The sequence below is a fragment of the Clostridium collagenovorans DSM 3089 genome, from assembly GCF_900130005.1.
Lineage (GTDB): Bacteria > Bacillota > Clostridia > Clostridiales > Clostridiaceae > Clostridium_D > Clostridium_D collagenovorans.
In genome coordinates this window covers 1-57,671 of the sequence record NZ_FQXP01000014.1, presented here as the reverse complement: position 1 = coordinate 57,671, position 57,671 = coordinate 1, and the positions used below count along the sequence as shown (strand labels likewise).

The 57,671-nt window shown below is 28.4% G+C and carries 55 protein-coding genes and 4 tRNA genes; 44 read left to right on the top strand and 15 right to left on the bottom strand.

Annotated features, from left to right (window positions below):
• Positions 1–132: 132 nt before the first annotated feature.
• The 8 genes from mnmE (at position 133) to BUA48_RS14235 (ending at position 8,556) form a co-directional block, all read left to right on the top strand.
• Positions 133–1,509 carry a tRNA uridine-5-carboxymethylaminomethyl(34) synthesis GTPase MnmE gene (gene mnmE, locus BUA48_RS14270; protein WP_072832737.1) on the top strand — a complete coding sequence of 459 codons (1,377 nt, stop codon included), beginning with the start codon at positions 133–135 and terminating at the stop codon, positions 1,507–1,509.
• A gap of 10 nt (positions 1,510–1,519) precedes the next feature.
• Positions 1,520–3,391: a tRNA uridine-5-carboxymethylaminomethyl(34) synthesis enzyme MnmG gene (mnmG, locus tag BUA48_RS14265; protein ID WP_072832736.1), complete on the top strand. Its 1,872-nt coding sequence runs from the start codon at positions 1,520–1,522 to the stop codon at positions 3,389–3,391.
• A gap of 315 nt (positions 3,392–3,706) precedes the next feature.
• A complete protein-coding gene (gene rsmG, locus BUA48_RS14260) occupies positions 3,707–4,426 on the top strand; it encodes a 16S rRNA (guanine(527)-N(7))-methyltransferase RsmG (RefSeq protein WP_072832735.1) in 720 nt (239 codons plus the stop codon).
• Positions 4,427–4,651: 225 nt separating this feature from the next.
• A complete protein-coding gene (noc, locus tag BUA48_RS14255) occupies positions 4,652–5,431 on the top strand; it encodes a nucleoid occlusion protein (RefSeq protein ID WP_072832734.1) in 780 nt (259 codons plus the stop codon).
• Between the two features lie 400 nt (positions 5,432–5,831).
• Positions 5,832–6,599 (top strand): ParA family protein, encoded by a 768-nt coding sequence (locus BUA48_RS14250; protein ID WP_072832733.1) that lies wholly within the window; start codon positions 5,832–5,834, stop codon positions 6,597–6,599.
• 6 nt (positions 6,600–6,605) lie between these two features.
• On the top strand, positions 6,606–7,514 hold the full coding sequence (locus BUA48_RS14245) for a ParB/RepB/Spo0J family partition protein (protein ID WP_072832732.1): 909 nt from the start codon (positions 6,606–6,608) through the stop codon (positions 7,512–7,514).
• Positions 7,515–7,548: 34 nt separating this feature from the next.
• Positions 7,549–8,070, top strand: coding sequence for a DUF4446 family protein (locus BUA48_RS14240; RefSeq protein WP_072832731.1), 522 nt, complete (start codon positions 7,549–7,551; stop codon positions 8,068–8,070).
• A gap of 237 nt (positions 8,071–8,307) precedes the next feature.
• Entirely contained in the window at positions 8,308–8,556 is a 249-nt protein-coding gene (locus tag BUA48_RS14235) for a YkuS family protein (RefSeq protein ID WP_072832730.1), read from the top strand.
• 84 nt (positions 8,557–8,640) lie between these two features.
• Here BUA48_RS14235 and yyaC read toward each other — a convergent pair whose 3' ends face one another.
• Both yyaC and BUA48_RS14225 read right to left on the bottom strand, forming a co-directional pair.
• Positions 8,641–9,225, bottom strand: coding sequence for a spore protease YyaC (gene yyaC, locus BUA48_RS14230; protein WP_072832729.1), 585 nt, complete (start codon positions 9,223–9,225; stop codon positions 8,641–8,643).
• 233 nt (positions 9,226–9,458) lie between these two features.
• Positions 9,459–10,616 (bottom strand): aminotransferase class V-fold PLP-dependent enzyme, encoded by a 1,158-nt coding sequence (locus tag BUA48_RS14225; RefSeq protein WP_072832728.1) that lies wholly within the window; start codon positions 10,614–10,616, stop codon positions 9,459–9,461.
• Between the two features lie 448 nt (positions 10,617–11,064).
• Between BUA48_RS14225 and yedF the strand changes: the two genes are divergently transcribed.
• The 12 genes from yedF (at position 11,065) to BUA48_RS14165 (ending at position 20,773) form a co-directional block, all read left to right on the top strand.
• Complete coding sequence (gene yedF / locus BUA48_RS14220; protein WP_072832727.1) at positions 11,065–11,655, top strand: sulfurtransferase-like selenium metabolism protein YedF; 591 nt, start codon at positions 11,065–11,067, stop codon at positions 11,653–11,655.
• A 35-nt stretch (positions 11,656–11,690) separates the two neighbouring features.
• Positions 11,691–11,939: a putative Se/S carrier protein gene (locus tag BUA48_RS14215; RefSeq protein WP_072832726.1), complete on the top strand. Its 249-nt coding sequence runs from the start codon at positions 11,691–11,693 to the stop codon at positions 11,937–11,939.
• Between the two features lie 208 nt (positions 11,940–12,147).
• Positions 12,148–12,336, top strand: a complete 189-nt coding sequence (locus tag BUA48_RS14210; protein ID WP_072832725.1) for a DUF951 domain-containing protein — start codon at positions 12,148–12,150, stop codon at positions 12,334–12,336.
• Positions 12,337–12,450: 114 nt separating this feature from the next.
• Complete coding sequence (rpsF, locus tag BUA48_RS14205; RefSeq protein WP_072832724.1) at positions 12,451–12,738, top strand: 30S ribosomal protein S6; 288 nt, start codon at positions 12,451–12,453, stop codon at positions 12,736–12,738.
• Positions 12,739–12,761: 23 nt separating this feature from the next.
• Positions 12,762–13,220, top strand: coding sequence for a single-stranded DNA-binding protein (locus BUA48_RS14200; protein WP_072832723.1), 459 nt, complete (start codon positions 12,762–12,764; stop codon positions 13,218–13,220).
• Positions 13,221–13,251: 31 nt separating this feature from the next.
• Positions 13,252–13,497, top strand: a complete 246-nt coding sequence (gene rpsR, locus BUA48_RS14195) for a 30S ribosomal protein S18 (protein ID WP_072832722.1) — start codon at positions 13,252–13,254, stop codon at positions 13,495–13,497.
• Between the two features lie 147 nt (positions 13,498–13,644).
• Positions 13,645–13,983: a MazG-like family protein gene (locus BUA48_RS14190; protein WP_072832721.1), complete on the top strand. Its 339-nt coding sequence runs from the start codon at positions 13,645–13,647 to the stop codon at positions 13,981–13,983.
• A complete protein-coding gene (locus BUA48_RS14185; RefSeq protein WP_072832720.1) occupies positions 13,973–14,968 on the top strand; it encodes a DUF2232 domain-containing protein in 996 nt (331 codons plus the stop codon). Before BUA48_RS14190 ends, BUA48_RS14185 begins: the two co-directional genes overlap by 11 nt.
• Position 14,969: 1 nt before the next feature.
• Positions 14,970–16,961, top strand: a complete 1,992-nt coding sequence (locus tag BUA48_RS14180; protein ID WP_072832719.1) for a DHH family phosphoesterase — start codon at positions 14,970–14,972, stop codon at positions 16,959–16,961.
• On the top strand, positions 16,961–17,404 hold the full coding sequence (rplI, locus tag BUA48_RS14175; protein ID WP_072832718.1) for a 50S ribosomal protein L9: 444 nt from the start codon (positions 16,961–16,963) through the stop codon (positions 17,402–17,404). The genes BUA48_RS14180 and rplI overlap by 1 nt, the downstream gene beginning before the upstream one ends.
• 152 nt (positions 17,405–17,556) lie before the next feature.
• The gene (lonC, locus tag BUA48_RS14170) at positions 17,557–19,419 is read left to right on the top strand and encodes a Lon family ATP-dependent protease (RefSeq protein ID WP_072832752.1); all 1,863 of its coding nucleotides are present in this window, start codon (positions 17,557–17,559) and stop codon (positions 19,417–19,419) included.
• A 13-nt stretch (positions 19,420–19,432) separates the two neighbouring features.
• A complete protein-coding gene (locus tag BUA48_RS14165; RefSeq protein ID WP_072832717.1) occupies positions 19,433–20,773 on the top strand; it encodes a replicative DNA helicase in 1,341 nt (446 codons plus the stop codon).
• Between the two features lie 195 nt (positions 20,774–20,968).
• On the opposite strand, the gene BUA48_RS14160 is transcribed toward BUA48_RS14165, so the two are convergent.
• From BUA48_RS14160 to BUA48_RS14145, 4 genes are all read right to left on the bottom strand, one after another.
• Positions 20,969–22,174, bottom strand: a complete 1,206-nt coding sequence (locus BUA48_RS14160; protein ID WP_072832716.1) for an ABC transporter permease subunit — start codon at positions 22,172–22,174, stop codon at positions 20,969–20,971.
• A 140-nt stretch (positions 22,175–22,314) separates the two neighbouring features.
• Complete coding sequence (locus BUA48_RS14155; protein WP_072832715.1) at positions 22,315–23,535, bottom strand: ABC transporter permease subunit; 1,221 nt, start codon at positions 23,533–23,535, stop codon at positions 22,315–22,317.
• Between the two features lie 16 nt (positions 23,536–23,551).
• Positions 23,552–24,439, bottom strand: coding sequence for an ABC transporter ATP-binding protein (locus BUA48_RS14150; protein WP_072832714.1), 888 nt, complete (start codon positions 24,437–24,439; stop codon positions 23,552–23,554).
• Positions 24,440–24,600: 161 nt separating this feature from the next.
• Positions 24,601–25,824: an ABC transporter permease subunit gene (locus BUA48_RS14145; protein WP_072832713.1), complete on the bottom strand. Its 1,224-nt coding sequence runs from the start codon at positions 25,822–25,824 to the stop codon at positions 24,601–24,603.
• 505 nt (positions 25,825–26,329) lie between these two features.
• Here BUA48_RS14145 and BUA48_RS14140 point away from each other — a divergent pair.
• Entirely contained in the window at positions 26,330–26,671 is a 342-nt protein-coding gene (locus BUA48_RS14140) for a hypothetical protein (protein ID WP_072832712.1), read from the top strand.
• Between the two features lie 402 nt (positions 26,672–27,073).
• Here the strand turns inward: BUA48_RS14140 and BUA48_RS14135 are convergent, their stop codons facing one another.
• The gene (locus tag BUA48_RS14135; RefSeq protein WP_072832711.1) at positions 27,074–28,291 is read right to left on the bottom strand and encodes an ABC transporter permease subunit; all 1,218 of its coding nucleotides are present in this window, start codon (positions 28,289–28,291) and stop codon (positions 27,074–27,076) included.
• A 464-nt stretch (positions 28,292–28,755) separates the two neighbouring features.
• Here BUA48_RS14135 and BUA48_RS14130 point away from each other — a divergent pair, with 464 nt between their 5' ends.
• A complete protein-coding gene (locus BUA48_RS14130) occupies positions 28,756–29,571 on the top strand; it encodes a transporter substrate-binding domain-containing protein (protein WP_072832710.1) in 816 nt (271 codons plus the stop codon).
• A gap of 106 nt (positions 29,572–29,677) precedes the next feature.
• Here BUA48_RS14130 and BUA48_RS14125 read toward each other — a convergent pair whose 3' ends face one another.
• Positions 29,678–30,409, bottom strand: coding sequence for a hypothetical protein (locus BUA48_RS14125; RefSeq protein ID WP_072832709.1), 732 nt, complete (start codon positions 30,407–30,409; stop codon positions 29,678–29,680).
• 158 nt (positions 30,410–30,567) lie between these two features.
• Positions 30,568–31,152 carry a class D sortase gene (locus BUA48_RS14120; RefSeq protein WP_072832708.1) on the bottom strand — a complete coding sequence of 195 codons (585 nt, stop codon included), beginning with the start codon at positions 31,150–31,152 and terminating at the stop codon, positions 30,568–30,570.
• 195 nt (positions 31,153–31,347) lie between these two features.
• Between BUA48_RS14120 and BUA48_RS14115 the strand changes: the two genes are divergently transcribed.
• The gene (locus BUA48_RS14115) at positions 31,348–32,022 is read left to right on the top strand and encodes a Crp/Fnr family transcriptional regulator (protein WP_072832707.1); all 675 of its coding nucleotides are present in this window, start codon (positions 31,348–31,350) and stop codon (positions 32,020–32,022) included.
• Between the two features lie 103 nt (positions 32,023–32,125).
• Here the strand turns inward: BUA48_RS14115 and hcp are convergent, their stop codons facing one another.
• The 3 genes from hcp to BUA48_RS14105 all read right to left on the bottom strand — a co-directional run bounded on the left by hcp (position 32,126) and on the right by BUA48_RS14105 (position 35,439).
• Positions 32,126–33,775, bottom strand: a complete 1,650-nt coding sequence (gene hcp / locus BUA48_RS14110) for a hydroxylamine reductase (protein ID WP_084666368.1) — start codon at positions 33,773–33,775, stop codon at positions 32,126–32,128.
• A 134-nt stretch (positions 33,776–33,909) separates the two neighbouring features.
• Complete coding sequence (locus tag BUA48_RS15670) at positions 33,910–34,047, bottom strand: hypothetical protein (RefSeq protein ID WP_178138994.1); 138 nt, start codon at positions 34,045–34,047, stop codon at positions 33,910–33,912.
• A gap of 111 nt (positions 34,048–34,158) precedes the next feature.
• A complete protein-coding gene (locus BUA48_RS14105; RefSeq protein ID WP_072832706.1) occupies positions 34,159–35,439 on the bottom strand; it encodes a DEAD/DEAH box helicase in 1,281 nt (426 codons plus the stop codon).
• A 598-nt stretch (positions 35,440–36,037) separates the two neighbouring features.
• On the opposite strand from BUA48_RS14105, the gene BUA48_RS14100 reads away from it, so the two are divergent.
• The 10 genes from BUA48_RS14100 to BUA48_RS14055 all read left to right on the top strand — a co-directional run bounded on the left by BUA48_RS14100 (position 36,038) and on the right by BUA48_RS14055 (position 46,767).
• The gene (locus tag BUA48_RS14100) at positions 36,038–37,000 is read left to right on the top strand and encodes a 3'-5' exoribonuclease YhaM family protein (protein WP_072832705.1); all 963 of its coding nucleotides are present in this window, start codon (positions 36,038–36,040) and stop codon (positions 36,998–37,000) included.
• Positions 37,001–37,175: 175 nt separating this feature from the next.
• Positions 37,176–37,682 (top strand): GNAT family N-acetyltransferase, encoded by a 507-nt coding sequence (locus tag BUA48_RS14095; RefSeq protein WP_072832704.1) that lies wholly within the window; start codon positions 37,176–37,178, stop codon positions 37,680–37,682.
• Between the two features lie 465 nt (positions 37,683–38,147).
• Positions 38,148–38,573: a flavodoxin gene (locus BUA48_RS14090; protein ID WP_072832703.1), complete on the top strand. Its 426-nt coding sequence runs from the start codon at positions 38,148–38,150 to the stop codon at positions 38,571–38,573.
• 14 nt (positions 38,574–38,587) lie between these two features.
• Positions 38,588–39,238 (top strand): DUF3793 family protein, encoded by a 651-nt coding sequence (locus tag BUA48_RS14085; protein WP_072832702.1) that lies wholly within the window; start codon positions 38,588–38,590, stop codon positions 39,236–39,238.
• 253 nt (positions 39,239–39,491) lie between these two features.
• On the top strand, positions 39,492–41,093 hold the full coding sequence (locus tag BUA48_RS14080) for a Na/Pi cotransporter family protein (RefSeq protein ID WP_072832701.1): 1,602 nt from the start codon (positions 39,492–39,494) through the stop codon (positions 41,091–41,093).
• 150 nt (positions 41,094–41,243) lie between these two features.
• Entirely contained in the window at positions 41,244–41,834 is a 591-nt protein-coding gene (locus BUA48_RS14075) for an HD domain-containing protein (RefSeq protein WP_072832700.1), read from the top strand.
• A gap of 41 nt (positions 41,835–41,875) precedes the next feature.
• Positions 41,876–43,249: an MATE family efflux transporter gene (locus tag BUA48_RS14070; RefSeq protein WP_072832699.1), complete on the top strand. Its 1,374-nt coding sequence runs from the start codon at positions 41,876–41,878 to the stop codon at positions 43,247–43,249.
• Between the two features lie 703 nt (positions 43,250–43,952).
• Entirely contained in the window at positions 43,953–45,098 is a 1,146-nt protein-coding gene (locus tag BUA48_RS14065) for an ABC transporter substrate-binding protein (RefSeq protein ID WP_072832698.1), read from the top strand.
• A gap of 70 nt (positions 45,099–45,168) precedes the next feature.
• A complete protein-coding gene (locus BUA48_RS14060; RefSeq protein ID WP_072832697.1) occupies positions 45,169–46,005 on the top strand; it encodes an ABC transporter permease in 837 nt (278 codons plus the stop codon).
• A 12-nt stretch (positions 46,006–46,017) separates the two neighbouring features.
• The gene (locus BUA48_RS14055) at positions 46,018–46,767 is read left to right on the top strand and encodes an ABC transporter ATP-binding protein (RefSeq protein WP_072832696.1); all 750 of its coding nucleotides are present in this window, start codon (positions 46,018–46,020) and stop codon (positions 46,765–46,767) included.
• Between the two features lie 82 nt (positions 46,768–46,849).
• Here BUA48_RS14055 and pgsA read toward each other — a convergent pair whose 3' ends face one another.
• Positions 46,850–47,374, bottom strand: coding sequence for a CDP-diacylglycerol--glycerol-3-phosphate 3-phosphatidyltransferase (gene pgsA / locus BUA48_RS14050; protein ID WP_072832695.1), 525 nt, complete (start codon positions 47,372–47,374; stop codon positions 46,850–46,852).
• Positions 47,375–47,835: 461 nt separating this feature from the next.
• Here pgsA and BUA48_RS14045 point away from each other — a divergent pair, with 461 nt between their 5' ends.
• The 7 genes from BUA48_RS14045 to BUA48_RS14015 all read left to right on the top strand — a co-directional run bounded on the left by BUA48_RS14045 (position 47,836) and on the right by BUA48_RS14015 (position 54,504).
• The gene (locus BUA48_RS14045; RefSeq protein ID WP_072832750.1) at positions 47,836–49,122 is read left to right on the top strand and encodes an adenylosuccinate synthase; all 1,287 of its coding nucleotides are present in this window, start codon (positions 47,836–47,838) and stop codon (positions 49,120–49,122) included.
• A 95-nt stretch (positions 49,123–49,217) separates the two neighbouring features.
• The gene (locus BUA48_RS14040; RefSeq protein ID WP_072832694.1) at positions 49,218–49,409 is read left to right on the top strand and encodes a DUF1858 domain-containing protein; all 192 of its coding nucleotides are present in this window, start codon (positions 49,218–49,220) and stop codon (positions 49,407–49,409) included.
• A gap of 215 nt (positions 49,410–49,624) precedes the next feature.
• On the top strand, positions 49,625–50,188 hold the full coding sequence (locus BUA48_RS14035) for a CD3072 family TudS-related putative desulfidase (RefSeq protein WP_072832693.1): 564 nt from the start codon (positions 49,625–49,627) through the stop codon (positions 50,186–50,188).
• Positions 50,189–50,284: 96 nt separating this feature from the next.
• Entirely contained in the window at positions 50,285–51,370 is a 1,086-nt protein-coding gene (locus BUA48_RS14030) for an ABC transporter ATP-binding protein (RefSeq protein ID WP_072832692.1), read from the top strand.
• Positions 51,366–52,259: an ABC transporter permease subunit gene (locus BUA48_RS14025; protein ID WP_072832749.1), complete on the top strand. Its 894-nt coding sequence runs from the start codon at positions 51,366–51,368 to the stop codon at positions 52,257–52,259. The genes BUA48_RS14030 and BUA48_RS14025 overlap by 5 nt, the downstream gene beginning before the upstream one ends.
• Before the next feature lie 20 nt (positions 52,260–52,279).
• Complete coding sequence (locus tag BUA48_RS14020; protein ID WP_072832691.1) at positions 52,280–53,104, top strand: carbohydrate ABC transporter permease; 825 nt, start codon at positions 52,280–52,282, stop codon at positions 53,102–53,104.
• 32 nt (positions 53,105–53,136) lie between these two features.
• On the top strand, positions 53,137–54,504 hold the full coding sequence (locus BUA48_RS14015; protein ID WP_072832690.1) for an ABC transporter substrate-binding protein: 1,368 nt from the start codon (positions 53,137–53,139) through the stop codon (positions 54,502–54,504).
• A gap of 108 nt (positions 54,505–54,612) precedes the next feature.
• Here BUA48_RS14015 and BUA48_RS14010 read toward each other — a convergent pair whose 3' ends face one another.
• Positions 54,613–55,119: a GNAT family N-acetyltransferase gene (locus BUA48_RS14010; protein ID WP_072832689.1), complete on the bottom strand. Its 507-nt coding sequence runs from the start codon at positions 55,117–55,119 to the stop codon at positions 54,613–54,615.
• A 63-nt stretch (positions 55,120–55,182) separates the two neighbouring features.
• Complete coding sequence (locus tag BUA48_RS14005; RefSeq protein WP_072832688.1) at positions 55,183–56,415, bottom strand: BaiN/RdsA family NAD(P)/FAD-dependent oxidoreductase; 1,233 nt, start codon at positions 56,413–56,415, stop codon at positions 55,183–55,185.
• A gap of 927 nt (positions 56,416–57,342) precedes the next feature.
• Here BUA48_RS14005 and BUA48_RS14000 point away from each other — a divergent pair.
• From BUA48_RS14000 to BUA48_RS13985, 4 genes are all read left to right on the top strand, one after another.
• Positions 57,343–57,417 (top strand) — tRNA-Glu (locus BUA48_RS14000).
• 4 nt (positions 57,418–57,421) lie between these two features.
• A tRNA-Val gene (locus BUA48_RS13995) sits at positions 57,422–57,497 on the top strand.
• Positions 57,498–57,503: 6 nt separating this feature from the next.
• Positions 57,504–57,580 (top strand) — tRNA-Asp (locus BUA48_RS13990).
• 13 nt (positions 57,581–57,593) lie between these two features.
• Positions 57,594–57,669, top strand: a tRNA-Thr gene (locus BUA48_RS13985).
• The last annotated feature ends 2 nt before the right edge of the window (positions 57,670–57,671 follow it).

Genomic DNA, 57,671 nt, shown 5'->3' with positions numbered 1-57,671 from the left:
AGATATAATTAATGGATGAAAAATAAAAGACGAATTAAGTTATTTAAGAATAATAAACTTATATTACATAATATCTAAGTGTAATACATAAAAGTTAGTTAATATAAAATATTTGATATGGAAGGTAAATATATGAAAGAATTTGATACTATTGCAGCAGTTGCTACAAGTATTGGGGAAGCTGGAGTTTCTATAATAAGAGTTTCTGGAGATAAAGCAAGAGAAATAGTTGATAAAATATTTGTAGCTAAGAATGGTAAGTCACTTATGGATATGAAGACTTACACTATGAGATATGGTCATATAATTGATGAAAATAAAAATTTAATAGATGAAGTTATAGTTTCTTTTATGAAAGGACCTAGAAGCTTTACTGCTGAGGACACTGTAGAAATTAACTGTCACGGTGGTCTTGTTGTAACTAATAGCGTTTTAAAGTCTGTTTTTAAGGCTGGAGCTAGATTAGCAGAGCCAGGTGAGTTTACTAAAAGAGCATTTTTAAATGGAAGAATAGATTTAAGTCAAGCTGAAGCAGTAATAGATATTATAAATGCTAAGACAGAGCTTAGTGCAAAGTCAGCATTAATGCAATCAAAGGGTAAAATATCTATAGAAATCAATGAGTTAAGAGGTAAACTTTTAGGTGTTATAGCTCACATAGAAGCAACCGTTGATTATCCAGAGGATGATTTAGAGGAAGTTACAGCAGAGAATGGAGTAATAGAGCTAAAAGCAGTACTTAATGAAGTGAATAGATTATTAGAAAGTGCTGAAGAAGGTAAAATAATAAGAGAAGGATTAAAAACAGTAATTGTTGGTAAGCCTAACGTTGGAAAATCATCCTTATTAAATGCCTTATTAATGGAAACAAGAGCTATAGTAACTGATGTACCTGGTACTACTAGAGATGTTATTGAAGAGTATATAAATATAGATGGTATACCGATTCAAATAGTAGACACAGCGGGTATAAGAGAAACTGAGGATATTGTCGAAAAAATAGGTGTCGAAAAGTCGAAAGAAAAAATTGAAGAAGCAGATTTAGTAATACTAATGTTAGACAGAAGTAGACAATTAGATGATGAGGATAAAGAGATAATAGAATATATAAAAGATAAGAAATATGTAGTATTATTAAATAAATGTGACTTAGAAGGAAGTATGAATGAAGCTGAATTAAAAAATCTTAAGCCTGAAAGCATAATAAGAACTTCAGCTAAAAACAGTGATGGACTAAAAGAGCTTAAAAACCTAATTAAAGACATGTTCTTTAAAGGAGAAGTAAGTGCAGAAGATGTATATGTAACAAACAATAGACATAAGGAAGCTCTGTATAATGCTAAATCTAATATTGAGAGCGCTATAGATACCTTAAATATGACTTTTGCTATTGATTTAGCATCTATAGATTTAAGAAGTGCTTGGACTAATTTAGGTCAAATAACAGGTGAGTCACTACAAGAGGATATTATAGATAAAATATTTGCAGAGTTTTGTTTAGGAAAGTAAGGTGGAGTTTATGAAATATCTAGGCGGAGAATATGATGTAATAGTTATTGGTGCTGGTCATGCAGGATGTGAGGCAGCATTAGCATCAGCTAGAATGGGATGTAAGACATTAGTATGTGCTATAAATATAGATAGTATTGCACTTATGTCATGTAATCCTAATATAGGTGGAACAGCTAAGGGACACTTAGTTAAGGAAATTGATGCTCTTGGTGGAGAGATGGGTATAAATGCAGATCATACCTATATACAATCAAGAATGCTTAATACTTCTAAGGGACCTGCAGTTCACTCTTTAAGAGTTCAAGCTGATAAAAAGAGATATTCTGAAAGAATGAAGTGGGTTCTTGAAAAAGAGGAAAATTTATATTTAAAACAACTTGAAGTAACAGAGATTTTAACAGAGAACGGAAAAGTAACAGGGGTTATGACTAAAAATGGAGCTTATTTTACGGCTAAAGCAGTTGTTATAACATCAGGTACATATTTAAAATCTAAAATTATAATAGGTGAAGTTAACTTTAATGAGGGACCAAGTGGATTATATCCAGCTAATGAGTTATCAAAGTGTTTAAGCGATTTTGGATTAAATTTAAGAAGATTCAAAACAGGTACGCCTGCTAGGGTTAATAAGAGATCCGTTGACTTTTCTAAAATGACAATACAACCAGGTGATGATAAGGTTGTGCCATTTTCATTTATGAGTAAAAATATTGAAAGGGAACAGTTACCTTGTTATTTAACTTATACAAATGAGGAAACTCATAATGTAATAAGAAGAAATATTGAGAGATCACCACTTTATAATGGATCTATAAAAAGTACTGGACCAAGATATTGTCCTTCTATTGAAGATAAGGTTATGAGATTTCCTGATAAGTTACAACATCAAATATTCATAGAACCAGAGGGTGAGTATACAGAGGAAATGTATGTTCAAGGTATGTCAAGCTCTCTTCCAGAAGAAGTTCAAATGGAGATGTTAAAAACTATACCAGGACTTGAAAATGTTGAGGTTATGAGAATAGGATATGCAATAGAATATGATTGTATTGATCCAACACAATTAAAACTTTCTTTAGAAACTAAAAATGTTGAGGGATTGTTTTCAGGTGGGCAAATAAATGGAAGTTCAGGATATGAGGAAGCAGCATCACAAGGTTTAGTAGCTGGTATAAATGCTGCTAGAAAAGTTAAAAACTTAGAACCTCTTATCTTAGGAAGATCGGATGCATATATAGGTGTTCTTATTGATGACTTAGTAACTAAAGGTACAGAAGAACCTTATAGAATGATGACTTCACGTTCAGAATATAGATTGTTATTAAGACAAGATAATGCTGATTTGAGATTAACTGAGATAGGGCATGAGATAGGTCTTGTAACAGAAGAAAGATATAATAGGTATTTGGATAAGAAAAAATCCATAGAAGAGGAAATAGAGAGAATAAAGGCACTACAAATAACTAATAAGAGAGAAGTTAATGAGTTTTTAGAATCTAAAAATTCAGCACCATTAAAGAAACCTGTTAACTTCTATGAGCTAATTAAAAGACCAGAATTAGATTATTTTATATTAGCTGACTTAGATACAGAAAGACCTGAACTTGAAGATGCTGTAATGGAACAAGTTAATATAGTATCTAAGTATGAAGGGTACATAGAAAAACAATTAGATCAAGTTAAACAGTTTAAGAAGTTTGAATCAAAGCAACTTCCAAATGAGTTAGACTACAGCAATGTTAAGGGTTTAAGAATAGAAGCAATTCAGAAATTAAACAAGATAAGACCTGTAAATATAGGTCAGGCATCAAGAATATCAGGTGTATCTCCAGCAGATATATCCGTGCTTATGATATATTTAGAGCAATATTATAGATAATAACTTAAGGGGGATTCCCCTTAAGTATATCTTTCTTTTAGTATATTTAACTTGAGTTTTTGGAAAGTTAAGTTATTATATAATATAAGAAAAACTTTAATAGTTATGAAATAATATGTATTTATTTTAAAAATATTAAATAAGCATAAAATATAATTCTTAAAAATAATTAATTAAATTTAAAAAATAACAAAAATTAAAAGTGTAATAAGTACATACATAATAAAAAATTAATTAATAAAAAAATAATCAAAAGATTTTATTTTGTTTTTTGTAAAATTTAATTATAAAAAAACAAAAATATGGAGGGCGAAGATGCAATATTATAATCTTTTAAAATTGGCTTTTGAAGATGCGGGATTAGAATTCAATGATGAAAAGTATAGCCAATTCATGAAGTACAAAGATATGATACAAGAGTGGAATCAAAAAATAAACTTAACTGCTATAACTGAAGATGAAGAAATAATAAAAAAGCATTTCATAGATTCTATCAAAGTATTTAAGTATGATAATTTTTCAAAGGGAAAGATGATATTAGATGTAGGTACAGGTGGTGGGTTCCCAGGTATACCTATAAAAATAGCAAATCCAGATTGTGAGATTGTTTTATTAGACTCATTAAATAAAAGAATAATATTTTTAAATGAGGTAATAAAAGAATTAGGGTTAAAAAATATTAAAGCTATTCATGGAAGAGCAGAAGAATATGCTGTTAATCCAGATTATAGAGAGCAATTTGATATAGTTGTTTCTAGAGCTGTTGCGAATATGTGTGTATTAAGTGAATTCTGTATACCATATGTTAAACCAAATGGTCATTTTATCGCTTTAAAAGGTCCTGCAGTAGAGGAAGAATTAAACGATGCAAGAAATGCTATAGGAATGTTAGGTGGAAAAGTAGAAAATGTTCAGAATGTGGATATAGAAGGTAGTGAACTTAATCATAATTTGGTAATTGTTAGAAAATCAAAGAATACACCTAATCAATATCCTAGAAAAGCTGGAATAATTACTAAAAAACCGTTAAAATAACAAATAGTTATTGCTAAAAATTAACATTATATGATAAAATAATAATATGAGTCATGGAATAAATTTGAATAAATTCTGATAAAAATTAATTTATTTCATTAAAGATAGATAAGTTATATGTATAATCAATATTTTACACCTATAAAAGATAGTAATATGTATAAAAACATAAAAAATTGTTTTGTAATTAGTAAGACTAATAATATTTGTAATTGAGGGATGAATATGGATAAGAGCATTAATTTAATTTCGGTTGATCTTATAGTACCTAACACATATCAACCAAGGCAATACTTTGATGAAGAAGCCATAGATGAATTAGCACAATCTATAGCTTCTTATGGTATAATTCAACCTTTAACAGTTAGAAAAATTGCCGATGATAAATATGAATTAGTTGCTGGTGAAAGAAGATTTAGGGCAGCGAAGAAATTAGGTTTATCAGAAGTACCTACAGTGTTAGTAGATATTAGTGATGGGGACTCTGCTGTTATAGCTCTACTAGAAAATTTACAAAGAGAAGATTTAAACTTTCTAGAAGAGGCTGAAGCATATCAAAATTTAATTAAAGAACATAACTATACACAAGAGCAATTGGCTAAGATAATTGGTAAGAAACAATCAACCATTGCTAATAAGTTAAGAGTATTAAAATTGGATAAATCCATAAGGAATATGCTAATAGAGAGTAATTTAACAGAGAGACATGGAAGAGCTTTATTGAAGTTACCATCTTTAGAGTTACAACTTACAGTACTACAGAAGGTAATAAAACGAGGACTAAATGTAAAGAAGACTGAGGAATTAGTAGAGTTAGAATTAGAAGCTCTTAAAGATATAGCTTATGATGGTAAGAAAAGAATAAAGGGCATATTTAATGCTAAGATATATATGAATACTATAAAACAGGTATTTGATAAGTATGGTATAAATGCAAATTATAAATCTAAAGAATTAGATGATTGTGTACAAGTTACTGTTACCATACCAAAGAATGAATTATAAATTTAAAATGTTTAGAGCTTAGATAAATAATTAATAAATATATTTTATATATTTATGGTTATTTACCTAGGCCTTTTTATTTTACTATGAATTTTAAAATTAAATTTCCTATATTTCCATTAAAATGTTTCACGTGAAACATTTTAATAATAAAAATTTGTTAATAAGGTAACAAAATACTTTAATTGTAGTCAGTATAAATATATAATTATATTATAGGAACTCAAAAGCAAAAAAATAAGAGATGTACAAGAATAGGAAAATATTTAAAGGAAATACATAGAAATTTGTTGTAATAATTTAATTATAATTTCTAATAAATGTACATTGATATTTGAGATTACAAAGTTAAAATATAAGGGTTTACTCAAAGGAGTACTTTGGAGAGTTGGAGGGGAATATGAAAAAGGTTTGTATATTTAATCAAAAAGGTGGAGTTGGAAAGACAACTTCTAATATAAATATATGTGCTTACTTAGCCCTAGAGGGATATAAGGTTTTAGCAATAGATATTGACCCACAAGGAAATACTACAAGTGGTTTAGGATTTGATAAGAAAACTTTAGACAAGTCAATTTACGATGTGTTAACAACAGATATGCCTTTAGAAGATGTAATTGTAGAAAGTCAACTTATAAATAACTTTTTCTTAGCTCCATCAACTATAGAATTAGCTGGAGCAGAAGTAGAGCTGGCACAAATAGAAAATAGGGAAAGTATATTAAAAGAAAAGTTAGCATCTGTACAGGATGATTATGACTTCGTATTTATTGATTGTCCACCATCTTTAGGTTTTTTAACTATAAACGCTTTAACAGCTGTAGATAGTGTATTAATACCTATACAATGTGAATTTTACGCATTAGAAGGCGTTGGTCAACTTGTTAATACAATAGAGCTTATTAAACAATCTCTCAATAAGGATCTTTATATTGAAGGGGTTATTATGAGTATGTATGACAGCAGAACTAGATTATGTAATGAGGTAGTAGCTGAAGTTAAGGCTTATTTTGGAGATAGAATTTATGAGAATACTATTCCAAGGAATATAAGACTAGCAGAGTCTCCTAGTTATGGATTACCAATTGTGTTATATGATAAATCTTGCAGAGGTGCTTTAGCATATGAAGCTGTAACTAAGGAATTTTTAAGTAGACAGGAGGCATAGCGAAATATGAATAAGAAGCATGGATTAGGGAGAGGATTAGGTGCTTTAATACCAGATAATAAGGTTGTAGAGACTCCTAACAATAGTCTTATAAAGGAAGTAAGAGAAATCAATAAAAATGAAAAAGAGAATTCTTTATTAATGTCTATTAATAAAATAAAAGCAAATTCTAAGCAGCCTAGAAAAAACTTTGATAATGATAAAATTGATACTTTAGCTAGCTCCATAAAACAACATGGAATTATACAGCCATTACTTGTAAGAAGAGATAGAAGTGAGTATATTGTAATAGCTGGTGAAAGAAGATGGAGAGCTGCTAAAAAGATTGGACTTAAGGAAGTACCTGTTATAGTAGTTGAAGATATAGATGATAAAAAGGTTTTAGAATTATCTTTAATTGAGAACATTCAAAGGGAAGATTTAAATCCTATTGAAGAGGCATTAGCTTATGAAGAATTGAAAAGTAAGTTTAACTTAACACAAGAACAACTAAGTGAAAGAATAGGTAAATCTAGAACGGCTATTACTAACTGTCTTAGACTTCTTAACTTAGATGTAAGAGTTCAAGAGTACATTATTGATGGAATAATAAGTGAAGGTCATGGAAGAACTATCTTAGCTATGGATGATAAAGAAATACAATACAAAATAGCTCAGAAAATAATAGATGAAGATTTAAGTGTAAGAGAAACTGAAAGGCTAATAAAAGTATTAAAGGAAGGTAAGAAGGAAAGCCAACCTAAAGAAAAAGAATTTAGTCCATATTTTAAAGACATAGAAAATAGATTGCAGGACCATTTTGGAACTAAGGTTAGTTTATCATGCAATAACAAACAAAAGGGAAAAATACAAATAGAGTATTATTCTCAAGATGAGTTACAGAGAATATTAGAAATCTTAAAAATAGCAGATTAATGTTTCACGTGAAACATTTTGGAGGACATATTAAATGAAAGAGGAAATTTTTAGACTTATAAGTGAGCATATAGAGTTATTAAGTTTAGCATTAGTTGGAGCGGTAATATTACTTTTATTATTAAATCTAATTTTAATAATAAAAACTAGTAAATTAAAAAAGCAATATAAAGCTATGGTTAAAGGAAATAGTAAAAAAAGTATAGAAAGTTCTATAACTCAGTATTATGAAAAAATAGATAACTTTGAAGAAAAGTTTGAGGGATTTTACAATGATTTTAATCAGCTAAATAGTAGAATTGAAAAGAGCATTCAAAAGGTTGCAGTTACTAGATTTAAAGCTTTTGAAGATATTGGATCAGATTTAAGTTATTCTATTGCACTATTAGATAGTAATGATGATGGAGTAATATTAACAGGTATATTTGGAAGAAATGAAAGTACAACATATGCTAAACCAATAGATAAAGGTATTTCAAGATATGAATTATCTCAAGAAGAAAAACAAGTTTTAGAACAAGCTAGAAATTCAAGTAAAATTACTCTTTCAAGATAAGATTAAATATTATGGGTTGCATTAAATTAAAATAAAGCAGTTATAACTTAAACATAATTATAATGAGAAAAGTAGTTTTAATATAATAGGGCTATTGCAGTTTTGCAATGGCTCTTTATTTTTATACTCATGTATTAAAGTGCACATAAATGGAAATACTATCTAAAGAGGTATTAATATAAAACTTAAGTTCAAACTTATATTTAAGATAAAATAGAATACTATCAGGAGAGTATTATGAAAATTTATGTTCAAGAAGATAAGAATAAGTTAAAAGAAAATTTATCACAAAGAGGTTATACTTTAGTAAATAATGAAAATGAACCTTGTGATGCAATAATATGTGATTTAAAAAGAAAAGGTTTAGGTCATATAGTTAAAAATATTCCAGGTAGTAATACTGGTACATTAATAATAGACAGTGGAAGTAAATCAGTAGATGACATTGAAAATATATTGAATAATAAAATATATAGTGACTTATAAAAAATAAAATCTCCAATTTGGAGATTTTATTTTTAGGGGTTTGGGGGAGTAATTATATAAATAAATGTTTCACGTGAAACATTATTAACAAACTTCATCTTCTAAAGCCTCAGAGTGTTTTTTGCCACCCATAGATTTTAGTATTGCATGATATAATGAGGTTGATATTGCTTCAGCTAACATCATAACTGTGTACAAGCGTGTGTTTTGTAGCACAGAGAAATCAGATGGGCCTGTTATATTAACAATACCAATTATACTTAGATCTCCAACTGAAGGAAGATTTTTATTTAATGCAGCTCCAGGATTTATAGGAGTTGTATCTAAAACTATATATCCAACATTATGAAGTGAGCCTAAACAGGCATCAATTGCTATTATATATGGATCATTAAATGTTGATTTTATAGTAGTTATTACATTTTCTATATTTTGAGCATGAATAGGATTCTCTAAATTACCGAATATATGAATCCTCTTACGACTAAGAAATTTTAATTTTTCTCCAACTAGTGGACCTAAACAATCGCCAGTTGCTCTGTCTGTGCCTATACACAAAATAACAATATCACGTTTAGACTTAATAGCAGGACATAAATGTTCACATATGCTATCCCTTAGCTTCTTTATATTTTTACTATCTATAGAATCAAAAATTAACTTCTTCATTAAATTCACCTCCTATTTTAATAGTTACCAAAATATAGTAAAAGTATTCAGCGAGAATAAAAATATAATAAAAGAAGTTTTTATCAAAAAATAACCACTTAAAATAATGGATATTTTAAGTGGTTATTTTAAAAAGTTAAATCTATTAATTTACTACTAGCTTATTTAAAGAATATCAGTATTAATTTAATTTATAATTCAAATTAAGTAAATTTAATATTCTTAAATAGTAATTAAGTATATTGTTTTAAAACTTTATTTATTGAATCTACAGCATAATGGATATCTCTTAGCTCATTGAAAGCACCAAAACTAAATCTAATAGTACCCTTTGGATAAGTTCCTATAGTCTTATGAGCTAAAGGTGCACAATGTAATCCTGTTCTTGTAGTTATTCCAAATTCATTATCTAAATAGAAACCAAGTTCTGAGTTATCCATTTTACTAGAGTTTAAAGAAACAACAGCAGTTCTATTAGAGACATCCTTAAAACCATATAGTTCTATAGAATCTATATTCATAACTTCATCAATAAACTTCTGACAAAGCTCATCTTCATGTTCTCTGATTACATCTATACCGGTAGAATTTATGTAATTTATACCAGCAAGTAAACCAGCTATACCTGGAGTGTTTAAGGTACCACATTCAAATTTATCAGGTAAGAATTCAGGTTGAATAACATCAGAAGATACACTTCCAGTTCCACCTTCAATAATAGTATTAACAGATGAATTAAGTTTGTCATCAATCAAAAATCCACCGATACCTTGAGGACCTAATAAACTTTTATGTCCAGTAAAAGTTAATGCATTACATCCTAAAGCATTAAAATCTAAATTTAAAACACCAGCTGTTTGAGCTGCGTCTATTATAAAGAATATGTCCTTTTCTTTACAAATTTGACCAACTAATTCTAAAGGTTGAATACTTCCAACTAAATTTGAAGCATGAGATAAAACTATAAGCTTTGTATTAGATTTAATTTTACTTTTTAAATCCTCAATATCTAGTACCCCCATAGGAGAACACTTAACTATATCAAGTTCAATTATTCCTGCTTCTTTTAACGTATGTAGTGGTCTTAAGGTTGCATTATGATCCATAGCTGAAGTTATAACGTGCCAACCCTTTTGTACAACACCTTTAATTAATATATTTAAAGATGAAGTTATGTTCGAAGTGAAAATTACATTTTCTGTTTTATCAAATTTAAATAAGTCACAAAGTGCCTCTCTGCATTGAAAAACAACTCTATTACCTTGGAATGAACTTTGAGAAGCTCCTCTTCCAGGATTTGAACCAACATTAGTCATATAATTCATAACAGCTTGAGGTACTTCCACAGGTTTTGGAAAAGTAGTAGCTGCGTTATCTAAATAAATTTTCATAAGAGTTCCCCCTATAATTTAATGATAATAGTCACATATTAATTATAAAATAATTATAACATAAAAGATAATATAAAAAGGTTATATTTCATATAGACATATTATATTAAAAATATTTATAGATAATCGATTAACTATTACTATATTTAATAGGAAATAAAAGCCTTAATTATTAGTGTAAAATTATAAAATTTGTTATAATAAAATCATGGATAAAGAATAAGTTTTGGATTTTAAAATGTTACTTTTATCTATGCGTTTAACTTTCAAAAAGAATATATAAGTTTTAATAGAGTTTTAGTAAGGATATTATTATAGGTCTAAATAGGCCTAAATATAACTAAGAATTTTAATTGATATATATTAATGAAAGCGTATAAAAAAATTTCTAATAAGAATTTATAAATTAAATAAAAATACGGTAAATAAAAATGGGAGGGAATCATTTATGAAACAATTAATCGATTGCAGAGGCTTGAACTGTCCGATGCCTGTTATAAACACTAAAAAATATTTTGATACAATAGAATTAGGGGTAGCAGAAGTTATTGTAGATAATGAAATAGCTAAAAATAATATTGTTAAATTTGCTAATACTAATGCTTTAGAAGTATCTTTTATAGAAGAGGACGGAAACTTTAAATTAACTTTAATAAAAGGTGAAGCAGCTTTAACACTTGAAGAGAATACTACTGATAAAAATGGGAAATTTACAGTTGTTATAGGTCAAGATAAACTTGGAAATGGTGACGATGCATTAGGAGAAATTTTAATAAAAGGATACATATTTGCATTATCAGAAGCTGATGTAATACCAACAGATATATTATTCTTTAACAGTGGAGTAAAATTAGCAGTTGAGGGGTCAGTTGTTTTAGATAGCTTAAAAGCTCTTGAAGAAAAGAATGTAAGAATACAAGTATGTGGAACTTGCTTAGATTTTTATAACTTAAAAGATAAGTTAGCTATTGGTGAAATAAGCAATATGTATTCAATAGTTGAAACTATGAATTCTTCAGATAAGGTTGTAAATATTTAACAAAACGAAAGATGAAAAAGGAATAGGTGATAAGTGTGCAATACTATATAGTTACTTTTATTAATACTCATGAGGCTATAAAAGCTGAATCAGAAGCTAAAAAGGTTGATATGAAATTCAATGTAATACCAACACCAACTCAAATAAGTAAAAGTTGTGGCATAAGTCTTAAGGTGGATGAAGAAAATATGCCTAAGATATATGAACTTATAGAAGCTGATAAAATTGTATATAAAAATATTTATTATAAAAATGAAAATAATGAAATAGAAGTTATAAAATAAATTTAATATGTAAGTTGAATAATAAAAAGAAGGGATGGCTATAATTTAAATGGTCATTCCTTTAATTTCCTGTACCGAAGGCCAAATAATCACTTTTAGTTGAGTTTATATAAGAAGATTTAGTATAATAGTAGAATATAGATTATTATAATAAATTTGTAATAGATTTCATCACATAAAAAAACTTAAATTGGGGTGATTATATTTTATGAAGGACATAAATGTAGGTGACATAGTAGAGATGAAGAAGACACACCCATGTGGAAGTAGCAACTGGGAAATTATCAGAGTGGGTGCAGACATAAAGATAAAATGTCTAGGATGCAAAAGAATAGTAATGATGACAAGATCAGAATTCGAGAAAAGAATGAAGAAACTAGTAGAAATTGGTCAATAAAATAAAAAAATATTTATTGATTTATTATCTATAAGATGATAGAATTAATAGGTGAATTCCCTGCTATATTCTTTAGTAATATAGCCGTGAGTCCAAAGGGAGGAGGTGAAACTAATGAGATCATATGAAGCAATGTTCATTTTAAGACCATCATTAGACGAAGAGGCTGTTAAAGCTAACGTTGAAAAGTTCAAAGGTATAATCGAGAACAATGGTGGAGAAATTGAAAATGTTGATTTATGGGGTAAAAGAAGATTAGCTTACCCAATAAGCAAAGTTAACGAAGGTTACTATGTGTTAGTCAACTTCAAAGGAAACTCTGAATTACCAAAGGAGTTAACTAGAAATTTCAAAATATCTGATGACGTAATCAGAGACATGGTTGTTAAAATCGAAAACTAATTATAATAGGTGGTGTAATAAAGGTGAATAAAGTAGTTTTAATTGGTAGACTTACAAAAGATCCTGAATTAAAATTCACGCCAGGTACAGGAACGGCAGTGGCCACCTTTACAATTGCTGTAGACCGTAAGTTTAAACGAGAAGGTCAACAGGAAGCAGATTTTATTCCAATAGTTGTTTGGGGCAAAGCCGCAGAGAACACTGCAAATTACATGAGTAAGGGCAGACTTATTGGAATAGCTGGAAGAATCGAAACAAGAAGCTATGAGGGCAAGGATGGTATCAGAAGATACGTTACTGAAGTTGTAGCTGATGAGGTTCAGTTTTTAGATAAGGGTAGTAAACAACCAGATACAAATAATGGTTACGGATTCCAAGATTCAGGCTTTGGTGGAAACCAAAGTACTCAAGGATTTACTCCAGCTGAATCAAATTTTGGAAGTGAAGTTACCCCAATGGATGATGATGACATACCATTTTAATATGGTAAATTGGTAATAGGAGGTAAGATTGATGGTTGGTCAAGGTCAAAAGAAGCAAAACGTTAGAAGAAAGAAGAAAAAAGTATGTTCTTTCTGTATGGATAAAGCTCAACATATAGACTACAAAGATATTAATGTTCTTAAAAAGTACATAACTGAAAGAGGTAAAATTCTTCCAAGAAGAATCTCTGGAAACTGTGCTAAACACCAAAGAATGTTAACTCTAGCTATAAAAAAATCAAGAAACGTTGCTTTATTACCATTCACAATGGAATAAAGAGCATATATATAAACAGTACCCCGTTGGTGCTGTTTTATTTTTTACCTTATAATGTAAAATTACTGTAATAAAGTTAAACTTTAGTTGCACAAATATTCAAAAATAAATAAAATAGATATATAGGTAGTAAAGGGGATGATTGCTTTGAGAAAAGAAGACTTTAATATTATGGCAAATATAACAGCCATAGAAAAATTAAAGGCCGAATTGATATGTATAATCGGTGATTTGTTTAAAGTTTTATGTAAGGGAAGTAACATAGCTCAAGATGCCATATTAAATTGTATATCTGGGGCAATAATATTATTATACTTATTAGCTAATAGATTAGGATACTCTCACATTGCGGTAGATGAGTGTATGAAAAGAAAATTAAAAGAGGGTATTATAGAAGAGGATCCTTTGGAGAAAGATAATAAGGATCTAACTAAGTTATATTCTCACTTAAAGGACAGAGATTTTGGAGGAAAAAATGAATATTAAGGAAGAAAATAAATTTGCTCCTTTACAGATAATTTTATTTAGCATATTGGCATTTTTAATAGTTCCCATATGTGCTGTAAGGGGAAGTGTAAATTTATTTGCAACTACTTTAGTACCTATTATAATTGCTATGGTATATTTGAGATTTAATTTTATAAAGACAGCCTTTATAATGATTATATCTACTATTGTATCTGCAATTTATATTAATCCTATATTATCAGTTCAAGCATTAATCTTATATGGTAGCATAGGTTTAGTACTAGGATACTGCTTTAAGAAAGTTAATAACCCATATAAATCTTTTGTTATTCTAGTGGCTACTACCATAGTAGCTATTTTACTAATAGCATTACTATATGCAGTTGTAAACAAAACATCCTTTGTAGGAATAGCTCAGCTATACGTAGATTCTGTTATGAATAAGGTTGAGTATCTAAAAGAATTATATATTAGTGTTGGTATGTCTGAGGTACAGTTAGAATCTTTAGATATTATAAAACAAATAATAACTACAAAAAATGTTTTGATTTCATCACCAGGTATGCTTATGGCACTTGCTATAATATCTAGTGTCATCAATTATATTATAGGAAAAAAGGTTTCAAATAAATTAGGATATAATATTAAACAATTAAAATTTAGTGAGATATATGTTACTAATTTATTAGGTGCATTATTTATTGGATTATTTGCTATGGGTATAATTGTAAGCTTTAAATTTGTAAATATTGGAGAGTTCTTAAAGTATGGAAGTTTAGGCGTTTTAAGAATGATGCTTATTTTAAATGGATTAGCAGCTATATCATATTTATTTACTAAAAAATTAAATAAGAGCACAAAGAAAACATTTTGGTTACTAGCTATAACTGTAATACTTGGAGCTAATCAAGTTTATGCTTTAATTGGATTTATAGAAATGATGTTTGATTTTAGAAAACTAGATCCTTTCAGCTTAACTAAAAATAGAAAAAGTGTGAGGTAATATGAATAATAAATATAAAAACTTAGTACCTGATAATAAAGTCTATTTGATACTAATAACCTTATTGATAATTGCATTATTCTATTATGAGCATTTTGGATTAGCTGCAATATTCATAAGCATCTTTTTAGTATCTATATTGTTAAATGTAAAGGCTTATATAGATAAGAAGTCTAAGTTTCAGAAGTTTATAGAGAATCTTTCTAGTGATATGAATATAGCGACAAGTAACCATATAATAAATTCTCCTTTTTCTTTAATCTTGATGGGTGGTAGAGGAGAAGTACTATGGTATAACCAAAAGGCTAGCTCACTTTTACATGAAAGACAGTTGTTAGGGAAAAGTATAAAAGATATTAGTAAGGAACTTAATATAAAACAAATACATGAAGGTAAAAAGCAAGTATTCAAATATGTTGAAATAGAAAATAGGTATTATGATGTATTTGTTACAGCAATAGATAAATCACAAAAACCAATTATAGAAGATAGTGTTGCATTACTAACCTTTTGTGATGTCACAGATAAGTTTAATTTAGAAGAAAACATAAAAAATGATAAATACACAATTATGCTTATAGAAGTTGATAATTTAAATGATGTTTTAAAGACAACCTCTGAAAATGAAGGTCCATTATTATCAGCAGCAATAGAGAGAACACTTAATAATTATGCTCAAGGTTTACAGGGCATGATAAAAAAATATGCCAGTAATAAATATATTGTTGTGGCTCAAAATAAATTTATAAAAAAAGAAGTTGAAAATAAATTTGAGATTTTAGATCAAATAAGAGATTTATATTTTGGCAATAAATTAGCTGTTACTTTAAGTATAGGTATAGGAGTAGGTGGAGTAACTGCAAATGAAAATTATGGATATTCCGAATCTGCAAAGGAGTTAGCTTTAGGCAGAGGGGGAGACCAAGTTGTATTAAAAAATAGAGATAAGTTATCCTTCTTTGGTGGTAAAACTAAGGAAGTGGAAAAGAGAACTAAAGTAAAGGCTAGAGTAATAGCACATGCGTTAGTAGATCTTGTTAATGAAAGTGATAGAGTATTTATAATGGGACATAAGAATGCAGACATAGATTGTATAGGTGCTGCAATAGGTCTTGGAAGTGTAATTAGGAACCTTGGAAAGAGATATAATATTATCTTAGAGGAAATTGGTGAGGGTACTAAGAAAGTAATTGAAGAAGTAAAAAAAGAATATGATAATGAGAAGATTTTTATTAGTTCAGATCAGTGCTTTACTGAAATAACAGATAATAGTTTACTTATTATAGTAGACGTTCATAATAAAAATCATGTTGAAAGCATGGAGATTGTTAATAAGTCAAATAGAGTGGTTATTATAGATCATCATAGAAAATCACCTGACTTCATAAGCAATAATATATTAAGTTACATTGAAACTTATGCATCTTCTACAGCAGAGCTTGTAACGGAGATGATTCCTTATATGGTGGATAAACCTAATGTTAAGGTAATAGAGGCTATTGCGTTATTATCTGGTATATGTGTTGACACAAAGAATTTTACTTTTAAAACAGGTGTGAGAACCTTTGAAGCAGCTGCATTTTTAAGAAGGCTTGGAGCCGATACTGTAGCAGTAAAAAAAATGTTTTCACAAAATTTGGATGTATATATTAAAAAAGCTGATATAATAAAAAATGTACAGGTAATTAATGATATAGCTATTGCTATATGTCCACAAAATATTGATAATAATATTATAGCAGCACAAGTAGCAGATGAACTTATCACTATATCACCTATAAAAGCCTCCTTTGCTTTAGTAAATATAAAAGATAATATATTTATAAGTGGAAGGTCGTTAGATGATATAAATGTTCAAGTTATATTAGAGGGTCTAAATGGTGGAGGTCATATGAATATGGCTGGAGCTAAGCTTGTAAATACAAGTATGGACGAAGCTGTAGAACTATTAAAAGACTCAATAAGCAAGTATTTAAGGGAGGGTGAAAAATAATGAAAGTTATTTTATTGAAAGATGTTAAAGGAAAGGGTAAAAAAGGTCAGGTTGTTAATGTATCTGATGGATACGCTACTAACTTCTTATTCCCAAGAGGATTAGCTGAAGAAGCTAATAATAACAATATGAACATTTTGAATAGAAAAAATGAAATAGAAAGAAAGAAGAAGCTAGAAGAAATTGAAGAAGCTCAAAAACTAGCTGAAGATTTAAAGGATAAAGAAATAAAAATAATTGCTAAGGCTGGGGAAAATGGAAAGTTATTTGGCGCGATAACTAACAAAGATATAGCTTTAGAAATTAAGAAGAAATTTAATTTAGATATAGATAAGAAAAAAGTTGTTATGGATACAATTAAATTAGCAGGAGCTTATGATGCTGAACTTAAGCTTTATGCAGAGATATCAACAAGAATAAGAATTGTAGTTGTAGCACAATAATAACTAAATAAATTAATATAGAATGAGGCTTCGGTCTCATTTTATTATTAATATAAGAAGTCTTGTGGTTGAAAGGAGGAAACACTTATCGTCTACTAGAGATAGGTGTACTTAGTTTGGATAAAAATTTACTAGAAGATATAGCTAAGAGCATGAATGCAAATGATCTTCCCTTTGAAAGTGAAGTTGACATCTTAAATGAACTTATAAAAAAGATAATTTCAGAAGGAGTACTTGAAGCTAGACTTATTAAATATAGCTTAAGGAAGTATTATAATAGTCAAAATTCATATGAAAGATTATATGCCTTAAATAAGATAGTTAGTGAAGGAAAGGGTATAGAAACTGTTCCTAATGAATCTAATGGAGAAGAAGTTCTTAAAAGTACTAAGAACACTTTAGTTAATGAGGTAGCTAAAAGGTTAATGCAAACCCAAATTGAAGGCGAAGTAGAAAAAATACTTTTAGAAAGACAAGAAAGTATTATGAATGAAATGAAATTGGGTATAATTAATAAAAAGCAGGGACCTGAGAATAGTAAAACTAAGAAAAAATTAGAGGATATACAAAAGCTTGATGCTAAATCAACAATTAATAATATACAGGCACAATTAAGACCAAACAATTTTAAGGAAATAGTTGGGCAGGAAAGAGCTATAAAGGCTATTTTATCAAAGATAGCATCTCCATATCCTCAACACGTAATTTTATATGGTCCTCCAGGAGTAGGTAAAACTACAGCAGCAAGAGTGGCTTTAGAAGAAGCTAAAAAATTAAATCATACACCATATGATGAGGATTCTAAGTTTGTTGAAGTAGATGGAACCACATTAAGATGGGATCATAGAGAAATAACAAATCCATTATTAGGATCAGTACATGATCCAATATATCAAGGAAGTAAAAAGGATTTAGCAGAGGGTGGAATACCTGAACCAAAACTAGGACTTGTAACAGAAGCACATGGAGGAGTATTATTTATAGACGAAATAGGAGAGCTAGATACAATACTTCAAAACAAGCTTTTAAAAGTTTTAGAAGATAAGAGAGTTGAGTTTTCTTCAGCTTACTATGATCCAGATGATGAATCAACACCTGAATATATAAAGTATATATTTGATAAGGGTGCACCAGCTGATTTCGTTTTAATAGGAGCAACTACAAGAGAGCCTCATGAAATAAATCCAGCATTACGTTCAAGATGTGCAGAGGTTTATTTTGAACCTTTAAGTAATAAGGATATAGAGTCAATTGTAGAGAATGCTGCAACTAAAATAAATGTACAGCTAGAGGATGGAGTAGCAGAAGAAATAAGTAAATACACTATTGAAGGAAGAAAAGCAATAAACATATTATCAGATGTATATGGATATGTTTTATGCAATAAATCTCCAGATTTAAGTGAGAAAGTAGATATAACTAAGGAAGATCTAAAGGAAATAATAGCTATAAGTAGATTAGTTCCAATAGAAAAGTTGAAGAATATAGATAAAAAAGAAGTTGGGCATATTTATGGTCTAGGAGTAGCAGGTTACATAGGTTCTACTTTAGAAATAGAAGCAACTGTATTCCCAGCTAAGAAAAAGGGTACTGGTAAGGTTAGATTTAATGAAACTGCAGGAAGTATGGCAAAGGATTCAGTATTTAATGCAGCTACAGTTATAAGAAACCTTACAAATAAAGATATAAGTGACTATGATATACATGTAAACGTTGTAGGTGGAGGAAAAATAGATGGACCTTCAGCAGGTACAGCAATAACATCATGTATTATAAGCTCACTTCAGGATAAACCTATAAGACAAGATGTAGCAGTTACAGGTGAGATATCAATAACTGGTAAAGTTAAGCCAGTAGGTGGAGTATTAGAAAAAATATATGGTGCTAAGAGAAGTGGGATAAAACTTGTTATAATTCCAAAGGACAATGAAAAGGAAGTTCCTAAAGACATTGAAGGAATAGAAATTAGAGCCATAGAAACTATAGATGAAGCAATCGAGTTATTACTAGAGTAGGAGATATTAAAATATGAATATGCCTTTAAAAAGTTTACCCTATAATATTGAAGCTGAACAATCAGTAATAGGCTCTATGTTAAAGGAAAGAACTGCAATTGCAGAGGCAGCGGAAGTATTAAAAGCAGATGATTTTTATAAAGAATCGCATAAAGTTATATTTAGCACTATAATGGATTTATATCAAAGAGATGTACCAGTAGATATGATTACCTTATTAGAGGAGCTAAGATCAACTGAAAAGCTAGAGTCAGTTGGTGGTATAACTTACATTACAGAAGTAAATGGTTCCGTACTTTCTACTGCTAACGTGGTTTCTTATATAAAAATTGTAGAAGATAAAGCTATTCTTAGAAGGCTTATAAGATCTTCAAATGAAATAATAGAATTAAGTTATAATAACCAAAATAACGTTGAGTCTGTTTTAGATACTGCAGAGCAAAGAATATTTAATATAGCAGAAAAAAGAAACACTAGTGATTTTGAAGCTATGAATACAGTTTTAGAAAGAGGCTTTTTAGAAATAGAAAGACTCTTCAACAATAAAGGAAGTATAAATGGAGTTCCATCAGGATTTCCAGACTTAGATGCTAAGACATCAGGATTTCAAAAGGGAGATATGATACTTATAGCGGCAAGACCATCTATGGGTAAAACTACCTTTGCACTTAATATAGCTGAATATGCAGCTTTAAGAGCTAATAAAAGCGTTGCTGTATTTTCACTTGAGATGTCTAAGGAACAACTAGCATATAAGTTATTATGTTCAGAAGCAAATGTAGATATGTTAAAGCTAAGAACAGGTAACTTAGAGGATAAAGACTGGGAGAACATTGCAAAGGCTTCAGGACCATTAGCATCAGCTAAAATATATATAGATGATACAGCTGGTGTAAATGTAATGGAAATGAGATCTAAATGTAGAAAGCTTAAAATAGAACATGGAATAGATTTGATAGTTATAGACTATCTACAACTTATGTCAGGTAGTAGTGGAACTGAAAGTAGGCAACAAGAGGTTTCAGAAATATCAAGATCCATTAAGGCTATTGCTAAGGAAATGGAATGTCCTGTGATAGCTTTATCACAGCTATCACGTGCACCTGAGCAAAGAGCAGACCATAGACCTATGTTATCGGACTTAAGAGAATCAGGGTCAATAGAGCAGGATGCTGACTTGGTAATGTTTCTTTATAGAGATGAATACTACGATAAAGAAACAGAGGATAAAAACATGGCAGAATGTATTATAGCTAAACAAAGAAACGGCCCAGTTGGAACAGTTAAACTAGCTTGGTTAGGTCAATTCAGTAAATTTGGTTCCTTGGATGTTATACATCAAGAAAATCAATAATATAAAAAAGAAACTGAACTTTAATGAAGTTCAGTTTCTTTTTTTATAAACAAAGTTCATTTGATTATAAACTATAGTTATATATAAGTTCTAAGTAATATTAGACAGCTTTAATAGCTGTTGTATTTATTCTAAAATGAATGTTACCTATAAACACAATGAAGATTCTTTATTAGACTATATATTTAATAAAAATTAGTCTAAGGTAAGTTTTTTACACTTAAGTATACTAAATATAGTAGATAATAGAGCTATAGATATCATTATAATTATTCCTAAAGAAATACTAACAGTAGGATGAGTAAGAGTGTAGGTTCCTGTAATTACATTATAAGTATTTATATAAGTTACTGGATTAAACTCTCTACCTAAGGGTAGATTATTTGAAAATAAATATAAAATAATTGTACCAATAAGTAAAATAGTATTTGAAGAAATTTTATTTTTACATACAGATGATACAAATACAGATAAAAGCGTGATAAACGGAATTATCAATGATAGATAGCCTATTATTTGTAATAAAACCCTTCCAAGGTTAGATATTGATGCAAAATTTATAGCTTGATATTTATCTACAGCAGCCATTGAGGTATTATTAAAAATAGCAACTGGATAATTAACATCTCCAAACTCTGTTAAGATTGTTCCTATAATTAATGAAGAAATAAGCACAACTAAAAGGAAAATAAAACCAAGTGATAAGGAAACTAACATTTTGGAAAGTAAAATCTTAAACTTACTTATAGGTTGAGTAAATAAAAGTTTAAAGGTATTATTATCAAGCTCACCACATATTGCAGAGGCACTTAGGAATATTATAATAATAGGTAATAGGAGTACATATACGTTTTTAAGTAGAAATAATGTAAGATTTAATCCAGAGGGATAATACTCAGCCCTAAAAGGAAGTTTAATATTATTTTCATACATATATCTATATAAAAAAGTATTCAATTGTAGCTTTTCAACATCAACCTTTTCTTTTTGTACTATTGATTCATAGGAGCTGTCACCCATATGGTCAAAAAAATCTTTAAGTACAAAGTCACCATAGTTTAATTCATTTTCTAAAAGAGCTGCATTATCTTTTTTCAAGATACAATATATAGCTTTACTATGATATTCAGATAAAAAGTTTGCCTTAGTATAGGTTAACTGATCAATATCTGAAAGTTCAACATTATTATTAATCTCATCTTTAAAATCCTCTACTATAGGACTATACTCTTCTAAAAAGTCAGAATGTATTTTTGTTTCATCATAGAAGTCATTATTAACAGAATAGGATTTCATTGCTATACCTGAACCTAAATTTATCAGTACCATAGATATAAGCAATAACATAATAAATTTATTTTTAAAGAATCTTTTAAATTCATGTTTAATTAATACCCACATGATATCCCCCTTGTATGATATAGCTAAGATTTAAAATTAACTTATATGATTAATTAAAATTTAGATTTAATAGAGCTATTTTGCTAAGATATATATTAAATCAATTTTAGATTTCAGATGAAGTTATTATTTAAAAGGGTTTATGGATGTAATTTTTTTACATTTAAAGCACTTAAAACAGTGAATATAACCAACAAACTAGAAAGAAGTATAATTCCTAAGGTAAGTTGTACTTTAGGTTCAGTTAGAGAGCTAATTCCTGTTACAATCTCATAGGAGCTTAAATAAGTCATTGGATTAAAGGCTTTTATGCCAGTAATAATTGGTGCTGTAAAATAAGTTCCAACGAATATAATTATAGATGAAATAATTGAAGTCAATTTACTCTTAAATAAAGATGAAATTAATATAGCCATTGAATTTATAAACAATGCTACAAGTAAAAAATAAGATATCAATTTCATTAATACAATCTTAGTTGGTTCTATATGAGTATATTCAAGTATGCTATAAGGTTCAATTGCTTTACCACTAAAATTCTCAAACATAAGCACTGGATAGTTAAGTTCACCAAAACTATTAAGTATAGTGCCTATAATAATAGTTGAAATACTTACTAATAAAATAAAAAATAAGGAAATAATAAAAGAACTTATTATTTTAGAAGTTATTATTTTATGTTTTTTTATAGGTTGAGAAAATAGTAGTTTACAAGTATTATTACTAATCTCTCCAGATATTGAAGTAGAAGCAAATATTAAAAATAAAATCGGTAAAATAAGAATGTAATAATTCTTAAGTAAGTTCATTAATAAATCTAATGAACTATAGTTGTTTTTAATATCAACTTGTGGCATTAAGTTATTATCATATACATATTGCTTCATGATAAGATTAAGAAAACTTAAAGCTAGATCCTTAGGTTCAGTACTATTAGTATGATTTTTAATACGTTCTAAATCTTTTTTATAAGTATTTAAAGAAGAAGCTAAGTCTAATTCTAAGTATTTTCTTTTATCGGTATCCTTTAAAGCGGTAACTAATTGATCTTGAGTTAATAGGCTATTTTTAGCATTTTCAATATGAGATAAAGTTGCTTTTTTTTCTGCAACAATATCATCAGTAATATCAGTAGAAGAATTCAAGGTGTTTAAATAATCTAGTTTTTCTTGTAGTGACTTTTTAGAAGTTTCAAGTGATTCTACAGCATAGTTGGTATAAACCTCCCATGTTGCAGCTTTATGCTCATTTTTATAATTTACTCCTAAAAATATATTAAGAACAAGAATTAAAACAATGGAGATAAGTGAAATCTTACTTTTAAAGAATCTTTTTAGTTCATGTTTAATTAATACCCACATGATATCCCCCTAATAACTAACGTTTAGTTTCATATAATTCAAAGTATTTGTCTTTTAGAGAATTGGATTGAGGTACTATAGAGTTTACCGAGATGTCTTCTTCTTTTAAGATATTAAAGATTAGTGTTAAATGTCCTTTTTCCACAACTACCTCTAGAGTATCATTTTCAATATAGACTTCTTTAATTGCGTCAACTTTTTTGAAGGCTTCATAAGCTTTTTTATTATCCTCAGAGTCTATTAGGTATATTTCTCTTTCAAAGTCAGATTTTATATTAGAGTCTATTAATTTGCCTTTATCTATAAATAAAAATCTATGGCATATATCTTCTAGGTCTGAAAGTGTATGAGAAGATATAAGCACCCACATGCCACCTTCAACACATTTAGCCAAGAGCTTTTTTAATTTAATTATGCTTTCTTGATCTAATCCATTAGTAGGCTCATCTAAAATTAATCCCTTTTTAGCAGACAAGATAGCTATGCCTATACCTAAACGTTGCTTCATACCTAAGGAATATACCTTTGTAGATTTCTTTAGCTTAGGACCTATGTCTATAAAATCTATTATGCTATCTAGATTAGTCATAGGTATTTTTCTTAAATCAGCAATAAATTTTAAATGATCATAACCTGTAAGTTCAGGATAAAAACCTGGGTTTTCAATTAAACAAGATATCTTATCAAGAGAACTTTCACGTTTAACTTTAATTGACTCAGAATCAACTAGTATATCACCATCATCAAAAGGAACTAAAGACATAATGGATTTCATTAAAGTGGACTTACCAGCACCATTAGCACCTACAAGTCCAAGGATTTCACCTGACTGTATTTCAAAAGATATATCTTGTAATACAGGTTCCGAAGAATATTTTTTTACTAAATTTTTAACCTCTAACAAATAGATCATCCCCTTTTAGTAATCATTAATTATTATGATAATTTTAACAGTTAATATATAATGTGTAAATAAATATGATTAACAATAAAACAGACCAACATAAGAACATTCAACTTCAGAAGGCATTGAAATTTCAACTGAAGTTGAAAAATGAATAAAGTTTATAGGTGTAGTTTTTTTACTTTTAGAGTACTTAATATAGTAAATATAATCAATAAACTAGAAAGAAGTATAATTCCTAATGTCAATTGTATTTTAGGTTCAGTTAGGGAACTGATACCTGTTACAATCTCATAGACATTTAAATAAGTCATTGGATTAAAGGCTTTTATACCAGTAATAATTGGCGATGTAAAATAAGTTCCAACGAATATAATTATAGCTGTAACGATTGAAGTCAATTTATTCTTAAATAAAGATGAAATTAATATAGCCATTGAATTTACGAATAGTGATACAAGTAAAAAATAAGATATCAATTTCAGTAAAACAACCTTAGTTGGCTCTATATGAGTTGATTTAACAATAGAAAAAGGATTAATTATCTTATTAGTAAGATTATCAAACATTAATATAGGGTAATTAGGGTTGCCAAAGCCATTTAATAAAGTACCTATAATAATAGTTGAGATTGTTGCTAAAAATATAAAGAACAAAGAAATAATAAAAGAGCTTACTATCTTAGAAGTTATGATTTTATACTTCTTTACAGGTTGAGAAAATAGTAGCTTATAAGTATTATTACTACATTCTCCAGAGATTGAGGTAGAAGCAACTATTAAAAATAATATTGGCAAAATAAGCGTGTAATAGTTTTTAAACAAATCTAGTAATAAATCTAAGGCACTGTAGTTATGAAATACATCAACAGGAACATCAATATTATTGTCATATAAGTATTGATACATAAATTCAGATAAAAAGTCCTTAGCAAATCTTTCAGGTTGATTGGTAGTAAGGACTTGATTTGAAGAAGATGGAGGCAGTATATTATTAATAGATTTAATTTCTTCTAACCTTAACTTCAATATTGTCCTATTATCATTATTATTTATAGCTGTAAGCAATTGAGTTTGAAGACTAAGAGATTCATTGTCATAATCAATATTAGTTAATATGGTTTGTTTTTCTTCAATTAAACTTTCATCAGTTGGATTATCACCTATTTCATTTAAACGGTTTTTATAAAGCTCTAAATTTTCTTCTAAAGATTTAATAAAGTCTTCAGTTGGAAGTTTTAGTGTATTTTCAAGGTTATTATTATCAGAATAGTTTTTATAGTTTATCCCTAAAAATATATTAAGAGTAAGGATTAAAGCAATGAAGATAAGAGAAAATTTACTTTTAAAAAATCTTTTGAGTTCATGTTTAATTAATACCCACATGGTTATCCCCCTTAAATTAAAAATAATTTTATATAAGCTAAAGTACTTAGTTTAGTATAATTAGATTTTACTGTTATGGAAGTTACTAAACTGATAAATTCTATTTTTAGTATTAATAAATTTATTAACATTAAAAAAATACAAATGTAAATATAAGTTTAAAGATATAAGAAGTTTTCTTGAGCTTGAATTTAAATTACTTATAGATATAAAAATTCTTCGGTTATTTAAAAATGCCCTATGTCATATGGTTTGATAGTTATCTATTGAATAAAGATTTTAGTAGCTAATTAATAAATACAGGTTATTAAAATAATATTACCATTTATATATTAATATGTAAAATAATTAAAATGAAATAAAAAAATAGATACATGTATGATTAACCGATTAGAATTAAAAATAAATTTTTGAAACTACATTATATTAATTTGAATAAAAGGAAAAATTAAACTATAATCTTGATATAAACTATAGTTTAATAAAATTTTAAGGAGGAATAAAAATGAAAAAGATACTAATATCAACTTTTTTAACGTTATCACTAGCTTTAAGTGGTTCAACTGCATTAGCAAGTGAAAACAACAATGTAGATTGTTGTAAACATTCAGAAGTTTCCGTAGAAGCTAACTCTATAAGTCCTAGAGGTATACCATGTGAATGTGGTGGGTATTGTTCTCCTAGAACTAAATATGGGTCATGGGTTAAGGTAGGAGGACCTATTAAACATGGTGATCACTATGATTACAAAGAACGTAGGACAATTCAATATGGACAACAATGTAATAGTTGTGGAAGGTTTTGGCTTGACAGAACAGAAGTTGATATGAGAATTGCATGCTATTAGTAGCATAAAGAGTTCAAATCCTATATAAGACATAATTAAAATAATATTTATTTTAATGTATTGACATTTCGAAATTATGACAAAATCAATTTTAAGTATTTAAATATATCTACGGAAAGAATTCAAACTTTAAATTACCAATTAGTAAAATTATTAAATAAAGTTATACTTATTTAAATTAATAAGTGGTCTTTTATAAAAATTAGAATTAAAATACTATAAAGAAATGATGTAATATCAAATGAAGTAGGTAGATTTATTAAATTAAATCTACCTATTTAATCTTAATTTTATGATTTATTTATAAGTGTATTCTTCGTGTTTTTAGACCGTTTCAGGTAGTGGATGGAACCAATAGAGTAGTAAAGATAAGTCTAGAAAACAATTGTGATATAAGTTAATTTAAATATGAGACTTTTTCATTTTTATAAGAGTAAAGGCTATAAATATAATTGATAGTGTTAAAAGAATAAAAACACCAAGATTAAGTTGTATTTCAGGTATAGTTAAAGAGTTTATTCCGGTTATAATTTCATAGGAGTTTAAATAAGTCATTGGATTAAAGGCTTTTATACCAGTAATAAGTGGTGCTGTAAAATAAGTTCCAATAAATATAATTATAGATGTAATAATTGAAGTCAATTTATTTTTAAATAAAGATGAAATTAATATAGCCATTGAATTTATAAAAATTGATATAAAGATGGTATATGAAATTAACTTTCCTAAAACAAGTATAGTTGTTTCTATATGAGTATATTCAAGAATTCCGCATTTTTTCATTGGATTTTTAGTTAAGTTTTCAAAGATTAAGATAGGAGCATTTAGTTCTCCAAACCCATTGAGGATAGTACCTATAATAAGTGCTGATAAAGCTGCTACTAAAATAAGAAAAGTAGATACAATTATAGAACTTATTATTTTAGGAATTATAATTTTATGTTTTTTTATTGGTTGAGAAAACAATAACTTATAAGTATTATTACTAAACTCACCGGATATTGAAGTAGATGCAACTATTAAAAATAATATAGGTAAAATTATAATATAATATTTTTGAAATAAAATAACTAGTAATCCTAAGGCACTATAGTCACTCCACACATCAGCTCTAGGAGTTAAGTTATTATCGTAAATATATTGGTGCATAAGTTCAAATACAAAGTAGCGATTAGTTTCTTCAGAATTTCCATAATTGTTATTCTCTATTTTTTTCAAAACCCTTTGATTACGTAACTTAGTATCATTTAAAATTAGTTCAGATATTTTTCCAGCATCTTTATTTTCGGCATACATTTTTAGGTTCTCATAGTATTTAAGATTTTCCTCTAATTTTTGCATTTCCAATAATATATGCTCTCTTTCTTCAATTTCAGCTTTATCGGAGGTATTCTCATCTATACTATCTAATTGTGAGTTAAATTGAGAAGAGGCTATTTCATGATTAGTAAAATCAAAATTCTGAAAACTTTTAAATTCATCTTCCCAGGTATAACTTTCACTTAGTGATTTGTAGTTTAAACCAACAAAGACATTGAGTAACACAATTAGAATAGTAAAAATAAGAGGAAATTTACTTTTAAAGAATCTTTTTAGTTCATGTTTAATTAATACCCACATGGTATCCCCCTTAATAATTAAATTTTAATGTTACATAACTGTATTTATATATTTTAAAAAAATTTTTATATAGAATTAAGTTAATATTAGAGAGTTTACTGAGCTGTCCAATTTACTCAAGATTAAAGGCTAGTAATAATAATTTCTTATAATTATATCTAATGAATAGATAGTATTAATTTGATAATTATTGATTATTAAAAATATATTAACATTAATAACTTAATAAGTAAATTATTAGAAAAGAGGTTTTAGCTAGTTTAAATATTTTTTTATGACAAGTAAAGTAGGTAGAAATAATCAGAAATAAATATATTTAACCCTTTGACTTGCTTATTAAAGTAGAATAATTAACATTAAATAAATTTACAATATATAGATTAAAATATAAAATTATGAAAAAATGTATTTTGTGAAATGTACATTTATATAATCAATAAATAATACAATAAGGGGGGAAATTAGTGAAAAAATTTTTAAGTATTATTATTAGTATAATGATGATTCTTTTATTAACAGCTTGTCAAAAGTCACCTACCATTGATAATGAAACAAAAGGGGAAGACGAAAAGGGTGAAAATACCATTGTAGTAGGGGTTGCAGAGAATGCTTATCCATGGTCATATATGAAGGATGGTAAGCTAGAAGGATTTCAAATTAGCATGTGGGAGGAAATCTCTAAAAGAAATGTTTTAGAGGTTAAGTTTGATTCTAGTAGATTAGAGAGTGTATTAGTTAAGATGTTAGATAATGGAGATATAGATACATTAGCTTCACCTATATCAGATCTAATTAAAACATATTCTTTTACCGAACCTTATGGATATATGTATTATGATTTTTTAGTTTTAAATGATGACAATATAAACTCTTTAGAGGATTTAAAGGGAAAGAGTGTAGTAACCTTCAGAGATAATGATAGAGAACTTCTTAAGGAAGTAAATAATGCTTTAAATTTAGGCTTATCAGTTAGTAGGGGTGATAAGGATGTACGTAATAGTGTACAACTATTAGAGCAAGGGAACGATAAAGGGAGTTTAGAAAGAGAAATAGATGCCTTAACTATTGTAGAAAATTCTGATTCGAAATTTAAGGTACTTGGTGATAAGCATATTATTGATTCTCTTGTTTATTCATTTCCTATGGATTACAAAAATAAAAAATTAATAGATGATGTTAATAAAACAATAAGGGAAATGAAAGAGGATGGAACTATAAAGAAATTATCAGAGCAATGGTTTAAAATGAATATAGTAGATAAACCAGAGGAACGCAAGTAGAAAATTACTAAATTATGAATACTAAAAAAGGATGCGATTTAAAAATCATCATCCTTTTTTAGTATTTTAAAATTTAAATTAAATATATTAAAAGATTGTACGCATATTAATAAACAGTTTCTAACTTGCCACCTATTAAAACTAAATTGTTATTATCTAGGGTAGTGATAGGAACTCCAAGGCAAATTAGGTTTCCGCCTTCTTTTATACCAACAGGTCCAGGAAATAATATAGTATACTTATTATTTTCATTAGCAGTAACTTCTAATATGGACATTTGTTGATTGTTTACTATAGTTTCAGTTATCTTCATTGCTGTTCCAGAAATAGATATAACTTTATTATTATAAAGTGAGGTATTACTAATTAATTGATTATAGTCTGGTGATTCACTTAATAGCGAATATATTTTTTTTACATCATTCTTTGTATTAGATGGAAAAATAGTAACATATTTATCTAAAAAATTAATAGTACTCTCAGGTAGAGGTATATCTTTACCAGCTGTTTCTTTTATAGCAGTATTATAAAATTTTACTATACTGTCTAAATCACAATTCATATCTAAATTGGAGTTAGGAGATTTCATTTTTGCAACTGCTACTGAATCAGAGTTATCATCAACAAAGAAACCAGTAATAGAGTTGAAGTTAACTGAAAGAGTAATTAAGGAAACAAGACTTACAAAATAAACACATGACATTGCGCTTAAAGTAAGTGTAAAGTTTTTATTATAACGTTGAGATTTCCATAATAAAAATATACCTAAAGGAGTAACCAATAGTAAACATAAACATATAAATATTGGGTTAAAGTATATTTTCTTTTTATTACTCATATTAAATATCCTCCAAAATGTTTTTATATTATTAGTTTTAACCAATAAATATAATTTTAAACATTGGAGGATATATTTTTAATAAAATTGTGTCTAAAAATGTATGGACAAGCATATTAATGATGAATAATTTAACTTAATGTATCTAATTAAATCTTTTAATCTTCAACTAATTTACCTTTTACAATAAGCCTATGAGTAGCTTCTACCATAGGATCACAAGTTATAAGAGTTATTTCAGCAAAGTCAGAATTATTTTCTGCTACCTCTGATTGAGTAGGAAGAACTAAAAATTTATCAGTTATAACATATTTAAATTCCTTACCTTTAGAAATAATTTTAACTTCATCACCAGGTTCTAATTCGTTTAATCTGTTGAAATCACGACCATATGTAAAGCTTCTATGACCTGCAAGTACATAATTTCCTACTTCACCTGGCTTTACTGAAGGACTCATTGTAGTTACTGATACATTTAAATTATCTTTTGTTGTGCCTTCGATTATAGCTTGATATAAGTTTATTTTATCTATTTTTATTGCATAATTAACAGTTGTTGCATTTTCATCATTTAAGCTTTGAGAACTATCTCCTGAAGCCTTCTCTGAACCTTCTAAATCGAGACTTTCGAATTGTTCAAGTAATTTTTTTTGTTGATGCATATGATATTTGTCTACCGCAGTAGGATATAAAATAATACAAATCCCCAATACTATAAGAAAATAAGATAAAAACTTACGCATAGTCACACCCCTAAGTTAAATTATTTTAGCATAAAGCTAATCTATATATAAATTTTACAATAATTATATATTTATTACAAAGAATAATTATAATAAAGTCGTTAATTTAAGGTTAATATAAATTTCATACATGTGTTGCTATTTTATGATAAGATAATTAATAATTTAAAAATATTTATATAAGGATAGTATAAAATGAGAATATATGAAGGTTTAAAGGAAACTAAGGTTTTTTCAGATTTTTCTTTGCAGGAAATTGAAAATATTTTAAGGGATATAGATATAAAACAATGTGAGTACTCAAAGGATGAAATAATAGCTTTTGAGGGGGAAGACATAAATAGGGTAGGTATAGTTTTAGAGGGAACTATAAATGTCCAAAAGCACTATATATCAGGTAAGATTTTAAATATTAATCATTTAAAAAAGGGAGATCTATTTGGAGAAGTAATAATTTTTTCTAGTATGGATAAGTATCCTTCAACTATAGTTTGTGATAAGAGGTGTAAAGTTGCATTTATATATAAAGAAGATATTGTGAAGCTATGTAAGAATGACACAAAGTTCTTAACTAAATTTATGGGTATCTTATCTAATAAAATATTAATGTTAAATAATAGGGTTAGAGTTTTATCCTACTCAACTATAAGAGAAAAAATAGCAGATTATTTATTGAACCAGTATAAGATTCAAGGAACTATGGTGCTTAAAATAAAGGATAATAGAGAAAAGCTAGCTGAAAACTTTGGGGTTGCAAGACCCTCTATATCTAGAGAACTTATAAATATGAAGAAAGAAGATTTGATTGATTATAATAAAAGCACAATTACAATTAAGGATTTAGATGCTTTAGAAGATATTTTTATGTAATAAGGGCCATTGTAATAAGTGAGATAATATCAATATGTGGATTATTAATTAAAATAATTTATATTGATATTATCTTTTTTATGCAACAGCCCTTAAATTAAATTTAGCCTAAAAATATTTTAAGATCATTTTCTACATCTGTAATTCCTGCAATACCAAAGTTATCAACTAAAACTTTAGCTACATTTGGTGATAGGAATGCAGGTAGAGTAGGTCCTAAGTGAATATTTTTTACACCTAGTGATAATAAAGCCAATAGTACTATTACAGCCTTTTGTTCATACCAAGCTATATTATAAGAAATAGGTAACTCATTTATATCATTAAGACCAAAAACTTCTTTTAGTTTTAATGCAATTACTGCTAATGAGTAGGAGTCATTACATTGGCCAGCGTCTAAAACTCTAGGTATTCCATTAATATCCCCAAGGTTAAGTTTATTATATCTATACTTAGCACATCCAGCAGTTAAAATAACTGTATCTTTAGGAAGAGCTTCAGCGAATTCAGTATAGTAACTTCTACCTTTCATTCTACCGTCACATCCAGCCATAACAAAGAATTGTTTAATAGCCCCAGATTTAACTGCATCAACTATTTTATCAGCTAATGAAAGAACTTGATTATGAGCAAAACCACCAATTATTTCACCTTTTTCAATCTCTGTTGGTGGAGCACACTTTTTAGCATGTTCAATAATAACAGAGAAATCTTTTACCTTACCATCTTTTCTTCCCTCAATATGCTTTAGATCAGGGAAACCAACTACACCTGTTGTATAAACTCTATCTTTGTAAGAATCCTTTGGTGGTACAAGACAGTTTGTTGTAAGTAAAATAGGACCATTGAAGGATTCAAATTCCTCATTTTGTCTCCACCATGCATTACCGTAATTTCCTACAAAGTGAGGATACTTTTTAAACTCAGGATAATAGTTAGCAGGTAACATCTCACTATGAGTATAGATGTCTATACCAGTTCCTTCAGTTTGTTTTAGCAATTCTTCAAAGTCTTTTAAATCGTGACCACTCACAAGAATTCCAGGGTTATTTTTAACTCCGATATTAACCTTAGTTATTTCAGGATTACCATAGCTTTTAGTATTAGCTTCATCTAAAAGTGCCATGGTTTTAACACCAAAATTACCACACTCTAAAGTTAAAGCAACAAGCTCATCAGCACTTAGATTTTCAGTTGTTTTTACTAAGGCTTCTTTAATAAATGTGAAGATAGAATTATCTACAAATCCTAAATTATAAGCATGCTCTACATAAGCAGCCATTCCTTTTATACCATAAGTTATAAGCTCTCTTAGAGATCTAATATCTTCATTCTCTGTGCTTAATACTCCAACAGTTTCCGCTTTACTTAAAAATTCTTCTTCTGTTCTACCGAACCAGTGTGCAGAATCATGAGTTATAGAAGTAACATCTATTCCAGCAGATTTTAAAGAAGTTTTTATAAATTCTCTAAGATCTAAAGCCTTAGATATTTTTTCTATAAAATATTTATTATCAAAGTTAGCATTAGTTATAGTTGCAAATAAACTATCTATTATAAATTTATTTTCTATATCTACCTTAAGTTTAAGCTCTTCAGCTTTAAGGCTATATAGCGATATTCCTTTTAAAGTATATATTAATAAGTCTTGAAGTTTAGCAGTAGATGCTTCTTTACCACAAACACCTCTTTTAGTACATCCCTTACAACCAGCAGCTTCCTGACATTGAAAACAGAACATTAAGTTATCCATAATTAAAACCTCCGATTTAATATGTATTTTATATACACATTATAAGATGAGTAAGTAATAAAATCTGTAACTTAAGTTACAGATATCATATTACAATAAAAAAATCCGCAGTAAAAGCCGCGGATTTAAAATTTCTAATCAAGGTCGCCCATAACCATTCCTTTTGTTTGTTTATCTTTCTTTTTGCCCTTTGTGGAGCCTGGTACTTCCATCATTGCAACATCCATATTTGATGTTTGTTTTGGTTTCTTAGCATTTTTATTCTTTGCCATTTTTAAACGTCTCCCTTCAGACTTAATATAAGTATAAATTAGCTTAATAGCTTATTTGTATTATTGCCTTTAGGGTATCATTTATACAAAAATTAAATTGAAATTACAAAATTATTTTTTAGGTTTTCTCTTGCCTTTATCCTTATTAGTTTTATTCTTTTTAGGCTTAGTCTTAGTGCTAGGCATAACAGAAGGTTTTTTTGTATTAACCTTAGAGTAAAACTTAGAATCCTTTTCAGATTTAACATCAAAGATTTTACCATGAGAGATTTCCTTTTGTTGTATTGAAATTCCATAAAGGGTACAACATCTTTTAAGTAATCCTAGTTCGTTTTCTGTAACGATAGAGATAGCAGTTCCTTTTTCACCAGCTCTACCAGTTCTACCAACTCTGTGAAGATAGTTCTTACTGTCCTCAGGTATATCTAAGTTAAATATGTGAGTAATACCATCTATATGTAGTCCTCTAGATGCTAAGTCAGAAGTAACAAGCAAGTTTATTTTTCCGCTTCTTAAATCATCTAAGGCATCTCTTCTATGATTTTTAACTAAGGAGCCATGAATACAATCAACCTTTAGGTGGTGATATTGTAATTTAGCAGTTAAAGTTTCTATATCATTACAATTATTTATGAATAGTAATGCCTTTTCAGGTTTAATAGATGCCATAAGCTTTCTAATTAAAAGTATTTTATCTCTTTTTTCACATGTAAAAAAGAGATGCTCTATGTTTTCAGAAATTGTAACATTATCACCAGATTTTATAATATTAATTTCTTTCATAAAGTTACCGCAAAGCTTTACAGCTTCATCAGGCATAGTTGCAGAGAATAGCATAAGCTGTCTTTCTTTTAAAGTAGACTTAATAATTCTTTCTACAGCTGTAATGTTAGTTTCATCTAAAAGTCTATCACCTTCATCTAAAACTATAGTCTTAACTGTGTGACATTTTAATTTTTTTAGGTCTAGAAGTTCAACTATTCTTCCAGTAGTACCTATAATAATTTGAGGCTTTTCTTTTAGCTTCTCCAATTGACGCTTTATATTAACATCACCTATTAAAGAAATAGAATGTATATTATTTAAGTTAGGATTTTCACAACCCTTAACAATACTATCTAATTCTTTTTTGATTTGAACTACTAATTCATGAGTAGGAGCTAAAATAATAGCTTGAGGAGTTTTAATTGATAAATCAATCTTTTCTATAATAGGTAAAAGGTAAGCTAAGGTTTTACCAGTACCGGTTTCAGAATGACCAATTAAATCCTTACCTTCTAAAGCTACTGGAATAGCTCTTTTCTGAATTTCTGTTGGAGTTGTTAATCCTCTTTTCTCTAAGGATTTTACAACATCATCTTTTAAGTTAAGTAAATTAAACGAATTATCCATGGTATCTCCTTCTATATAATAGTTGTAATATGAAATAAAAATATTTATAATTACAGTACTAATTAACAATAAACAATATTTATTAAAACAAAATATAACTAATTATTAGTTGATTTTATAAATAAAATACATACTAATGTTATATATTTTTTTTACAATGTCAAAAATATATTATGATATTGTAGTTTACGTTGGTAGCTTCATATATAAATTTAGTAATATACATGATATTTATTTATGAAAACCTATAAGTTACATTATTAAAAACACAATATAGAATTGTATTTTAAAGTAAGCTTAAAACTAAGTATTTAGTGTTTATCCTTTTAAACTTTATGGGTTAAATGTATAATAAATATATTTAAAATTTAGTTATATAATATGAAAAATTGTTTATACTAAACTTTTACGTAAATATATTTATAAAATCATATAAAGATGGTTAAAACTTAATTATGTAAAATATAATTATTAATATAGTATAGCATTTAAATACTTCATAATAAACAGTGTCAACTATAATTATTTTTTTTAGTTGTGGTATAATATTTATAAGTATTTGAGTAAAAATCAAGTCATAGGGGAGAGTAGTATCAGTATGAAATTTAAACATATATGCGAATTAAAAAAAGGTGAAAAAGTAGAAGGATTTTATCTTCTTAAGGATATAAATGTTAAGTTAACAAATGGTAGTAATAATAAGTTTTTAGATATGACCTTTATAGATAAGACTGGAGATATAAATGCGAAACTTTGGGAATATAAAAATGGATATGATGAACTATTTAAAGAGCATAAAATTGTATTTGCAAAAGCTAATGTAATAGAGTGGAAGGGAAAACTTCAACTAAAAATAGATACTATGAGATTAGCAGAGGACTCCGATGATATAAATATAGAGGATTTTGTACCAACAGCTCCTTACGACAGTAAAGACATGTTTGAAGATGTTTTAAGATTTAAAGATAAGATTAAAAATGAGGATATTCAAAATATAGTTACAGCAGTCTTAGAGGAGGCAGGTCCAGATATTCTATATTTCCCTGCAGCTAAGTCTAATCATCATGCTGTAAGAGGTGGATTACTATATCACACAACAACTATGTTAAAGGGTGCTGAAAAGCTTAGTGAAATTTATAGCTTTTTAAATCAAGATCTTTTATATGCTGGAATAATACTTCATGATATATCTAAAATGGAAGAGATGATTGCGAATAGTTTAGGAATAGTAAGTGAGTATAGTGTAGAAGGTCAGCTTCTAGGACATATAACAATGGGAGTTAGAAGAATCGAAAGAATAGCTAAAGAATTAAATGTGGATAAAGAGATTTCTATGTTACTTCAGCATATGATTCTTGCTCATCATTATTATCCTGAGTATGGAAGCCCTAAAAAACCTATGATACCAGAGGCAGAGTTATTACATCATTTAGACATGATAGACTCTAGAATGTATGATATGAATAAGGCATTAAATGAAACAAATGTAGGCTGTTTTTCAGATAGAATTTCTTCACTAGATAATATAAGCATTTATAAAAGTAAATTTGGAAGAGAATAAGAAAGTTAAAAAAGAAGCTTTCCCTTACAATTAGGGAAGGCTTTTTTAGTATAAAAAAATCACTTGAAGTTATTACGATATAATGTATAATACAAACATAAAGAATATATTGTAACAAAAACCTTAATATTACAATAGAGAAGAAAATAATAAATTTATAGAAAGGAGTATAGAAATGAACATTATAATTAGACCTGTTAAACTTGAAGATGCAGAAGGAATTAATTTATTAAGACGTATGCCTGGGATATTTGAAAGTACATTAACAATACCTTCCCAAAGAATAAACATTGATCATTCAAAAATTATAAATCTAACACAAAATGATTATCAATTTGTTGCAATTCTACAGGAAAAGGATAAAAGCGAACTTTTAATTGGCACATCATCATTAGTTATACCTAATAATCCAAGACTTCGTCATTCTGCATCAATAATGTTAATGGTTCATAAAGATTATCAGAATAAGGGTGTTGGAACTAAATTATTAGAAACAATTTTAGATATTGCTGACAATTGGTTAATGCTTGTACGTATAGAGTTGGGAGTTTTTTTTGATAATTTGCCTGCTATTCATCTTTATGAAAAATGTGGATTTAAAAGAGAAGGTATAAAGGTAAAAGCAGCCATTAGAAATGGCGAATATGTTGATGAAATAATTATGGCTAGAATTAAACATTAATAAATAACTATTATTTTATATGAAAAAAGATTAAAAGGAATTGAAATAGTGAGAAAATTGCTATTTTAATTCCTTTTTTATTGATTGTATAGAGGTTTAAATAATATTTTTATAAGAGAATGCTCACAAGAATTAAACCTACATAAGCTTACTAGAAGTAATATAAGCATTATTGCTAAAATAATAAATTCAATTATTAGGGAGTATATAAACTACTCCTCCGAATATAAAACATCAACTATTAAGTATAGTAGGTTAATAAAACGAGCTATGTGTAAGTGTAAACAATTATGCGGGCGTAAACACTGAGTACACTAATTTATAGTTATACTAATGAACGAATGGGAAAAATAATATCAGAGGTAAATAGATAAAATCGTTGACATTTTTTATTTATGAGTATATATTAAATATTAAGATAATGATAATCATTATCAGTAGTAAAATAATAAGGAGGTCAGGGTTATGAAAATAATTTACTGGAGTGGAACAGGTAACACTGAAGCAATGGCAAATCTTATTTTAAAAGGGATTAAAGAAGAGGGCGGGAACGCAGAGATTTTAAATATATCAAGTAATAATATAGATTCTTTAAAAGATGATGAGGTAATAGTTTTAGGATGTCCATCTATGGGACAAGAAGAATTAGAGGATGGAGAATTTATCCCATTTTTAGAGAAAGTAGAGTCAGATTTAAAAGGAAAACAAGTGGCTCTTTTCGGTTCTTATGGATGGGGAAGTGGCGAGTGGATGGATAGCTTTGAGGAAAGGGTAAAATCTTCGGGAGCAAGTGTACCATTAAGACCAGTAATTGTTAATTATGCACCAGATGGTGAGTCAGAACTTGAATGTATAAAATATGGAAGAAGTATAGCTAAACTTAATAAATAATGGAGGAGTAAGAGATGGTTGATAAGTTAAGTGAATTTTATAAGTTATTAAATAATGAAGAAGACAGAGAATATATTGAGCTTTTTGTATCTTATAGTATAGCTTTAATAAGTGCAAAACTAAAACCATCAATTACTCTAAATTTAGTTAAAAATGATAATAAGAGAACTTATGATTTATGGAAGTTATATGGAGAAAATTATATTAAGAGTTTAGGGTTAAAATATATTCAATTAAGAGAAAGTGATAGGTCGCTGATAGTTCTTATATATGATGAAGAATTACTTGAAAAAGCCATAAGTAATCCTGAAAACTTAAAGTTTCTAATTTCTATAGGATATAAATATGATTTTTCATTAAATCAATGTGTTGAAAAACTAAAGGAACGTTATGCATTATATGCCTGTCCACATGAGCTTGGAGTATTTTTAGGATATCCAATAGATGATGTTAGAGATTTTATGGAATGTACAGAAAAAAAGTGTTTAGCTTGTGGTTATTGGAAAGTATATAATAGTATAAGTAATGCTAAAACTATTTTTAATCTTTATGATGAAGTAAAGGAGCATACTTTAGATAATATATTAATTGGAAAGCGACATAAAATATTGTGTGGTATTTTAAAAAGCAAGTTTGAAAATAAACAGTGTATAGTATTTGGATAGTAAAATTTTGTTGTATATAAAAGGAACTATGAATTTAGATTTTTATTCTAAATTCATAGTTCCTTTATTTGTTAAGTTTAAGTTAATGAGAATTGGAATGTAATCAAATCAATGTAATAGTAAGGTTAATTCAAGGTTAAATATGTGTTAACTTAGTAGAATTATTGTAAAAAAGTATTAAAATATTGGTATAAATATTTAGAAAATATTAAGTGTAAAGGTTAAAAAATACTTTTTAAAAGGGGAGAGAATCTTGGATATTACAAGTATGGTTATCCAATTAGTAGGCGGTTTAGGTTTATTCTTATTTGGAATGAAACTTATGGGAGACGGTTTAGAAAATGCAGCTGGAGAAAGATTAAAAACTATCTTAGAGAAGGTAACTAGTAATAGAGTCATAGGAGTACTAGTGGGAGCCTTAGTTACAGCTGTTATTCAAAGTTCAAGTGCGACAACAGTAATGGTGGTTAGCTTTGTAAATGCAGGGTTAATGTCTTTAATGCAAGCTGCTGGAGTTATTATGGGTGCCAATATTGGGACAACCATAACTGCTCAGATGGTTTCTTTTAATTTAGATGCAATAGCACCAATATTCATCGGAGTATGTGCTGTTATTGTTTTAGTTGCTAAGAAGAAGAAAGTAAGAGATGTTGCTTATATAGGATTAGGATTTGGGATATTGTTTTTAGGTATGGGAATAATGTCAGAGTCTATGAGACCTTTGGCAGAGTCACCTGTATTTAATGATGTAATAGGAGCAATTGGAAATAATAGATTTTTAGGAGTATTAGCAGGTCTTGTTATGACTGCTATAGTTCAAAGTTCATCTGCGACAACAGGTATATTAGTTGCTTTAGCGACTACTGGTAGCATAGATATGAATGTAGCATTACCTATCATTTTCGGATGTAATATAGGAACTTGTGTTACTGCATTATTAGCATCATTAGGTTCAAATAAAACAGCTAAAAAGGCTGCTTTAATTCACCTTTTCTTCAATGTTATAGGGGTTATTATATTCCTACCGTTTATGGACATAGTTGTTTCTATAGTTCAGAAAACTGACCCAACTAATGTTGCAAGACAGGTTGCCAATGCTCATACTATTTTTAATGTTATAGTAACTATTGTTTTACTGCCTTGTGCTAAATATTTGGTTGCTTTAGCTAATAAAGTAATGCCAGGAGAAGATACTGTTGATTACAGTGGAGCTATATATTTAGATGAAAGATTATTAGAAACACCTGTAATTGCTACAGATCAAGTTTTTAAAGAAACTATTAGAATGGGTGATGTAGCTAAGAAAAACCTTGAATTATCAATGAAAGCTTTCTTAGATAATGATTCATCTTGCTCTAATGAACTTTATAAAAATGAAGAATTAATAAATACACTAGAAAAAGAAATTACTAACTATTTAGTTTTATTATCTTCTCATGATCTTCCAGAGGAGGATGGTAAGGTTATAAGCTCTACATTCCATATAATTAATGACATTGAGAGAATTGGAGATCATGCAAAGAATATAATAGAATTAGCAGTTGAAAAAAGTGAAGGAAATGTACCTATACAGGATGAGGCTAGAGTAGAAATAGTTGGAATGTATAATAAAACTATAGAAGCTGTAAGTGTAGCCTTAGAGGCTTATCAAAACAAGGATGTATCAAAGGCTAAAAGTATAAAGAGTATAGAAGAAAGTATAAATCAGTATAAGAAAGAAATAAGAGAAAATAATATTAGTAGATTAAGTAAGAAGGTATGTGTAGCTAATGGAAGTGCTATTTTCTTAGATTTAATAAGTAATCTAGAAAGAATAGGGGATCATTCTACGAATATCGCAGAAAGAGTTATTTAATATATACAGTGTAAAAGGAGCCAAGCTTATATAGCGGCTCCTTTTAATTTACTTTTAAATTATGTTAGAAATTGATTTATTAAGCAAGAAAAGTAGTTTTTTATGATATAATCTTAAAAGAATTTTAAATAAACTATGGGGGTAAGAGTTATGATTAATGAAAGATTAAAAAAACAAATGGATTTCTTATTAGAAATAGACAAGGTTAAAAATATTTTTCGTATGACTTATGTTGGAGATAAAAGTAGGCACGAAAATGATGCTGAACATTCTTGGCATTTAGGAATAATGGCATTTATGCTTTCAGAGTATGTAGATAAAGATATTGATGTAAATAAGGTTATGAAAATGGTTCTTATACATGACTTAATTGAAATATATGCTGGTGATACCTTTGCTTTTGATGAAAAGGCATTAGTTGATAAAAGTGAAAGAGAAGAAAAATCAGCATGTAAATTATTTAGTTTACTTCCTGAGGATCAAGGGGAAGAATTTAAAAGCTTATGGGAAGAGTTTGAATTATGTGAGACAAAGGAAGCAGAATATGCATCTATGTTAGATAGATTACAGCCACTACTTCTTAATTATATGACAGAGGGTGGAAGTTGGAAGGAACATAATATTTCCAAGGAAAAGATTTATAAAAGAAATGAGATAACTTTAAAAAAGGGTCCTAAGGAATTTGTAGATTTAATAAATTATGTAGTTGATGATTGTGTTGAAAAGGGATATATAAAATAAGAATTAAATATAATTATTATTGACTTAAAAGGGGTGATATTATGGATTCGAGAGTTGATTTAACCCAAGGTAAAATTGGTGAGAAATTAGTAAAGTTAGCATTACCTATAATGGGGACTGCCTTTATACAAATGGCATACAATATGATAGATATGATGTGGGTTGGTAGAGTTGGAAGTAATGCTGTTGCAGCTGTTGGAACTGCAGGATTTTATCCTTGGCTGGCTATGGCTTTTATTGTAATATCTAGAGTTGGGGGAGAGGTTAAGGTAGCTCAAAGTATAGGGGAAAACAATACTAAAACTACTAAAGAATATATTAAATCTTCTATAGAAATAAATATTATATTAGCTATTATATATACAATAGCATTGCTAATATTTAACGATGAACTTATAGGATTTTTTAAACTAGGTGATAGTGAAGTTATATCTATGTCTTTACAATATCTAAATATAATGGCTATAGGTATGGTTGTTTACTTTATAAATCCTGTATTTACTGCAATCTTTAATGGTTCAGGAAATAGTAAGACTCCCTTTAGAATTAATACAATAGGGTTAATTGCAAATATAATCTTAGACCCAGTATTAATCTTTGGAATAGGACCATTTCCAGCATTAGGAGTTACGGGAGCAGCCATTGCAACTGTAACTGCCCAAATAGTAGTTTTTGCATGTTTTATATATGTAATTCTTAAGGAGCAAGAAGGATATTTTAGAGTAAAGCTTTTTAGAAATATAAATATTAAATACTACAAAGAGTTATTTGTTTTAGGAATGCCAATAGCAATACAAAGTGCGATGTTTACTATTTTCTCCATGTCACTAGGAGTAATAGTAGCAGCTTTTGGGCCTATTGCAATTGCAGCACAGAAGGTTGGTTCTCAGATAGAAGCTATTTCATGGATGATAGGGGATGGTTTAGCAGCTGCACTTTCAACCTTTGCAGGACAAAACTACGGAGCAAAGAACTATAGTAGGATAAATAAGGGATGTAAGGTAACTTTGATAATTGGAACTATACTAGGAATAGTAAATACCCTAGTATTAATTTATCTTGGAAGAAGCATATTTAGTGTATTTATAGCAGAGGCAGAGGCTATAGAGAAGGGTGCTGAGTATCTAAAGATATTAGGATATTCACAACTATTTATGTGTATAGAAATAATTATAACAGGACTATTTAAGGGGATAGGTCGTACCTATATTCCTTCTATAATATTAACTGTTTTAACTGGAGCTAGAATTCCACTTGCTTACTTCCTTTCAAGACCAGATATATTAGGATTAAGCGGAATTTGGTGGAGTATAACAATATCAAGTATTGCAAAGGGAACTTTAATGCTTATTATATTCTTATACTTATTTAGAATTGGTAAGTTATATAAAAATAAAGTAGAATCTCAAAGTTAGAATTATATATTCTATTAAATAAACTTAACTTATTTTTAGGGTTTTATATCAAGACCAAGGTTTAACTAAGGTATTATGATGAAGTTTTAATAATGAAAAGTATATAGATGAAGTTTTAAACTTGATGTATATCTATAAATTCTATTATTAGAATACAATAATTAGATAAAAAAGATAGAGAATTTTTTAAAATTCACTTTAGAGAGTAAATTAATTAAAGAGATTTTAGTAGAAAATAGGGGTTGTCACATTAAGAAATTATACAGAACATGTTGTATTTATAAGTTAATTATTAGTACAGCATGCTATGATATTTATTCTAGTATGACAGCCCCTTTTATATTTATTTAGCTAACATATAAGTCCTAATTAATATTCTACATTTCTAATGATGACTATATTTGTTCTATAATTAATAGTACATCTAAGTACAATGAAGTTTGTTTATTAGAATATATATTAGATAAAACTTTTAGCCAAGTCTTCAACAGTAGGCTCTAATACATTCATAAATTGACTAAAAGCAAAGTTGAATTTTGGCTCACTTTCGTCGTCTCCGAATACAGAGTAGATATTTTAATATTATAAATTTAAATAGATTAATAAACCATCATTCAAAAAAACTATTATACATATATAGGATATATAACTAAAATATACATTGTAAGTTGATAAATAACTTAAAATTACAGGGGGAAGAGTTATGAAGAAAGTAATTATGGCACTAATTGCAACGCTGACAGTTTGTATGTTTACTGGCTGTGGCAATTCTTCGGCTGATGCTAAGAAAGAGGATAATGCTACTCAAACAAATGCAAAGGCAGAAGATAACAAGGAAATACCAGAACTTACAATGTCTTGGGGGAATGAATTACATACAGGGGTTATGAGTATCCCAACTAAAAAGGTAGATGAATTTAAGAAACAAGGAGTTTACCTAAATCCTTTATCTAAGGATAAATTTGAACTTATGGATGGAGAAAAAAAGTTAGCTGTTTTAAACTTTGTACCTTCAAAGGGTGGATCAGAAACAGCAAACCTAATGAGTCAAAATCATGTTGATTATGGATTCTGTTCTAATACTGCTATATTATCTGCTGTTGATAATGGTTCAAAGTTAAAGATAATATCACCATTCCAAAGTAATGGTATAGCACTAGTATTTCCACCAGGAACTAACTTGAAATCATGGGATGAAATAAAGAAACATATTCAAGATAAAAAAGAACCATTAAAATTAGGATATCACTCACCAGTAAGTGGTCCTAGAATAGTTATTGAATCAGTATTAAAAACTCAAGGATTAAAGGTTTCAGAAAATCCAAGTGATGTAGATGCTGATGTTATATTAGTAGACTTAAAAGGAGCAAGCAACCTATTACCTTCACTATCAAGTGGACAAGTTGATGCTTGGGTAGGACCATCACATCACCCAGAGGCAGCACAAGATACTAAAGTAGGTGAAATAAGTTTAACGTTAAAGGACTTCCCTCCAGTAGGTAGTTGGGATGATTTCCCTTGCTGTGTTTTAGCTGCAACTCAGAATGCTATAGATAAGCATCCAGAGGTTACAAAGGCTTTAGTTAAGTTAGTAGATGAAAACAGTAAGTATTGTAATGAAAATAAAGAAGAAGTAGCGAAGGTTATGTCTGAAATAATAGGTGTTTCTCAAGAAGCTATTAAGCTTTGTGAAATAAAATACTTTACTACACCATCTGATAAATGGATGAATGGTATAAAGGTTTATGTAGATGCATTAAACAATATGAATAAATTCAGTGGAGAACTAAAAGGTAAGAGTTTTGATGAAGTTAAAACTAAGTCTTTTGATTTCCAATTCTTAAAATAATATAAAAATTAACTTACTTAAAAGTAAAGCTTTCCTGAATATTTAGGAAAGCTTTTTTAGGAGGATAGAAATGTCAAAAAACTTAAAAAGATTTTTTATAGGAGTTATAGTTCCAATCTTATTTATAATTCTTTGGTACATAAGTTCTAAAAGAATAGATAATCCAGTTATATTACCTGAAATAGGGAAAGTATTTAATAACTTTGCTCATGCTACAGATGATTTTATTGGATTAGGATCAATTCCTACTAATATTCTAGTTAGTTTAATTAGGGTATTATCAGGGTATATAGTAGGAGTACTTATTGCAATTCCATTAGGAGTACTAATGGGTTATAAGAAGACGGTATATGGTTTGTTTAATAACTTCATAAATATTTTCAGACCAATACCACCACTTGCATGGGTTCCATTAGTTCTTGCATGGTTTGGAGTTTCTAGTGTAGCAACTGTATTTAAGGTTGAAGGGGGACAACTCCAGGCCTACTTAAATAATTTCAAATTTTCAATGATGTTTATTATAGGATTGGGTACCTTTTTCCCAGTTGTAACTAATACTATGTTTGCAGTTAAGACAGTTCCTAAAACCTTAATAGAGTCAGCAAAGGTGTTAGGTGCAAAACAAATACATATATTCACTAAAATATTATTACCAGCAGCAGCACCAAGTATAATCAACGGGTTAAGAACTGGACTTGGTATTGCATGGGCTTGTTTAGTTTCAGCGGAAATGCTACCAGGAAGTTTATCAGGAGTTGGGTATTTAATTACTCATGCTTATGAGTTAGGAAGAACGGATTTAGTAATAACAGGTATGATTTGTATAGGGGTTATAGGAGCCTTGTTAGATGCCTTCTTTAGAATTATAGAACATAAATATTTTTCATGGCAAAGTAAAACAAGATAGGAGGTTACAACAATGAGTACATGTATAGAAATAAAAGTGTTGAATAAGATATTTAAAACTAAGGAGAATTTAGAAGTTGAGGCTTTAAGAGATATAAATTTAGAGGTTGAAGAAAATGATTTTATATGTATAGTTGGGCCTTCGGGTTGTGGTAAATCTACATTGTTGAGGATAATAGCTAGTTTAGAGAGTGCAACTTCAGGGGAAGTTATTTATAGAGATAGAGCAATAACTGAGCCTACATCAGATATAGGAATGGTGTTTCAAAACTATTCCTTATTACAATGGAGAACTGTTTTGGACAATATAGCCTTAGGATTAGAGTTTAAAGGAGTAGATAAAAAGGAAAGGAGAGAGGTTGCAGAAAAATATTTAAAGTTAATAAATATGGAGAGCTTCGGAAAGGCATATCCCTATGAACTATCAGGGGGAATGCAACAGAGGGTAGCAATTGCTAGGGCATTAGCTAACAATCCAGAGGTTTTACTTATGGATGAGCCTTTTGGAGCTTTAGATGCACATACTAGAATTATACTTCAAGGAGAACTTTTGAACATATGGGAAAAGAATAAGAAAACAATACTTTTCGTAACTCATAGTGTTGATGAAGCTATATATCTTGCTGATAAAATAATTGTAATGGGGAGGAACCCTGGAGTTGTAAAGGAAATTATAAATATAACTATGGACAGGCCGAGAGATAGAGCTAATCCTGAGTATGGTAAGCTTACATCCAAAATACTTTCTATGCTTGAACATTAAATTATAGTGTATATAAAAGAAAAGAGAGAGTATAAAATTTTATATACTCTCTCTTTTCTTTAAAGTTTTTATCTTAAAATAATTATTTTTTAAAACTGTGTTTATTATTCCAAAATATTTTTATGTAACTAAATAAGGCTATGACTGCACTTATTACAGTTGCATAAACTAAATAAATTCCAATAGTTTTATCAAATAGTAATACGAAAATAGAAAAATAAAAAAATATAGTTGCTAATTTACCAAATATATTTGAAGGAATAACTAAATCTGAACGTGTGTAAGCAAAGATTCCGCCTAGTATCATAGACAATTCTTTTGCTACGAAGAAAATTAAAATCCAAGATGGAATAAGCTCCTTCTTAAATAGACAAAATAACACTACTAATAAAGTAAGTTTATCTGCTAAAGGATCTAAAACAATACCTAATTTAGTAACTTGATTGTACTTACGAGCAATATAGCCATCAAGTAAATCTGTTACACCTGATATAACAAATACTATAGAAGAGTATAGCATAGCATGTTCAATTGGTGAGAAAAACACAATTGTAAAAACAGGTATAAGTATTAACCTAAAAATACTTAACATGTTAGGAATACTCATGTTAAAAACCTCCCTAAATTTATATGTGTGATTTATAAAGCATTATATAATTCTACTTTATAAATTTAGACTTTATTATTAAATTAATTAAATCTAAGATTATATAACAAAATAATACAAAAACTCTGTATAAAACAATGGTATACCAATTATTATAACTAAAATATAAGAGGATTTGAAATAAATATTATAATTTAACAAAAATGAAACAAAATTATATTTAAAAATTAAGTTTAGCGAACTATAGTATAATTTAATAAATCATTATTCGTATAATTCTTGATTTTAGAGCCGTACTTTGATAAGATAATTAAGGGTAAAAGTTTACCAACTAAATTTATAAATAAGTTTATTTTAAAATGAAGTAAAATTTGTTTTAGAATATGTTTCAATATTGTTTAAAACTTAGAGAACTAGTTATAATGGCATTTAAATATGCTATAGGAAAGCGAGGAAATAATATGTCAACATTAATAGTACTTGGAGCTCAGTGGGGAGACGAAGGAAAAGGTAAGATGACAGACTACCTAGCAGAGGATGCTGAAGTAGTAGTTAGATTCCAAGGAGGAAATAACGCAGGTCATACTGTAGTTGTTGGGGAAAATGAATATAAACTTCACTTAATACCATCTGGAATTCTTTATTCTGACAAGTTAAATGTATTAGGAAATGGCGTAGTAATAGATCCAGCTGCCTTATTTACTGAAATAGAATATTTAAAGACAGTTGGCATAGACGTAACACCAGAGAGATTAGCAATTAGTGATAGAGCTCAAGTTATATTACCATACCATAAGGTATTAGATGCTTTAAAAGAAAAAGCTAGAGGTAAAAATGACATAGGTACAACTAAAAAAGGTATAGGACCAGCTTATACTGATAAGGTTGAAAGATGTGGTATAAGAATTTGTGATCTTCTTCATAAAGAAGTTTTGAGAGAAAAGTTACAAATTAACATAGAAGACAAAAATAAAGTTATAACTTCAATCTATGGTGAAGAGCCTTTAGATTTTGAAGCAATATTCAATGAGTATGTAGAATTTGGTGAAAGAATAAGACCTTTTGTACAAGAAACTTCTGTTAAGGTTTATGATTCTATAAAAGCTGATAAAAAAGTTTTATTTGAAGGTGCTCAAGGAATGTTACTTGATATAGATTACGGTACTTATCCTTATGTTACATCTTCAAACACAATAGCAGGTGGAGTATGTACAGGAGTTGGTATTGGACCAACAATGATTACTAATGCTATTGGTATTGCTAAAGCTTACACTACAAGAGTAGGTAAAGGACCATTCCCAACAGAATTACATGATGAAATGGGAGAGCATATAAGACAAGTTGGACATGAGTATGGTGTAACAACTGGAAGAGCTAGAAGATGTGGTTGGTTAGACCTTGTAATAGTTAAAACTACAACTAGAGTATGTGGATTAACTAGTCTTGCAATAACTAAAATGGATACTTTAGCTGGAATTGAGAAAATTAAAGTATGTGTTGGTTATGAGTTAGACGGAAGAGTTATAGACTACTTCCCAGCAAGCTTAGAAGATTTAGCAAGATGTACACCAGTATATGAAGAGTTTGATGGTTGGGATGAAAGTATTGCAGATGCAAGAAGTTATGATGCTATTCCAGAAAACGCTAAGAAATACTTAAAGAGAATAGAAGAAATAACTGGAGCAAGAATTGCTATAGTTTCTGTAGGACCAAAGAGAGATCAAACAATGAAAATTGCTGAATTATAAGAATTATAATTGAAATTCTGGTTAAAATGTGTATAGTAAATATATAGGGATTATTCTATAATATTTTAAATACATATGTATCGGAGGTGCAATATATGAAAATTACTAAGGATATGACAATTGGTGAAATAATAAAACAATATCCATCTAGTATTGAAGTGCTTATGAACTGTGGAATGGGATGCGTTGGGTGTCCATCAGCTCAAATGGAAACATTAGAAGAAGCTGTAGCTGTTCATGGTATAGACTTAGAAAAATTATTACTTGAATTAAATGCTAATATATAAATTTATATATTATCCAAATAACATAAGAAATTAAAATAGTACACATTAAGGACTGTTCAAAAGAACAGTCCTTTTATATTGTCTAAAAATGCTATGGAATTTTTAAATAGAACAGTGATTTACTATTGAAAATACAAATTTGAAATAAAATTCAAGTAGGATTATACTTAAGTTTGCAAAATATTTAAAAAATTTTATAAAGAGTGGAGAAATTCATGGAAAATTTAAATTGTAATAAAAAAATTATTCTAGTATGCCATTGTTTTTTAAATTGTAAGTCTAAGGTTGAAAATTTTAATGAATATAATAAAAACTTTGAAGAGAAAAAGAAAAATCTTATTATGAATTTAATTAAAAATGATATTGGGATTATACAATTACCATGTCCTGAAATGAAAATCTATGGTTGTAGAAGATGGGGACATGTAAAGGAACAGTTTGATACACCTCATTTCAGAGATATGAGTAGAGAAATGTTAAATCCTGTGTTAAATGAAATAAGAGATTATAGTAAAAATGGATTTAATATAATAGGAATTTTAGGGGTTAATGGTAGCCCTAGTTGTGGAGTGAATTTAACTTGCAGTGGAAAATGGTATGGAGAGTTTTCTCATAATCATAATCTGAATGACATGTTAGCCAGCTTAGAGATGGTAGAAGAAAGTGGAGTTTTCATAGAAGAAATAAAGGGACTTTTAGAGGAAAACAACTTAAATATACCTATAGTAGGGGTTGATACTTCTAATATAGATAATATTCATCAAATACTAGATATTTAATTGACTCATAAACTTCATAGGTACTTAAAGAGTATATGAAGTTCACAAGGTAAATAATATAAAAAAAGATAAACATATTATGAAAGAAGGAGTTTTATGGATTTAAGAATAGAGAACCTTTCAGTGAGATTTAAGGATTTTTCTGCCGTGAAAGATTTGAATATTGAAATTAAATCTGGTGAATTAGTAAGCTTATTAGGGCCAAGTGGCTGCGGTAAAAGTACAACGATTTTTACTATAGCTGGAATACATAAACCGAGTGAGGGACACATTTATTTCGATGAAAAAGTTATAGATGACATAGCTCCTGAGAAAAGAAATATAGGAATGGTTTTTCAAAACTATGCTCTATATCCACATATGAGTGTTTATGATAACATAGCTTTCCCATTAAAATTAAAGAAGTTGCCTAAAAAAGAAATTAAGGACAAGGTTCATAAGATAAGTTCCTTAGTTAAGATAGAGGAACTTCTTAAAAGAAAACCCTCTCAACTTTCAGGTGGACAACAACAAAGGGTGGCTATTGCTAGGGCATTAGTTAAGGAGCCAGAAATATTATTGTTGGACGAGCCTTTATCAAATTTGGATGCTAGATTAAGAGTTGAAATGAGAGAAGAGATAAAAAGGATACAAAGTGAGCTTAAGATAACAACTATTTTTGTTACTCATGATCAAGAAGAAGCTATGAGTATTTCAGATAAGATAGTTTTATTAAAGGACGGAGTATTACAACAATATGATTTGCCAAGCAAATTATATAAAAATCCTAAAAATTTATTTGTAGGAAGCTTTCTTGGAAATCCTCCTATTAATATAATTCATTGCGATGTTAATAAAAAAGAGGATTCTATAAGATTATTTAATAAGGATTTTAAGTTAAGTAACTTTATAAATACTGTTAATATTCCTGCTGATATGAAAGATTTAAATATTGGAATTAGGTGTGAAGACTTTATAATTAGTGAAACATATTTTGAAAATTCAATAGAAGCAAATATAGAATTTATTGAGAATTTAGGTAAGGATACAATATTAAAAATAAAAGTAGGTGATACTGCTATAAAGGTGGTTACTACATATGATACTATTCCAGACAAAATGACTAATGTATATATTGGTATAAAGCCAAATAGGTTAGTATTCTTTGATTCTAAGACTGGGGATAATCTAAGTTATGATTAATAGGGATAAGAATTATAAGTCTTTTTTAAGAGGAATTTTATATTTATTGCCTGTTCTTATAATAATATCAGTTTTCTATATTTATCCCATTATAAAAACTTTTGATATGAGTTTTTATAGTAAGTATAACTACCAAAAAGATATAGTATTTGCTAGAGGATTAGATAATTTTTCTTACTTGATTAATGATGCAGATTTTTGGATTGCACTTAAGAATACCTTTATATATGTATTATTTGTAACACCTATATCTATTTTAATTTCACTATTTATAGCTATACTGCTTAATAGAAATATTAAATTTAAAAAACTATTTAGAAGTATATATTTTTTACCTTTTATAACTTCTACAATAGCAATATCTATGGTGTGGAGATGGATTTTTCATAGTGACTATGGTATTTTAAACTGTTTCTTAAACTTCATAGGAATAGATTCTATAAAGTGGATTTCCGATCCAAAGTGGGCTATGGTGAGTTTAATAATAGTAAGCATATGGAAAGGTCTTGGATATAACATAATAGTATTTTTATCTGGACTCCAAAATGTTGATGAACAATATAATTTAGCCGCAAAAATAGATGGAGCTAATTTCTTTCAAAGGGTCAAGAGTATTACCTTACCCCTGTTATCTCCAACTATATTTTTTGTGTGCATAATTACCACCATAAATTCTTTTAAGGTATTTGGAGAGGTTTTTGCATTATTTGATAAACAACCAGGCCCTTTAAATAGTTGTTTAACTATGGTGTATTACATTTATAACAAATTTAACAATCACTATCAATATGGTGTTGCTTCGGCAGCGGCTTTAATATTGTTCTTAATTATATTAACTTTAAACTTCATTCAATTTAGAATTGGCAAGAAAAAAGTTAATTATGATTAAGGATTTAATAAGGGAGGACTATGACCATGAATAAGGTTTGTAAATTTATTACATATGTAGTTATAATACTGGGATGTATTATAACCTTGTTACCTTTCATTTGGATGATAAGCACATCATTAAAGCCATTGAGTGAAGTATTTAAAATGCCGCCAGAGTTTATTCCAAGGACAGTGCAATTCTCTAATTATTTAGATGTTGCAACACAAATACCAATAGCAAGATATTTTTTTAATAGTGTAATAATAGCAGCTATAGTTACTATAGGAACATTGATTACAACTATATTAGCAGCCTTTGCTTTTTCAAAGATGAACTTCTGGGGTAGGGATTTAATATTTTCTATTTTGATAGGTACTATGATGGTTCCAGGTGAACTTACACTAATACCAAATTATATAACTATAGCTAAGCTTGGTTGGATAAATACTTACGCTGGATTAACAGTACCATGGACCATAAGCGTATTCTCAATATTTTTGTTAAGACAATTCTTCTTAACAATACCAAGTTCACTTTATCATGCAGCTAAATTGGATGGCTGTAGTGATTTTAGATTTTTGTGGAGGATTATGGTACCAGTAGCAAAACCAGCTTTAATAACTATAGCACTTCTTAAGATAGTTAATAGTTGGAATGAGTTCCTATGGCCTTTAATAGTTACTAATTTACCTAATATGCGTACTTTACCTGTTGGGATAATGAACTTTACTTCAGAGGCAGGTGGTAATTATAACTTGCTTATGGCTGCCAGTACCATAGTAATAATACCAATACTTATAATATACTTTTTTCTTCAAAAATACATTATTTCTGGTATGACAAAGTCAGGTATAAAAGGATAAACCTTTATATATAAATTTAGGAGGAGATTTTTATGAAATTAAAAAAACTAACTGCATTAATAGCTTCATGTGTATTAACACTTAGCTTATTTGGTTGCGGCAATGGTGCAAGTGCGAAATCAGAGCAACCAAAAGACGAAGCAAAGACTACTATTGCAACTGAAATTAAGGATCCTGTAAGCATAGAGTTTTGGCATGCAATGACAGGTGAAAATGAAAAGGCATTACAAGAAATAGCAGATAAGTTTAACAAGAAAAATGAGGGTAAAATAACTGTTAATTTAGTTTATCAAGGACATTATAAAGAGTTATTCTCAAAACTTGAGGGAGCGTCTAAATCTAATCAATTACCAGCATTAGCAATGATCTATCCAAATAGATTAACTGCTTATGTAAAAAATGATTTAGTTGAAGATTTGAATCCTTACATTGAAAATGAAAAGATAGGATTTAAGGATGAAGTTTGGAAAGACATTCCTGAGTTCTTAAGAGATAATGGTATGTGGAATGGAAAACATCATTCTTTACCATTTAATAAAGGAACTTATTTATTATTTTACAATGACGATATATTAAAAGAAAATGGAGTTGCAGTTCCAAGTAACTGGGACGAGCTTAAAGCAGCAGCAGAAAAATTAACTATAGATAAAGACAAAGATGGTAAGAATGATATTCAAGGTTTAGGACTTAATACATCTGTTGGTATAGACTCAAGTTTCTGGGTTGAACAAGCAGGTGGTCATTTAATTGATGAAGATAAGGATCAAATATTATTTAACTCACCAGAAACAGAAAAGGCATTTGATTTCTTATCTGGTATGGTTAAAGATGGTTCAGCTAAAATATTAGATGAAGAAAAATACATAACAGGTCCATTAGGAAGAGGAGAATTAGCTATGGGTATATCTTCTATTTCTGCATTACCTGATATAATTAAAGCTTGTGAAGGTGGAAATGTTAACTTCAAAACAGCTGTTTTACCAGAAGGAAAAGAAAAAGCTGCATTATTCTCTGGTACAGATGTTACAATCTTCAATACACCTTCAGCAGAAGAAAAATTAGCTGCTTTTGAATTTATTAAATTCTTTATGGAAGATGAAAATCAATTAACTTGGGGTACAAAATCAGGATACTTACCTTTAAGAAAATCTGTTTTAAACTCAAAAGAATTTAAAGAATATGTTGAAAAAGAAAATCCAGCTAAGGGTGAAGCTGTTAAAGAATTTGATTACGGATACTGTGACCCTAAGGTTTTAAATGGATATTCAATCCACGAAAATATGGATAAAGCATTAAAACAAATAATCCTTGGGGAAAAATCAACTAAGGATGCTCTTAATGAAGCAGAACAAAATACAAGAAAAGCTTTAGATGAAGCTAAGAAATCATTTGGCGAATAATATATAAAAAATACCTTACTGATGAATATCATCACTTTAGGATAATAGTTATATTTATTATAACTATAAATCATAAAGAGAAGATACACTTTCAGTAAGGTATTTTCTTTAATATTTTTTAAAATCAAAGCCTAATATATCAATGTTTTCATCTTTGTTTAGTTTTTCATCATAATTCTTTCTTAACTGAATTAGATTTAAATGATCAAATCCACATTCTTTATACAACTTTATTGCGCTTGTATTTCTAGGTATAACATCTACAAACATTGCAACCACTTTCTTTTCAATCATTAATTCATCTAGTTTTTTCATTGCAAACTTACCAAAACCGTTACCTCTGTAGTCCTCTAAAATAAACATATCTTCTAACCAAGCTACATTTTGGCCACCAAGTCTAACATAAAAGAAACCTACTGGAGTTTCATCTGAAAATATATTGTAAATAGAACCTTCATTTATCCACTCTCTTAGTGTTTTTTCCGATTCTTCATTTGTTTGCCAATACTCCTTAGGAGCATTGGTTAATTTTCTATGGTAATTCATTAGCTCTGTAAGCATTTTTGCAGTAGCAAAAAATAAGTCATTAGATAATTCTTTGATAATAATATTCATATATATAATCCCCTTTAAATTAAAGTTTCGACATGAATATTATACCAAATATTACATTAAATTTTAATGGTTACATACAGATTTTCCAACTCTTATACCTGAAGCCCAACACCAATGTAAGTTGAAACCACCACAGTCTCCATCTACATCTAAAACTTCTCCTGCAAAGTATAAGTTTTTAACAAGCTTAGACTCTAAGGTAATAGGGTTAATATCTTTTGTATTTATGCCTCCAGCAGTTACTTGAGCATCATTAAAGGTATTAGTACCTGTAACTTCAAAGGTCCAAGATTTAAGCAGTTTAAGCATATTACATTTTTCTTCCCAGGTTACTTCCCATGCTGGCTTATGGATATCATCTACTTCAGCTTCTCTCAAAAGCGGTACAATTATTTTTTTGTTTATAAGGCCTATAAAGCAATCATGTATACTTCTATATCCAAAAGTACCTAAATGATTGTCTATGAAGGTTTTTAAAGCCTTTTCATCCATACTAGGCATTAGATCAACTTGTAATGAAACCTTATTCTTCTTAGATAGGGTACTACAAGATGCAACTCTACTCAGTTGAAGAATAGGAGGTCCTGATATACCATAGTCAGTAAATAAGATTTCTCCTTCCTCAGTTTGAACTAATTTGTCATTTACTAATATTTTAGCTACACCATCAAATTTAACACCTGACAAGGCTTTAAGTCTATCATGATTAAGTCTTACTTGAACAATGGAAGGTATTAAATTAGTGATTTTATGGCCTAGTGAGGTAGCTAGTTTGTACCCAGAACCATCTGAACCTGTTTTAGGATAAGATTTACCACCAGTGCATAAAACAAGTTTATCACAGGTGAAAATCTCTTCATTAATATGTAATTTAAAAACATTATTTTTATTTTCTATTTTATTTACTTTAGAATTAAAATAAATATCAATAGACTTATCTTCAAGTGCCATTCTAAATATATCTACTACAGAGGAAGCTTGAAGAGATAAAGGATACATTTTATTGCTATCTAAGGTCTTAAGATGCAACCCTATTGATGCAAAAAAATCTATTGTATCTTTATAAGAAAAGTTGCTTATTATGTCTTTAAAGAAATCTGTATTATCGCTATGGTATCTAGTTACGTCAGCTTTTTCATTAGAAATATTACATCTACCATTACCTGTAGTTAATATTTTTTTACCGATTCTATCTGTAGATTCTAAAATAGCTACATTACAACCAGCGTCTTTAGCAGTTATAGCAGCGGCTATACCGGCAGCACCACCACCAATTACTATTACATCATATTTCAAATTTAATCACGCTCCTTAAATCTATTCTTTATAATAAATTGAGTTTCTAAATTATATTTAAATCAACTTGTATCTAAATTTAATAGTAGGTATTATATATTTTCACTATATATACTTTGCAATATTAAAACTACACTGTAGTATTTTTATAGAATTTAGTATTTCACTACAAAAACATCAAAGTAAGATAAGTTTACTTAATAAAATATATATAATAAATAAAATATTTTTATTTTAATAACTTTAATAAGTTTAGCAGAAGCTAAAGAAAAATAATATAGCTTTAGAATTACAAAAATATATATTCTTAATAAATATCTTTTATTATAGCCATAATCAATCTAAATTAGATAATACATAGGAATATTAATATAAATATACTGTATTAATATGGAGGCTATATGAAATAAAAAGTATAGAACACAGGGCATTTTTAATATAAATATAATACCTAAGCTCTAAAAATATATTATTATGCAATAGATAAATTTTGATAATATTTTTATAGAATAATGAAGTTAAATATGTAATAAGTTATTAGAATATGGATTTAATTTAAAGAAAATATGATAGGTCATAGGGTTATTAGTTACTTTAAAGATATAATTTAAATAAAAATTTAAATTAAAAGTATAAATATACGTAATAATAATGAAGAAAAATATAACATATTATCACAAATAATGAATAATCCGAAGTATCATAACCTTCAAAAATTATAAAAATGTGATATTATAAATAATGTGTTAATTAAGTACAAAGTAAGATAAATCAAGGGTTATAAGTCATATAAACATAGAAAAAGTTATATAAAATAAAAAAAAACGTAAAAAAGTGAGAAAAAGTTGTTGACTTTAGATTCAATTTAATATAAGATATACCTTGTCAGTGAGCTGAGCACAAACAGCAAAACTGATGAAAACATATGGCTCCTTGGTCAAGCGGTCAAGACACCACCCTTTCACGGTGGTAACAGGGGTTCGATTCCCCTAGGAGTCACCATTATGGAAGCATAGCTCAGCTGGGAGAGCATCTGCCTTACAAGCAGAGGGTCACAGGTTCGATCCCTGTTGTTTCCACCAAATAATGGCCCAGTGGCTCAGTTGGTTAGAGTGCCGGCCTGTCACGCCGGAGGTCGAGGGTTCGAGTCCCTTCTGGGTCGCCATTTTAAAATACATGCTGGCATGGCTCAATTGGCAGAGCAGCTGACTTGTAATCAGCAGGTTGTAGGTTCAAGTCCTATTGCCAGCTCCATT

Coding starts and splice junctions, on each gene's coding strand:
- mnmE (WP_072832737.1), top strand. CDS start 133: ATGAAAGAATTTGATACTATTGCAGCAGTTGCTACAAGTATTGGGGAA.
- mnmG (WP_072832736.1), top strand. CDS start 1,520: ATGAAATATCTAGGCGGAGAATATGATGTAATAGTTATTGGTGCTGGT.
- rsmG (WP_072832735.1), top strand. CDS start 3,707: ATGCAATATTATAATCTTTTAAAATTGGCTTTTGAAGATGCGGGATTA.
- noc (WP_072832734.1), top strand. CDS start 4,652: ATGGATAAGAGCATTAATTTAATTTCGGTTGATCTTATAGTACCTAAC.
- BUA48_RS14250 (WP_072832733.1), top strand. CDS start 5,832: ATGAAAAAGGTTTGTATATTTAATCAAAAAGGTGGAGTTGGAAAGACA.
- BUA48_RS14245 (WP_072832732.1), top strand. CDS start 6,606: ATGAATAAGAAGCATGGATTAGGGAGAGGATTAGGTGCTTTAATACCA.
- BUA48_RS14240 (WP_072832731.1), top strand. CDS start 7,549: ATGAAAGAGGAAATTTTTAGACTTATAAGTGAGCATATAGAGTTATTA.
- BUA48_RS14235 (WP_072832730.1), top strand. CDS start 8,308: ATGAAAATTTATGTTCAAGAAGATAAGAATAAGTTAAAAGAAAATTTA.
- yyaC (WP_072832729.1), bottom strand. CDS start 9,225: ATGAAGAAGTTAATTTTTGATTCTATAGATAGTAAAAATATAAAGAAG.
- BUA48_RS14225 (WP_072832728.1), bottom strand. CDS start 10,616: ATGAAAATTTATTTAGATAACGCAGCTACTACTTTTCCAAAACCTGTG.
- yedF (WP_072832727.1), top strand. CDS start 11,065: ATGAAACAATTAATCGATTGCAGAGGCTTGAACTGTCCGATGCCTGTT.
- BUA48_RS14210 (WP_072832725.1), top strand. CDS start 12,148: ATGAAGGACATAAATGTAGGTGACATAGTAGAGATGAAGAAGACACAC.
- rpsF (WP_072832724.1), top strand. CDS start 12,451: ATGAGATCATATGAAGCAATGTTCATTTTAAGACCATCATTAGACGAA.
- rpsR (WP_072832722.1), top strand. CDS start 13,252: ATGGTTGGTCAAGGTCAAAAGAAGCAAAACGTTAGAAGAAAGAAGAAA.
- BUA48_RS14185 (WP_072832720.1), top strand. CDS start 13,973: ATGAATATTAAGGAAGAAAATAAATTTGCTCCTTTACAGATAATTTTA.
- BUA48_RS14180 (WP_072832719.1), top strand. CDS start 14,970: ATGAATAATAAATATAAAAACTTAGTACCTGATAATAAAGTCTATTTG.
- rplI (WP_072832718.1), top strand. CDS start 16,961: ATGAAAGTTATTTTATTGAAAGATGTTAAAGGAAAGGGTAAAAAAGGT.
- lonC (WP_072832752.1), top strand. CDS start 17,557: ATGAATGCAAATGATCTTCCCTTTGAAAGTGAAGTTGACATCTTAAAT.
- BUA48_RS14165 (WP_072832717.1), top strand. CDS start 19,433: ATGAATATGCCTTTAAAAAGTTTACCCTATAATATTGAAGCTGAACAA.
- BUA48_RS14160 (WP_072832716.1), bottom strand. CDS start 22,174: ATGTGGGTATTAATTAAACATGAATTTAAAAGATTCTTTAAAAATAAA.
- BUA48_RS14155 (WP_072832715.1), bottom strand. CDS start 23,535: ATGTGGGTATTAATTAAACATGAACTAAAAAGATTCTTTAAAAGTAAG.
- BUA48_RS14145 (WP_072832713.1), bottom strand. CDS start 25,824: ATGTGGGTATTAATTAAACATGAACTCAAAAGATTTTTTAAAAGTAAA.
- BUA48_RS14140 (WP_072832712.1), top strand. CDS start 26,330: ATGAAAAAGATACTAATATCAACTTTTTTAACGTTATCACTAGCTTTA.
- BUA48_RS14135 (WP_072832711.1), bottom strand. CDS start 28,291: ATGTGGGTATTAATTAAACATGAACTAAAAAGATTCTTTAAAAGTAAA.
- BUA48_RS14125 (WP_072832709.1), bottom strand. CDS start 30,409: ATGAGTAATAAAAAGAAAATATACTTTAACCCAATATTTATATGTTTA.
- BUA48_RS14120 (WP_072832708.1), bottom strand. CDS start 31,152: ATGCGTAAGTTTTTATCTTATTTTCTTATAGTATTGGGGATTTGTATT.
- BUA48_RS14115 (WP_072832707.1), top strand. CDS start 31,348: ATGAGAATATATGAAGGTTTAAAGGAAACTAAGGTTTTTTCAGATTTT.
- hcp (WP_084666368.1), bottom strand. CDS start 33,775: ATGGATAACTTAATGTTCTGTTTTCAATGTCAGGAAGCTGCTGGTTGT.
- BUA48_RS15670 (WP_178138994.1), bottom strand. CDS start 34,047: ATGGCAAAGAATAAAAATGCTAAGAAACCAAAACAAACATCAAATATG.
- BUA48_RS14105 (WP_072832706.1), bottom strand. CDS start 35,439: ATGGATAATTCGTTTAATTTACTTAACTTAAAAGATGATGTTGTAAAA.
- BUA48_RS14100 (WP_072832705.1), top strand. CDS start 36,038: ATGAAATTTAAACATATATGCGAATTAAAAAAAGGTGAAAAAGTAGAA.
- BUA48_RS14095 (WP_072832704.1), top strand. CDS start 37,176: ATGAACATTATAATTAGACCTGTTAAACTTGAAGATGCAGAAGGAATT.
- BUA48_RS14090 (WP_072832703.1), top strand. CDS start 38,148: ATGAAAATAATTTACTGGAGTGGAACAGGTAACACTGAAGCAATGGCA.
- BUA48_RS14085 (WP_072832702.1), top strand. CDS start 38,588: ATGGTTGATAAGTTAAGTGAATTTTATAAGTTATTAAATAATGAAGAA.
- BUA48_RS14075 (WP_072832700.1), top strand. CDS start 41,244: ATGATTAATGAAAGATTAAAAAAACAAATGGATTTCTTATTAGAAATA.
- BUA48_RS14070 (WP_072832699.1), top strand. CDS start 41,876: ATGGATTCGAGAGTTGATTTAACCCAAGGTAAAATTGGTGAGAAATTA.
- BUA48_RS14065 (WP_072832698.1), top strand. CDS start 43,953: ATGAAGAAAGTAATTATGGCACTAATTGCAACGCTGACAGTTTGTATG.
- BUA48_RS14060 (WP_072832697.1), top strand. CDS start 45,169: ATGTCAAAAAACTTAAAAAGATTTTTTATAGGAGTTATAGTTCCAATC.
- BUA48_RS14055 (WP_072832696.1), top strand. CDS start 46,018: ATGAGTACATGTATAGAAATAAAAGTGTTGAATAAGATATTTAAAACT.
- pgsA (WP_072832695.1), bottom strand. CDS start 47,374: ATGAGTATTCCTAACATGTTAAGTATTTTTAGGTTAATACTTATACCT.
- BUA48_RS14045 (WP_072832750.1), top strand. CDS start 47,836: ATGTCAACATTAATAGTACTTGGAGCTCAGTGGGGAGACGAAGGAAAA.
- BUA48_RS14040 (WP_072832694.1), top strand. CDS start 49,218: ATGAAAATTACTAAGGATATGACAATTGGTGAAATAATAAAACAATAT.
- BUA48_RS14035 (WP_072832693.1), top strand. CDS start 49,625: ATGGAAAATTTAAATTGTAATAAAAAAATTATTCTAGTATGCCATTGT.
- BUA48_RS14030 (WP_072832692.1), top strand. CDS start 50,285: ATGGATTTAAGAATAGAGAACCTTTCAGTGAGATTTAAGGATTTTTCT.
- BUA48_RS14020 (WP_072832691.1), top strand. CDS start 52,280: ATGACCATGAATAAGGTTTGTAAATTTATTACATATGTAGTTATAATA.
- BUA48_RS14015 (WP_072832690.1), top strand. CDS start 53,137: ATGAAATTAAAAAAACTAACTGCATTAATAGCTTCATGTGTATTAACA.
- BUA48_RS14010 (WP_072832689.1), bottom strand. CDS start 55,119: ATGAATATTATTATCAAAGAATTATCTAATGACTTATTTTTTGCTACT.